We start from the raw sequence: 52,285 nt of genomic DNA on the forward strand, positions 1-52,285 counted from the left end.
AGGGATACACGTTCGTGAAAGCGCTATTCGGCCTTCTCGACGAACAAGCCGGCGAAGGCGTTCAGGTTATTGCCCCAACGACGCTGCGCGCCCTTGGCGAAGGTCAGCGCCTCGGAGAGCGCCTCCAGCGAGATGTCGCGGCGCTCGCCGGTGGAGCGGCGCTTGATCTCGACCTTGCCCTCGGCAAGGCCGCGCTTGCCCATGACGATCTGCAGCGGCCAGCCCATCAGGTCGGCCTCGGCGAACTTCACGCCCGCGCGCTCCTTGCGGTCGTCGATGACCACTTCCAGACCCAGGCCCGCCAGCTCCTCGGCCAGCTTCTCGGCAGCGGGCTGCACCAGGTCGTCGCCGGTGGCGAGCGGCAGGATGCACACGTGCGCCGGAGCCACGGACATCGGCCAGATCATGCCGTTCTCGTCGTTATGCTGCTCGATGATAGCGGCCAGGGTACGGGACACGCCCACGCCGTAGCAACCCATGATGAACGGCTGCTCCTTGCCGTCCTTGTTCATGAAGGTGGCGTTCATGGCACGAGAGTACTTGTCGCCGAGCTGGAACACCTGCGCGACCTCGATGCCGCGTGCGCCCTTGAGCTCCATACCGCACTTCGGGCAGCAGTCGCCGGGCTTGACGGTGATGATATCGGCCCACTGATCGACCTTGAAGTCCTTGCCAAGCTGCGCGCCCACGTAGTGATAACCGTCCTCGTTTGCGCCGACGACCCACTTCGGCACCGCCTTCAGGCTGTTTGCCGCGATGACGAAGGCGCCCTCGGGCAGGCCGACCGGGCCCATGGAGCCCTTGTGCAGGCCGTAGGCCTCCATATCGTCATCGGTGAGGATGGTGAAGCCGCCGGCGGCGCGGGCGGCCTTCTCCTCGTTCACCTCATGGTCGCCGGGGACGAACAGCACGACGAGCTTGCCCTCGTCGTTCTTGCCGGAAAGCGCCTTCACGGTGGAGGATTCCGGAATACCCAGGAACTCGGCGAGCTCGGCGATGGTGTGCACGCCGGGCGTGGCCACCTTCTGCATCTCGGGCACGTCGTAGACCGTGGGGCGAGCCAGGCCCTCGCCCACCTCGTCGCTTGCGGCGTAACCGCAATCGCAGTACACGAGCGCGGACTCGCCGGCTTCGGCAAGCGCATGGAACTCACAGGTGACCGCGCCGCCGATCTGGCCGGCATCGGCCTGCACGGGACGGAACTCAAGGCCGCAACGCGCGCAGATGCGCTCGTACGCCGCGTACATCCTGTCGTACTCCTCCTGCAGCGATTTCTGCGTGTCATGGAAGCTGTAGCCGTCCTTCATGACGAACTCGCGGCTGCGCAGCAGGCCGAAGCGCGGGCGGATCTCGTCGCGGAACTTCGTCTGGATCTGATACATGTTCAGCGGCAGCTGCTTGTAAGAGCGCAGCTCGGCGCGCACGAGCGCGGTGATAAGCTCCTCGTGGGTGGGGCCGAGGCAGAACTCGTGGTCGTGACGGTCGTTGAGGCGCATGCGCTCGGGGCCGTACGCATCGGCGCGGCCGGACTCCTGCCACAGCTCCTCGGGTTGCAGCATGGGCATGCGGATCTCCTGGGCGCCGCATGCGTCCATCTCCTCGCGCACGATGTTCTCGATCTTGGTCAGCACGCGCTTGCCCAGGGGCAGAAACGTGTAGATGCCGGCAGCGGTCTTGCGGATGAAGCCGGCGCGCAGCAGCAGCTTATGGCTGGCGATCTCGGCATCGGTGGGATCTTCCTTGAGCGTGGGAGCGTACAGGGCGTTCATGCGCGTGATGTTGGCGTTGTTCATTTACAGGTCCTTTATCTCTTCCAGTAAAGCGTCGACGATGGCGCCTTCTTCCACTTTTCGAACGGTTTGGCCGTGGCGGAACACCACGCCCACGCCCTTGCCGCAGGCCACGCCGATGTCGGCGTCGGCGGCCTCGCCCGGCCCGTTGACGACGCAGCCCATGACGGCCACCTTCAACGGCTTATCCAGGTCGGCGATGCGCCGCTCCACTTCCTGCGCCAGCCCGATCAGGTCGACCTGGCACCTTCCGCAGGTGGGGCAGCTGATCAGCTCGGGGTTGCGGCGGCGCAGGTCGAGCGCGCCGAGCAGCGACCAGCAGGCGCGCATTTCCGTGACCGGGTCGTCGGTGAGCGAGATGCGCATGGTGTCCCCGATGCCCTGCTCGAGCAGAATGCCCAGGCCGGAAGCGCTTTTGATGACGCCTTGGAACGTGGTGCCCGCCTCGGTGACGCCGATATGCAGTGGGATATGCGGGATCTCGCGTGCCAGTTTGCGGTACGTGCGCACCGTGGTCATGACATCGTGGGCCTTTGCGCTGACCACCAGGTCGTGAAAGCCGCGGCCTTCGCAGTATTCCACATACTGGCGCGCGGAGGCGGCCAGCTTCTCGGGAAGCGAAAGATCGTTGCGCTCGGCCAGCGCCTGGTCGAGCGAGCCGGCGTTCACGCCGATGCGGATGGGAATGCCTGCCTGCCCGGCGGCGTCGAGCACGGCATCGGTTTTCGCCAAGCCGCCGATGTTGCCGGGATTGATGCGCAGCTTCGCCGCGCCGCGGCGCGCCGCCTCGATGGCGATGGTCGCATCGAAGTGCACGTCGGCCACGACGGGCAAAGGCGATTCCTCGCACACGGCCTGGAACGTGTCCAGGCAGCTGCGGCGCGGAACGGCCATGCGCACGACCTCGCAGCCGGCATCGGCCAGCTGCTGGATCTGCGCGAGGTTGGCCTGCGCGTCATCGGCCGGGGCGTTGAGCATGGACTGCACCACCACGGGAGCGCCACCGCCAAGCGCCACGTTACCCACGTGCACCTGGCGCGTTTTCTGATTGGGACGCATAGCGTCCTGCGGCAACGGGCAAGCCGCGGCCCCCGAAGGAGCCGCGGCGCACGCGTTGCCCATGTTCTCATTAGTTTCCATAGCGGCTATTCTACCAGCGTAGCGCCCCTCGTTGGCGAAACGTATACAAGCAACAGGCGAAGAAAAAGCCGGCAAGGGGGCGAGCACCCTGCCGGCTTACGCGATACACGGGACGGAAGTGTAGCCTCCTATTGCCCAAAGAACGTCCCCGAGATGATGCGCTGCACATCCTGATTGACCATGACCAGGAAAAACATCAGGAACAATGCCATGCCGGCGGCGCTCATGGCGTTCATGGCGCGCATGGAGACCACCTTGTTCGACAGCTTCTGGAACACCTCGACGACGAAGCGGCCGCCGTCGAGCGGCGGGATGGGCAGCAGGTTCATGATGCCCAGCGATACCGAGATCATGGCCATGAACTGCATGAACGGCACCAAGCCCGCATCGGCGAACTGCTTCGACATCACGGCGATGCCCACCACCGAAGACGAATCCGACACCGTTTGCGCCGCTGTTGCCGGGTTGAACAGGTCTGCAACCGCCTGCACGACCATACCGATGTACGTGAAGCCCGCCACGATGGCGCGACCCGGGTCCACCGTCATGTGCGTCACCTCGCCCGATTGCATCCGCACATCGAAGCCTATGACGCTGAACAGCACCACGAACACCAGCATGGCGAACAGCAGGTTAACCGCGATGCCCGCCAGCAAGATGACCGAGCGCTTCCAAAACGGCAGGCTGCGGTATTGCTGCCGATACTCGCTCTCGAACAGCGCATGGGCATCCTCGACCGGGCGCGCCTGCCCCTCGGCATAGCGTTGCGGCGCGGGCTTGCCTGCTTCAAGCGCCACGCAAATCTGCTTCTTGGATGGGATGGCCTCTGCGGCGCGATACGTGTTGTACTCGTCCTTCTTCGTGGGACCGGTGCAGCTTCCCCAGTCCACCAGCTCATCGAGCGCCTTGAGCGCATCCTCATCGGGAATGCCGCAATCGCGGGCGATATCCTCCATGTTCGCCGTACCCCGATGGTACAGCGCCGCCAGCACCGGCTCCAGATGCGGGCTCATCTCGCCCGGCTCCATGCCGCACACGCGTGCATAACCGCCCAGCAAGATGGGCGTGACGCCGAACTTCGTACCCCATTTCTTGAAGCCGATGTTGGGGCCCGGCATGCCCAGCATGAACTCGGTGACGCGCACGCCAAAGGCGCGCGACGCCAGATAGTGGCCGCCTTCGTGGATGACCACCAGAATACCCAGCACGATGGTGCAGTACAAGATCATGAGGATGACGTTCAACAACGGGCTCCTTGCCTTAGCTGCGGACATACGACGAAGCGGGACTTCGCTTGACAGCCCCGCGCGTTGGAATCCGTCTCATTATAAAAAGAGGTTCCGCCCCGTTACCGAAGCGGAACCATAACCACACGATGCACGCTATTGACAGCGTGCGAACCTTAACGCACCGACTTGCGGGCGGTTTCGCGGGCCCATGCGTCAAGCGCCTGCAGCTGCTCGAGGCTTTCCACCTTCTGCACGCCCTCGCGCTCGTGCGCGTCCATGACGGCCTCCACGCACTCGGCGATGCCCAGGTAGCTGCCCTGCTCCGCCAAAAACGCCGCCACCGCCACCTCGTTGGCGGCGTTCATGACGCACGGCAGCGTTCCGCCAACGCCGCCGGCGTGGCGGGCAAGTTCCAAGCAGCGGAACGTGTCGGTGTCGGCCGGGGCGAACTCCAGGCTTCCCAGCTTGGTGAAATCCAAGGGCTCGACGGGCGCTTCCCAGCGCTGCGGATAGCTGAGCGCGAACTGGATGGGAATGCGCATATCGGTGGTGCCCAGATGCGCCTTCACGCTGCCGTCGGTGAACTCCACCATGGAGTGGATGGCGCTTTGCGGTTGGACAACCACGCTGATCTTGTCGTAGGGCATGTTGAACAGATGATGCGCCTCAATGACCTCCAAGCCCTTGTTCATAAGCGTGGACGAATCGATGGAGATCTTCGCGCCCATGTTCCACGTGGGATGGTTCAGCGCCTGAGCAGGGGTGATGCCCTCAAGATCGGCGCGCTTCCTGCCACGGAACGGGCCGCCAGAGGCCGTAACCCACAAGCGGGAGACCTCTCGCTCGGATTCGCCCAGCAGGCATTGGTAAATGGCACCGTGCTCGGAGTCGATGGGCATGAGGGCGCCCGCCGGGCCCACCGCGGGGGCCGTGCCCGCCGTGCGACGCTGCGCATCCACCTGCGCCGCCAGTGGCATGATCAAATCGCCGCCCACCACCAGGCTTTCCTTGTTCGCCAATGCAAGGACCTTGCCCGCACGCAGCGTTTCGTAGCTTGCGCGCAAGCCGGCAGCGCCTACCAGCGCGTTGACCACCACGTCCGCCTCGGGCAGACGCACCAGGTCCACCACGGCGTCCATGCCGAAACCCCACACGCCTTGGGCGCCGGCCTGCTCGCGCACCTCGGACGCGATCGACTGGTCTGCCAAGCGCTCATCGCCCACGGCAAGGTTGCGCACGTTATGGGCGCGCGCCTGCGCAAGCATATCGCCTACGCGCGTGTTCACCGCCAAGCCGACGATCTCCAGCTCGTCGGAATGCTGCCGAACCACGTCGACCGTTTGCGTCCCGATGGAGCCCGTGGAGCCGAGAACAACGATGCGTTTCATGAAAGCCTCCGATCATCTGCGAATACAACTCGAGCCAACGCCGCAAGAACGTTGGCTCGTTCGATTTACCAGCTAAAGGGGATGCACCCGCCCGCCACCAACAAGATGGCAGAGGCGACCGCCACTAAAAACAGGCTGTCGCAACGGTCGAGCAGGCCGCCATGGCCCGGCAGCAGCTTGCCGGAATCCTTGAAGCCCACGTTGCGCTTGATGCGGCTTTCGGCCAAATCGCCGAGCACGCCGCACAGGCCGCTGATCACGCCGAACGCCATTGCCATGGGAATGCCCAGGTTCAGCCCGGGGATAAGCGTGAACAGGCACCAGAACAGCGCCGACCCAACCAAGCCTGCGAAAAAGCCCTCCCAGCTTTTCTTCGGCGACACGCGCGGCGCCAGCTTATGCTTGCCGAACTTGCTGCCGACCAGGTAGGCGAAAGAGTCGTTCGCCCACACGCTGAAGAAGATGCCGAGCACCAACACGCCGCCCCACGGATGCGGCAGCGCCTGGCGAACCACCACCAAGCCGGAAAGCAGCATGCCGCAATACGCCGCGCCGAAGAAGCTGACGCCCACATCGGGGATACGCGCGCGCATCCAGAACACATACCACACGATAAGCGCCAGCAACAGCACGAGACTGACCATAAGCGCGCCCGACAACCCGAAGAAGTGCACGCTGAGCGGATAGAGCGCCGCCGCCACGATGCCGAGCATCTCGTTTGGCAGCTTCGCATCGGCGCGCAGCATGTAGTAGAACTCCCCCGCGCATACCGCAGCGGTGGCGGACAGCAAGGCCAGCGTGGTCCATTCGCTCGCAAGGATGCACAGCACGGAGACGGTAACGTATATGAACCCCGTGCGGAAACGAACCTGCAGGTCAGAAGCGTTCTTGAACTTCTGCGGCGTTTTCCGGTACGCGAAATCCTTCAAGCGCTCGCCGCGCGAGCGCTCTTCCGCGCACCGCTGCTCGCCGCCTTGCGGATCCTCGGACATCTATTTCACCGCCCCGAAGCGCCTATCTCGGGATTGGAACTCCAGCAGACAGCGCAATAACTCGTAGCGGTCGAAATCAGGCCAGAGCACGTCGGTGGCCACGAACTCGGAATAGGCGACCTGCCACAGCAGGTAGTTCGACAGGCGCATCTCGCCGGACGTGCGGATGACCACTTCAGGGTCGGGGATGCCGACCGTGTACAACCCCTCGGCGAACTCGGCCTCCGTCAGCGGCGCGGTGGGGTCGCCTCCCTCGGCCGCCGTTGCCAGCGCCCGGCGCACGCACGCCTCGGCGGCATGCAGAATCTCCTGCCGCGAGCCGTAGTTCACCGCAACGACCAAGGTCATGCCCGTGTTGCCACGCGTTTTCAGCCATGCTTCCTCGAAAGCCTCGCGCGTTTCGGCGGGCAAGGCCGAAAGGTCGCCGATGGTGCGCACGCGCACGTTCTCCTCATGCAGGCCATCGACCTCGGCCAGCATGGTCTTGGCGAACAGGTCCATCAGGCCAACGACCTCTTCCTGAGGGCGCTTCCAGTTCTCCGTGGAGAACGAATAGATGGTCAGATAGCGAACACCCAGGTCGGAGGCACACCGAATGGTCTCGCGCACCGCCTCGATGCCGGCCTTGTGGCCCTTCAGGCGATTCAGCGCGCGCTTCTTCGCCCAACGGCCGTTGCCGTCCATGATAACGGCGACATGCTCGGGGATCGCCCGTGGGTCGAGGGCAGCAGGGTCCAGGCCCTTGGGCGGATTCGGGAATATGTAATCAAGCGTCTTGTTCATGGGCAGCCTCTTACATAAGGGAAAAGCCAACCGGCGGGGAAACCGCCGGCTGGCACTAGGGAAACGCTCATAAGAGCCGGATGGCGCAACCCGGTTGCGAACCAGGGTTGCGAGGAGATCGGAGATGCGTTGGACGAAAGCAGGAGCCGCTCCCCCATCGTCGACCCGGCCGCGCAGACTGGCAGTAGCCAGCCGCGCCCACACAAGCCATGAGCGCACGATGCGCCAGGACCCGCAGCTCCGAGCAACGGATTCGCCGGCAGGCGAACGCCGCTCCTAGATCTCCATGACCTCGGCTTCCTTCTTCTTGAACACCGCGTCGACTTCGGCGACGTACTTGTCAGTGAGCTTCTGGATCTCAGCCTCGGCGCGGCGCTGCTCGTCCTCGGGAAGGTTGTCTTCCTTGACGGACTTGGCAACGTGGCTGTTGCCGTCGCGGCGGGCGTTGCGGATGGCCACGCGGGCCTCCTCGGCGTACTCCTTGCACTGCTTCACGAGCTCGCGGCGGCGATCCTCGGTGAGCGCGGGGAACGGCAGGCGGATGACCGAGCCGTCGTTGTTCGGCGTGACGCCCAGGTCGCTTTCCATGATGGCGTGCTCGATGGCACCCAGGACGCCCTTGTCCCAAGGCTCGATGACCAGCATATGAGCGTCGGGCGTTTTCACGCCCGCCATCTGGTTGATGGGCGTGGGGACGCCGTAGTAGTCCACCTTGATGCGGTCGAGCACCATGGCGTTGGCGCGGCCCGTGCGAACGGTGCCGAAGGCGTTGTGCAGGCCGTTCACGGCGCGCTGCATCTTCTCCTCGGTTTCAAGCATGATCTCGTCGATCATTTCGGTTCCTTTCCCTTGAGCGCCCGCCCTGCCCGGGCGACGCGGAAGACGTTACTACTCTACGGTGGTTCCGACGTCCTCGCCCTTCAGCGCACGGGCGATGTTGCCCTGCACCGTGAGGTCGAACACGATCATGGGAACCTTGTTGTCCATGCACAGGCTGGTGGCCGTGGAGTCCATGACATTGAGCCCCTGCGAGAGAACCTCCATGTAGCTGATGCGATCGTAGCGCTTCGCATCGGGGTTCTTCACGGGGTCGGAATCGTAGACGCCATCGACCTTCGTGGCCTTCATGAGCACGTCGACGTCCAGCTCGCAGGCGCGCAGCGCCGCGGTGGTGTCGGTGGTGAAGTAGGGGTTGCCCGTGCCGGCGGCCAGGATGACCACGCGGCCCTTCTCCATGTGGCGGATGGCGCGGCGACGGATGTAGGGCTCGGACACTTCCTGCATGTTGATGGCGCTCTGCACGCGGCTGAAGATGCCGTGGCGCTCGAAGGCGTCCTGCAGCGCCAGCGCGTTCATGACCGTGGCCAGCATGCCGATGTAGTCCGCCTGGGCGCGGTCCATGCCGTCGGTTGCGCCGGAGACGCCGCGGAAGATGTTGCCGCCGCCCACCACGATGGCAAGCTGGACGCCATCATGCACCACGTCGGCGATCTCGTCGGCCAGGGAATCGACCACCTTCGGATCGATGCCGTAACCAAGGTCGCCTGCCAGCGCCTCGCCGGACAACTTCAGCAGCACGCGCTTGTATCGGTATTCCTCGGCCATATGCAACCTCCCGGTTAAATCGTAAAGCGTTTTAAGCTTCCCTATCTTACCTGAAAACGGAAACGGCCGCCCATCGGGGCAGCCGTTTCCAGGCTTTTCACGCAAAGGACAAACGAGCAGGGGCTAGGCCTTCTCGATGCCGTCGGCGTTGATGACCGCGGCGGGATCGCTGTACATATCGCGATCGAGGCCGCCGGTGAAGTTGGACGACGTGACGCCGGCCACCATGGAGTCGCTGACGTTGAGGGCGGTACGGCCCATGTCGATGAGCGGCTCGACGGATGCCATCAGGCCCACGATCTCGATGGGCAGGCCCATGGTGCCCAGCACGATGAGGCTGGCGAAAGTGGCGCCGCCGCCCACGCCGGCAACGCCGAACGAGCTGATGACGATGACGGCGATCAGACCGATGACCCATGTGGGATCGAACACGTTGATTCCCACGGTGGGGGCGATGAGCGTGGCCATCATGGCCGGGTAGATGCCCGCGCAGCCGTTCTGGCCGATGGACATGCCGAAGCTTGCCGCGAAGTTGGCCGTCGCCGGATCGACGCCGAGCGCCTTGGACTGCGTCTCGATGTTCATGGGAAGGGCGCCGGCGCTGGTGCGCGACACGAACGCGAACGAGAGCACGGGGAAGGCCTTCTTAAGGTACGTGATAGGGCTGACGCGGTTGCCGGCCAGGATAAGCAGGTGCACCAGGAACATGGCGATGATGGCCACGTAGCTGAAGATGATGAACTTGCCCAGGTCGAGGATGGCGGCGTAATCGCTGGTGGCGGTCACGTTCGCGATCAGGGCGAGCACGCCGTAGGGGGTAAGGCCCACGACCATCTTCACGATGCACATGACGATGCCGTACAGGCTATCGATGAGGTTGCTGAAGAACTGCGCCTGCTCGGAATCACGGTCGCGCAGCTTCAGGTAGGCCAGGCCCACGATAGCGGAGAAGATGACCACGGCGATGGTGGACGTGGAGCGCGTGCCGGCAAGGTCGGCGAACACGTTGACGGGGATCATGGACAGAACGGTCTGCGGGATGGTGGTATCGGCGACCTTGTCCTGACGCGTCTGCAGGGCGTCGAGCTTGGTTGCGTCAACGCTGCCCTGCGTGAAGTCCGCCCCGGCAAGGCCCGACAAGGCGATGGTCGCCCAGCCGAACAGCGCCGCGATGGCCACCGTGATCAGCAGGACGGCAAGCACCGATCCGCCGATCTTGCCCAGGTTGTCGACGGCCTTCGTGCGCGTGAACGCGCCGACGATGGCAACGAACACCAGCGGCATGACCAGCATGCGCAGAAGATCGATGTAGCCGGTTCCCACCAGCGACATCCAGTCGAGCGCGGTGGTGGCGGCGTCGCTGCCGCGGCCCAGCGCCAGCTGGATGCCCGCGCCCAGCACAATGCCCATGCCCAAGGCCGTGAACACGCGGAACGTGAAGCTTTTATCCTTCGCCTTCAGATAACGCAGCACCGCGATGAGCGCCGCGAAGATGACCAGCACGGCAAGCACCGGCCCCAATACGTCGAACGACATGTCTCTCGTCTCCCTTTTCCGTTTCGAAGCGATACGACGGGCGGGCGAACCACCGGGAAACGCACCCGGGAGCACTCGCCCGCCCGTCGCAGCTCCTGCTTACAGCGTGTCGTTAATTATGCGCCTACTTTACCTAGTAGTGCAATGGGCTTACTACGATATTTTCAGGCAGCTGGCTATCGGTCAAACCGCATGCGGAGCGACCCGCCTCATGAAAGGCAGCGGCTCTGCCGACCTGCTCATGAATGGTAACCGGCCACGATGGGCGCAAACGTCCAAAAAATGGGAACGGCCCCAAAACAGGGGCCGTTCCCGCGGGAAAAGGGAAAAGGAAAGGAAAAGGGGCTTTCGGCCCCACGCGAGGTGCGCGGATCGCTCACCTCGCGTGGGGCCGCTCGGCGTTTAATCGAGCGGCCCGTAAAGACCGCAGCTGCTAGGCCGCGTCGTTCTTGCTGGAAGACCCGCTGTTATTCAGCAGGCGCTTGAGCATCTCGCTGGAGCTGCTGCTGGAGTTCTGCTGCGTGGATGCGGATTGGGATGACTCATCGGAGCCAAGCGTGACCTCGATTTGCTTCGTGTCGCCATTTCGGTTGACCTCCAGCGTGACCTTGTCGCCAGGGTTCTTCGAGCGCACATCGAGCATCAGGTCGCTTGCGGAGCTGACGGAGTTGCCATCGAACTTCGTGACGATGTCGCCTTCCTCAAGACCGGCCTCGGCAGCCCCGGAGCCGCTGTTGACGGCGGAGATGTAGGCGCCGCTATCGACCTTCAGGCCATAGCGCTTCGCGTTCTGCGAGTTGACCGTGGAAAGGGATACGCCCAACTGCGCGTGCGTGGGGGTTTTGCCCTCGATGATCTGCTGCGCGATGTTGACCGCGTAGTTCACCGGGATGGCGAATCCGACGCCCGAGTAGTTGCCGGAATACGAGGTGATCAGCGTGTTGATGCCGATGAGCTTGCCGTTTGAATCCACCAGGGCGCCGCCGGAGTTGCCCGGGTTGATGGCCGCGTCGGTCTGGATCATGTTCGGGTAAATGGTGTAGCCGCCGGACTGGGACGACGACCCGCCGTAACCGTACCCATAGCCGTCGCTGCCACCGCCGCTTTCGGAGTTGCTCATGATCTGCGAACGGCTGGTGGCCGACACGATGCCGGTTGCCACGGACTGCTCGAGGCCGAACGGGCTGCCGATGGACATGACCCACTCGCCGATGGTCAGGTTGTCGGAATCGCCGATCTCGACGGGGGTCAGGCCGCTGGCATTGCGCAGCTTGATGACGGCGATGTCGCTGGACTCGTCGGTGCCCACCACATCGGCGTCGTACTCCTCGCCGCCCACGGTGACCTTCAAGGCATCGGCACCCGCAACCACATGGTTGTTCGTGACGATGTAGCCGTCCTCGGAAAGCACCACGCCGCTGCCCAGGGAGCTCTCGGTAAGCGTTCCGGAGCTTGACGTGCTGCGGCCGAACATGTCGGTGGAGGCTTGCGCCGTGTACACGTCGATGGCTGCCACCGAGGGCAGGCACTTCTGCGCCACGGCCTCGGGCAGCGTGTCATCGGTTGACTGGGCCTGGATCTCGGTGTTCGTGGACGCACCGAGCGTAACGCTGCCGCCCGAAGGGGCCCCCGTCACGTTCTGATACACGGTGAAGCCGCCGAACGCGATGACGCAGGCAAGCGCCGCACCGGCGAACGCGGTGCCGAACGTGCGGCCGGAAGAGGTTTTGCGAGGATTTTGAGCATCGACCACCGGCTGCGTATAGGAGTGCTGATAGCCGGGCTGCTGGTAGCCCTGCGCGGGCGGGATCGGCTGCCCAGGCTGCTGACCGGGCTGGCCGTAGCCGTTTTGGTTGTTGAACTGATCGGTCATGGCGTTCTCCTTGCTATCGGAGGCGCAGGGCCCTTATCGCCCTGCGTTTTGTTTGACAGGGCAACCTTACCACGCCACGGCCTTCCTCGACGGCGCTTGCACCGTTTCGTCACCCGCACGTCACTGAATTACATCCCCTGGTGTACGGTTTGCGGACCGCAAAACACCGAAGCGCCGACGCGCGCACGCGGCATTCCGAACCTTGCGCTATCCTATCCAGCGTGAATCGATGCGCCCAAACGGCGGACGGCGAAGCGCCCGGGCACGCCGCCAGCGGCCCGCCCGGCAAGACGGCGAAGCGAAGAAGGAGACGCGAACCCCGTGATGCAATTGGTAAAGGATATGGCCTTTTTGGTGAATCACCTGATGGACGAGCGGGGCGCGGGGAGCAAGCACGTTGAGCCGCAAGAGGACCCGCGCTGGTTCATGGAGCAGTGGGAGCAGTTCCGCGCGCTGGTGAACACGCGCGAGCCGAAGCCCGCTTCGCCGGAGTTTCTGAAGGTGCAGGACCGCGTTCTCCAGCTCATGGTTGCCGAACCGGGCATCACCGAAGCCGACGAGCTTGCGCGCACCGCCTCCGACCCGCGCCTGAGCATCTGGCGCGGGGACATCACGGCCCTGCGCTGCGACGCCATCGTCAACGCCGCGAACAGCGCGCTTCTGGGCTGCTGGATTCCCGGGCACCTGTGCATCGACAACGCCATCCACACCTTCGCCGGCGTGCAGCTGCGCCTGAAGTGCGCGCAGATCATGCGGGAACAAGGCTACGAGGAGCCGGTCGGCCGCGCGAAGGTCACGCCCGCCTACAACCTTCCCTCGCATAACATCATCCACACGGTCGGCCCCATGACGAAAGGAAAACCGACGCTTGAACAGCGCAAACAACTGACGCAGTACTATATCAGCTGCCTGGATGCGGCATGTGCGGCGAAGGCGAAGTCGGTGGCGTTCTGCTGCATCTCCACCGGCGTGTTCGGGTTCCCGCAGCAGGAGGGCGCACAGACCGCCGTGCAAGCGGTGAAGGCGTGGCTGAACTCTCGCGCCGCCGACGAGCCCGGCGCCGACATGCACGTCATCTTCGACGTGTACACCGAGCAGGACGAGAACTTCTACCGCGCGATCCTCGGCGAAGACGAGAAGCCCGAGAGCGACACGGAGGAGTAGGCCCTCCGCTATCGCCTTACCACGCCCCGCGAATCGAGGCTATAGCAGCACGCTCAACGCAACAGCCGCCGCCGCGATCGCAACTGCCACGGCAAGCGCCGCGAAGTCGATGCCTGCGAACGGGTACTCCTTGAAGCCGCTTTCCCGGGTTCGCAGATTGAAGCCTCGCACCTCGGCGGCGATGGCGGCGCTGTTGGTCTTGCGCACCGACGACACCAGCAGCGGAACGCACAGCGGCATCATCAGGCGGGCCTTCTTCAAGACGCCGCCGTCGAACTCCACGCCGCGCGCGGTCTGCGCCTCCATGATGCCCGCCATATCGTTCATGAACACGGGGATGAAATGCACGGTGGACATGAACGTGAACGCATACTTATACGGCACGTGCAGCACCTTGACCAGCGCATTCGCCATGTCGGTGAGCTTGGTCACGTAGAACACCAGGAACAGCGGCACCGCGCACGCGACCAGCCGCACCACGATGAGCACCGCCGCGGCAACGCTCCCCGTGCCGATGTAGCCCCACGGCAGCTGCGCCAGCACATCGCCTTGCGGCGTGAACAGCAGCGCGATCAGCGCCAACACCAGCGAGAACAGCGCCACGGCCTTCGCCAGGCCCAGCGTTTGCGAAACCATCTTGCATTGCACGGCGAGCACCGCATCAAGCACGATCACCAACGCCAGCAGCACAAGGTTGCTGGTGGCGAAGCAGGCGATCACCAGCAGAAACGCCGCCGCCAGTTTCGCTACCGGGTTCATTCGGTGCAGCAGGCTGTCGCCCGGCACGTATTCCAGGAAGCCCTTCATCGCGCACCCGTCCTTTCGCAAGCGCCCGCCGCAGAGGCAAGCGCATCGGTCATCTCGTCAAGCGTATCCGCCAGCGCCGCCGGCGATGACGCCACCACGGCGCCGTCCTTGACCAAACGCAGCGACACGTCCACCATCTGCGGCGGCAGCAGATGCGTGCGCGCCAGCACGTCGCGGTCGCGCAGCACGGCGAACGTTTCGCCGTCGGCAACCACCTGACCTGCGGTCATGGCGATCACCCGCTTAGCGTAGTCGGCCACCACCTCCATGTCGTGGCACACCATGATCACCGTGGTGCCGCGAGCGTTCAGCTCGGCGATGACGTCCATCACCTTGGCGCACTCGCGGAAATCAAGGCCGGTGGTCGGCTCGTCGAGCACCACCACGGGCGGCTCCATCACGATGATCGACGCCAGCGCCAACAGTTGGCGCGTGCCGCGGTTGAGCAGAAACGGCTCGGCGTCGCCGTCGAAGCCGAACCGCTCTATCATCGCATCCACCTTCGCCTCGGCCTCGGCGTCGGCGCGCCCTTGCGCGCGGAAACCGAACAGCAGCTCCTCGCGCACGGTGGAGCAGCAGATCTGGCGATCGGGGTTTTGGAACAGGAAGCCCACCTTCGCGGCAAGCTGGCTGGTGCGCAGCTGCGTGGTGGACACGCCATCGATGAGGACCTGGCCCGACGAAGGCTTCAACAGGCCGTTGATCAGGCGCATCGTGGTTGATTTGCCCGCACCGTTCGTGCCCACGAACGCGACGAAATCGCCATCGGGGATGCGAAAGCTCACATCGCGCAGGATGGGCAGCTCGCCATCGTACGATGCGCTCGCGTTCTTGAACTCGATCATGCCGAAGCTCCTTCCCCGCTTAAAACCCGCTTGCACACCCCGACTGCCTCGTCGACGTTGCGCGCTGCCGGCGCATCCACCAGGCCCCGTGCACGCAACCGGTTCACCAAGCTGGTGGAGCGCGGGCAATTCACGCCGATCTCCAACAGCTCGTCAGAATGCTCGAGCACCTCGGCGGGCGTTCCCTGGAAGCGAACCTTGCCGCCGTCCACGATAAGCAGCATGTCGGCGAAATCGGACAGCAGCGCGATCTTCTGCTCCACTACGATGACCGTGGTGCCGTTTTCCCGGGCGTAGCGCGCCAGCAGTTCGAACACCGCCAGCGACGATGCCGGGTCCAGCTCGGCCGTCGGCTCATCGAGCACCAGCACGCGCGGCTTCAGCGCGATGACCGACGCCACCGCCACCTTCTGCTTCTGGCCGCCGGAAAGCTCGGCGATACCGCGATGGCGCAGATCGGAGATTCCCATGGCCTCCAGCGCCTCGCTGATACGGCCTTCCACCTGGTCTTTCGGCACGCCGAAGTTCTCAAGGCCGTATAGCACCTCGTCCTCGACCACCGACGACACCATCTGCGAGTCGATGTCCTGGCACACGCTACCGACCAGGCGGCTGATGTCGGTCAACGACGCTTCGCACGTATCCAACCCGTCAATGGTCACGCTGCCGTAGAAATCACCGGGATAGCAGTGCGGGATGATGCCGTTGAACGCATACGTGAGCGTGGACTTTCCGCTGCCCGCGGCGCCGGTGATTCCCACGAACGAGCCTTCGGGGATGGCAAGGTCGATGCCGTGCAGGATAGGCTCGGCCCCCTCTCGATAGCGAAACGACAAGTTCGAAACCTCGATCATGGGAAACCCTTTCAAGCAGAAAGCGAACAGGTGGGAAGCGGGAACTCGCAAGTAAAATCTCAAGCCAGAGGTCAAGCAAAGTCAGCGAGGGCGCCTGTGGTGCCTTGAATTCGACTGAATCTAGCGGGCATTGGCCTTCGGGCCGTGCCCGCGCAGATGAAGCCGAAGGCAAGGTGCCACAGGCGGCCACAGCGTCGAGCCGATTCGTTTGCCGGCAGGCAAACGAAACAACTAGCGCTTCAGGACGGCGCGCAGAACCGGGGTCAGGATGGCCGCCAGCACGGCATTCATGGTTGCCGTGCCGAGCACCATCACGGCATATACGCCGAACACGGCCAACGGCTCAAGATGCGCAACGGCGACGCCCACGATCATGGCGAACGTGTAACCGGAGACGATGGTGGACAGGAACGTGGTGATCACGGGAGCAACGACGTCCTGGAAACCCTTATCGTCGGCGGCCACCTTCGCAAGCGCGGTAACCAGCAAGCCGCACGCCAAAGCGCCCAGCATCTCGGAGGCGATGTTCACCAACGGCGTGGCGTTCAACATGGGCAGCTGGCTGACCAGGCCCACCAACAGGCCGATCACCACGGATTGATACACTTTCGGTCGCGTGAGGATGATTGCCAGGCAGTACATGGCGATCATGAAATTGGGCTTCATGCCCGCAAAGCTGAGGAAGCTGGAAACGGTCAGCTTAAGGACGGCGCCGGCAGCGATGAGCACTGCCACCAGGATAAGATCTTGTACGGACAAGCCCTCCTTCTTCGCAGAGGTTGCCACCGTACGCTTCTGGGCTGCAACGTTTTGAGTCATAATCCTCATTCCTTTCTTGGCGGGGTTTCCGCCGGTCATCGCCCGTCCCCGGGCTTTCGGTCTGCCGGCAACGAACGCGAATGAGGAATCATCGGCTTACAGGTTTCAAGCAAAGGCCAGTTTGCAGCTATGGCGACTCGCCGCACCCCGCGGCCCGAATAACCCGCAAAATAAAAAACGTCTGTCCTTTGAGATAAAGGACAGACGTAACATCTGCGGTGCCACCTTTACTTGACCCCCGAAGGAGCCCTCTCACGAACATGCCAACACATGTTCTGCCCTTAACGCAGGCTCACGGTCCAGATACTCGGCTGTCGACCGCCACGTGGTAACGCAGCAACCGGCAACCTTTCCCCTTTCCCTCGGCGAACCATTTACCACCCAGCATTTCTGCGGGATTCCCAGCAACACCCGCTCTCTGTGAGCGCTTATGATGGCTTGACTTTCGCCTCAACGGTTTCAAGGTATTAAGTTGTGGTACGAACTATAGGGGATGCCGTCGAAGGACGCAACCCCCTTTTTCCGCGAATTAACAGCCGCGAAATATTGCCGGCAAACGGTCGGCGAACGGCTGTAGCGCAGTGTGCAGCCTATCGAGACGGCTGGCCGAACGGCCTCGTAGCCGCGCGCAACGTCCCCGCAACGCAAGAAACCCGGCGAGCAGCACAAGCCGCCCACCGGGTTTACAAGGAGGAATCGAGAAGCGTCAGCCGAAAGCGGTCGGCCTTACGCGCCCACGCCTATCGCGAAGAACACGTAACGGGCGACCACGACGCTCGCGAACGCCAAGACGAGCACGACCACGCCCGCCGTCTTGCCCGCAAGCTTGCCGCAGCGCGCCGCGGCCGCAACCACGGAAGCGCACACAGGGCCCAGCACGAAAGCCACTGCCAACAGGGCCGTTGCGTCAAGGCCGCTGCGCTGCAGGTACAGGCCGAATGCCACGATGGCCACGCCCCATGCAGCCTGCGCTGCGACCGTCGCCGGGCAAAGCAGGCTTGCCGCCCAGTCGTCCGCCTTCGCCAGAACGGCGCACAGACCAGCGCCCAGCGCCACGTCGCCCAGGATGAACACCGGCAGCGTCGCCGCGCCGCGCCAAGCCACCAGGCCCAGGCAGTCGAAGTACGCCAAGCCGGTCACCACCATGAAGCCCACGGCAACCGCGCCGCCAACCCAACGCACCGCGCGCACAGTCTTGCCGCGCCAGGAAAGCACCAGGTCAACCACGATAACGATACCCAGCGCAATGGCCCAGTAGGACTCCTGCGAAATGCCCGACGCGGGGTTCGCCATGCCGTTCATGAAGCGCAGCGGCTGGCCCAGGTGCGCCAGCGTGCCGCACAGGCCGATGCCCAGCAGCACGACGCACACGAGCGGGAACAGCCAGGGGGTCTTCGCCTCGCGGCCGTTGCCGCACACCGCGTCGACCGCGTACGCGCCCGCCGCAAAACCGGCGAACGTCGTGAACACCAACAAAGGAAGCACATGCAAAATCATGTTCACCAACCGCCTTACACGTAATAGACCGACGGGTTCGTACCCATTTCAGGAAGGTACTGAACGCCCTTTTTCTGCTGCAGCAAACGGCTCGGCTCGCTTTCCGGGTCGTTCAGGTCGCCGAACACGCGCGCGTTGGCCGGACAGGCTTCGGCGCAGAACGGCTTTTGGCCCTCGGCGATGCGGTCCTTGCAGAACGTGCACTTGCTCATGACGTGGTGCGCGTCGTCCATGGACGGGGCGCCGTACGGGCAGGTCCAGGTGCAATAGCCGCATGCGATGCAGCGATCCTGGTCAACCAGCACCAGCCCGGTTTCCTCATCCTTGTGCATGGCATGGGTGGGGCAGTGCTTCACGCACGCCGGATCTTCGCAGTGGTTGCACAGCATCGGGCGAAACGCCAGGCGCGTACGCGGGAATGCGCCCGTGGCCTGGTACAACACGTCGCCGTCGAGGCTTTCCAGATGATTCCAGTGGGCAGAGCCCGGCACCTCGTTGGAAATCTTGCAGCTGATCGTGCAGGTCTGGCAGCCGACGCAGTGCTCGGTGTCGATGACCATGCCGTAATGAACTTCGTTGCTCATGTCCTATCCCCCTTTAGGCCTTCTCGACTTCGACCAGGTTGTCGTAGAACGCCGAGTTCGTCATGCTGTACGACTCTTCCGCGTCGTTGATGGCCATGCGCGTCAGGTTCTGGTAGCAGCCCTCGATGAAGTGATCGGGCGTCCAACCGCTTTGCGTTGCCACCGTGCCGGGCACGATGCCCTCGGTCAGAAACACGCGCAGCTTCATGTCGCCGCGGTCGTTGAACACGCGCACGATATCGCCGTGGGAAAGGCCGCGCTCGCGGGCGTCCTTCGGGTTCATCTGCAGCAGCGGCTCGTTTTGCACCACCTCAAGCTCGGGAATGAGGATATGCTGCGTATGCACGTTCAAACGGTCGTGGTACTGGATGTACGCAAGCGGATACTTCTTGGCCAGCTCGCCTTCGCGCGGGTCTTCCGCCGGGGGCAGCCACGAGGGAACCTCTTCGCCAAACGGCAGCATCTTTTCCGTGTAGAACTCGAACTTGCCGGTGTCGGTCTTGTAGCCCGCGCCGTCGGCGTAAACGATGGCCGGCTCGTAGATGGCATCGGAGCGGCCGTAAATGCCCTGTTCAACGACGTCGCGATTCCAATCAAGATCAGCCCATGCGGGATGGTCGGTGCCCACGAACTGGCGAATCCATTCCTCGTCGGTCTTGTCCCAGTACTGTTCCACGCCGCACTTCTTCGCCAGCATGGTCATCATCTCGACGTCGGACTTGCTCTCGCCCAGAGGCTCGATGGCCGGCTGGTTGAACATAGCCCACGGGCTGCGGTCGATGAGGTCCCAATGCTCCCAGTACGACGTTGCCGGCAGCACGATGTCGGAGTACTTCGCCGTCCAGGTCCACCACGGGTCGGCCGTCACGATGAAGTCGATGGCGGGAAGCACGTGGTTGATCATGTAGTTCGAATCGGGGGACATGTTGATGAGGTTGGAGTTGGCGATCCACAGGAAGTCGATGCCCACGGGGTTGCGGTCGACCGCAGCGTTGTACAGCTGCGACGAGGGAACCATGTTGGCCTTCTTGCCCGTGTTCGACCAGTCGGTGTAGTTGTACACGGGTCCGGTGTAACCGGCGACCGGCTTGTTCGTGGCGGTACCGCCGGCGTGCGATGCGCCGCCGCCCTTGACGCCGATGTAGCCGGCGACCATGGCCAGCGTGGCCACGGTGCGGAACGGGGAATACGAGTGGTTCACGCGCTGCATGCCCTGGCCCATGCGGATGGCAGCGGGCTTGGCCGTGATGTATTCCTCGGCCAGACGCTCAACGACCGCCGGGTCGATGCCGCAGATCTTGCCCGTGTACTCGGGCGTGTAACCCTTGCAGCCGTCAACCAGGTGATCGAACGCCGTGCGGCACTTCACGCCGTCGACGGTGAACGTGCCGGAAAGCGCCGGCTTGACTTCGCCGGCCTTGATGGCGGCGGCCTTCGGGGCGTCCACAGCGGCGCCGGTCAACTCGTCCCAAATCACGTACGTGTGCGCGCCCGAACCGGCGTCGCCCTGGGAAGCGGGCGTGGAGCCGATGGACGTTGCGTCGGCTGCGTCGTCGGCGGTGCTTTCGGCGACCTTGCCGTCGACCATGCGCAGGTACTTGCCGTTGTCCTCGCGAATGAGGTACGGGGCAACGGATTCCTCGACCAGCTTGTCTTTCGCGTGCAGGTCGTGGCCGATGATCCAGTTCATCATGCCGAGCGCCAGGGCGGGGTCGGTCTGCGGGTTGATGCCGATCCACTCGTCTGCCATGGCCGCCGTCGAGCACTGGCGCGGGTCGATGACGATGACCTTCGCGCCGTTTTTGCGCGCTGCCACGTAGTCGCGCAGCTCGGAGGTGTGCGTGTCGGCCAGGTTGCGGCCCCAGCAGATGACCAGGTTGGAGTTCAGGTAATCGCGCGAATCGTGCGCGCCGCGGTGCGTGCCGAACACCATGGTCATGCCCATGGACGCACCATGGTCGCCCATGATGCCCTCGACGTCCCACGTCGTCGCGCCCAAGCAGCCGGCGAAGCGGGTGGGAGCCTCCCACGACAGCTTGCCTAGGTCGCCCGTGAACGAGTAGAACGACGCGTTCTTCGGGTCTTTCGCCACCACGGCGTTGAGCTTCTCGGCGATGATGTCGATGGCCTCATCCCAGGTGATGCGCTCGAATTCACCGCTACCGCGCTCACCCGTGCGCTTCATGGGGTACATGACACGCGCGTTTTCGTCCTGCACGTGCTTGATGTAGCTCATGGAGCGCAGGCAGGCGTTCGCGTAACCCGGACGGCCCGGCATGTTGCCCGGCTCGACGCGGATGAGCTTGCCGTCGCGCACCGTGCCGTGCAGGTGGCAGCGCGATGTGCAGTTCACGGTGCACACCGCGTGCACCGACTTCTCCCCCGCCTTGACAGGGGCTTCTTCAGCGACAGCCACGCCTTCGGGCGATGCCTGTGCGCCGAATCCGAGCGCGGACGCCACCGTGATGGCGCCGACGCCCTTGATGAACGTGCGGCGGGTCAGCTTCCCGTCGCGCATGAAGTACTCCGGAGCGGCTTCGGCAGGCGAAGCGCAGTGCCCGTTCGGGTTCCCCATGGTGTCCTCCCTCGTCTTGTTAACTCGTCTTGCCTTTGCGGCTCGACGCAGCATAGGCGCGAGGGCAGGAGCCCACCACACACGGCTGGGGCGGACCACCACGGTTGGACCGCGCTCCCAATGTTCGCGGCCGCCCACAACCTTGTGGGACGGAAACAAGGCTATGTTTGCTGCGCGCGCGAACCTTCCTACCATGCAAGCAATGCGATATTCTGACGAATTGACATGGGAATGCCAGGGGATGGGGGAGCATATGGAAGCGATCAGCCTGTTCGTGCAGCCAAAACCGCTGCTCAGCAACACGATCGAGCGCATCACGAAAACCGGCGAGCTGAAGGCAGCGTCTCACGTGCTCGCACCGGGCGACTACCTGTTTCGCGAAGGCGACGACATCCGCTCGACGTTCTATATCCAGCGCGGCATGGTGAGGCTGTACAGCAACACGCCCGACGGGTATTCCAAAACCGTGTTCTTCCACAAGGCGGGCACGCTCATCGGCTTTCAGGGATTTCAATACGACGAAAATCGCAAGCCCTCCATCCTCAACGCGCGCGCCACCACAAAAGTCGAGCTGCTTGAAATCGACGGCGCTACGTTCGGCGCATATCTGCGCGACCACGGCGACGTGTGCTACGCCATGGCGCAATACCTGTTCGAGATGATGGCGCTGCAGACGCGCGAGGCGGTCAACGCGGCCATCTACCCCGTGCTGCAGCGATTTTCCGCGTTGCTGCTGACGCTCATGAGCGAATTCAGCGCGGCGCACGCCCCGGCTATCGTGCCGTTTTCCAACGATGAGCTGGCCGAAATGCTTGGCGTGCACGTAAACTCGATCACCAACAGCGTCAGCGCCCTGCGCAAAGCCGAATGCGTGGAGCGGCAGCGCAGTGCGCTCGTGATCACCGATTTCAAGAAGCTGAAAAGCGTGGCGGAAAGCCTGATCGCGAACAAGCGCTAGGCGCGAAAGGCAGCGCACAAGACGGTTGTGCTCCCCAAATTGTGCACGTTATTTGTTGACAGCAAAAGAATTTTGTGATTCGCACACTTCGTACGTCAACGTTTTTACGCGCGCGCTACCATTAGAGACAACACATCGGCGTCTTACGACGCCCCCGGCATGTTCTTTGCGCCGGGGGCGTCGTTTTTTCCGTCGCCTTTCTCTATTCGAATCCGCGAACGCATATGCGTTTGGCGAGCCTTACGGACCGCCTTTGGCTTGTGCGCTCAACGGACGCAACGCGGCTGCGCCATGCCGCACAGATTGGAGTCGCTCATGGCTAACTGGGGTCTTACCCGAAAGCAGATCATCATGCTGATCGTGCTGGTGTTCGGCACCTTCGTCACCGTGTTGAACCAGACGGTCGTGGCGCCGGCATTGCCGTCGATCATGAGCGAGATGAGCGTCGACGCCGCCGTCGCGCAGTGGTTGACCACCGGATTTACGCTGGTCAACGCCATCATGGTGCCCATCACCGCGTTTCTGACAGACCGCTTCACCACGCGCCGGCTGTTCCTTGCGTCCATGGTCCTGTTCACCGCCGGCACAATGCTGGCGGCCTGGGGCCCGAACTTCCCCGTGTTGCTTGCCGGCCGCTTGATCCAAGCCGCCGGCGCCGGCATCCTCATGCCGCTCGTGATGACGGTGCTCATGTGGACGTTCCCCATTGACCGTCGCGGCACCGCCATGGGCGTGTTCGGCATCGTCATCGCGTTCGCCCCCGCCGCCGGCCCCACCGTCGCCGGCATCATCATCGACCAGGCGAACTGGCACGTCATGTTCTGGATCATCGCCGTGCTGTGCGCAGCCGTCATCGTGTTCGCCGCCTTCGCGCTTGAACGCGGCGGCGAAACGAACAAGGATGTGAAGCTCGACGTGGTTTCGGTCGCCCTGTCCACGTTCGGGTTCGGCGGCCTGCTGTACGGCCTGTCCGCCATCGGCAGCTACGGCGTGACGGCCGATTCGGCGGGCGGCGTCATCATCGGCGTGATTGCGCTCGCGTTCTTCTTCCGCCGCCAGCTGCGCATGGAGCAGCCCATGCTGCAGGTGCGCGTGCTGACGAACCGCAAGTTCCTCATCGCCACCATCATCGTGATGCTCGTGCAAGGCGCGCTGCTTGCCGGCGGCATCCTCATCCCCATCTTGCTGCAGTCCTATATGGGATTCTCCGCCACCACATCGGGCCTTGTGCTGCTACCCGGCGCCATCGTCATGGGAGCCATGGGACCGGTCGCCGGCCGCTTGTTCGACAAGCACGGCCCGCGCGTGCTGGCCGTCATCGGCACCGGCGTGCTAGCGCTGACCACCGCGACATTCATGTTCATGGGACCGGGTATGGGGCTTATCACCCTCACGGTCATCTACACGGTGCGCCTGTTCAGCCTATCGCTGGTGAACATGCCCATCTCCACCTGGGGCATGAATGCGCTGCCCGACAAGCTGATGAACCACGGAACCTCCGTGCAGAACACGTTTCGCCAGGTGGCAGGCTCGCTGGGTACAGCCGTCATCGTGTCCGCGTCCACCGTTGCCACCAACATGGTTTCCGGTTCGACCGATGCCGTGACCGCCGGCGTGTTCGGCATCCATGCGGCGTTCGCCGTGGCCACGGCCCTGTGCGTGCTGGGCTTCGTGCTGACCGTAGCGCTCGTGCGCAACAAGCCCGGCGATGAGGCGGCCGCCGACGAAGACAACGCGCACCGTTCCCTCATCGAGCGGATCATGAAGCGCGACGTGTACACGCTGCCCGAGAACGCCACCGTGCTCGAAGCCATGCAGCTGCTGGTGAACAACCATATCAGCGCCGCGCCGCTGGTCGATGCCGCCGGCAAGCCGACCGGCTTCATCTCCGATGGCGACATCATGCGCTACCTGTCCAAGCGCGGCCAGATGATCATGGACCCCGTGGTGATGATCGTGCAAACCGTGGATGCGTACTCCGACCACAAGGACTACGCCCACAAGCTGGAGCACCTTATGGGCATGAAGGCCTCCGATATCGGTGCGAAGGGCATCATCGGCGTCAGCGTGCACGCCGACCTGCCCGAAGTCTGCCGCGTGCTCGGCGAGAACCACCTGAAGAAGGTGCCCGTGCTCGAAGACGGCGTGATCGTGGGCGTCATCAACCGAAGCGACATCACGCACTTCAGCATGGAGAAATATCTGGAGGAGCGCGGAGCGTAGACCCCCCTGCTTTGAGACACGAAACGGGAGACTCAACGCGAGCACCCCCCTGAACGTAAAAACTCCCGCAACCGCGCCATTTGCGGTTGCGGGAGTTTTTACAGCCTGGGCTTATACGACCTATACGGCAAGGCCGACCGTCAAGTGCATCATATAGAACGCGAAACGCATTACGAAGATGCCGGCGAATACCAGCAGACACGCTACAGCCATGCGAGCAAGCACACGCTTGGAGAACGCAAGCTCACCCCCGCCGTGCGCCACCGCTTCCCTCGACACAGCATGCATCGTGAAGGCGGCAAGCACGCAACCGGCAAAGCACATCAACGCGAACGCCAGCAGCATCGCGTGGTAATACGGCACAAGGTCGGCTGCCGCGACCATCGAATTCGCAACACCGCTCAATAGCCTGCCCTGCACGATATACACAACCATATTCGCCGCAAGCGCAATGAGGGGCACTGCCATCAGCAGCAAACCGAAACGCCCCACAAGCGCACGCCGTTGGGCGGCATACAACGTGATCGCAGCCAGCAAAGGCCCTCCCACCAGGGCATTCAACCACAACGAAATCGGAACCGTAGGCAAGCTCCAAGTGACGATGGTGTCGACGGAATACGCAAGGGACACCATCGTCACGAACGCGACGCCCGTTGCCACAATCATCGTCAGCAGCAGCCGCTGCAGCCATACAAAGGGCTTGGCCGAAAACGAGTACAGCCAATACAGGCCGCTGCACGCCAACAACCCCACCGCGCTGACGACTTCGTTCGAAAGAGGGCTGGACCCGGCGTGCAAAAACACGTACAGCGCATTGGCCGGGTTTCCAAGATGCGTGGCCGACGCGACAAGCCCCACCATGGTAACCACAAGGGGGATGCACATGAACGTGCTGATGCGCGCCCGCATCGTCGATTCGAGCTTCGGAAGCAACAACACCGCCGCAACCAGAACAAGGGCGATAGCGCCCGAAGGGGCGAGCGTGGTGAACAGCACCAACGTCACCTCGCCTAACGCGGTATCGAACCCGGAAATCATCAGCTCCCCCTCTTTGCAGCACTGCTCGATGCGAAACGCGCATAACACCTGCATGGTCCGGCGCATCAGCTTGCAGCGACGCGCCGGACCAAACGATTCCTTGGTATTTTAGCGATAGAAGCGAGGCGTGACGACCTCCAACCCCAACGCCTCCTGAACGCCGTCCAAGCTTGCACGCGTTAAGCGAGCCAGCCCTTCATAGAAAGGATGCTCGGCGGCATCGGCAAGCTCGTCCAGGAAATGCCCCACCCACGTCAGGAAGTGAAGGCTCAGGAACTCGCCCAGGTCGGCGGGCTGATTCTGCGCAAGCCACGCCATAAGGGCGAGCATAAGCCCGATATGGTCCTCCGGGGTTTTCTCGTCAGCGGCTCGCGCAACGCCATGTTCGCGCATCCATGCGCGCAGCTCAAGGGTGGTCGCACCGAACACCACGCACTCGCGATCGGTGTATACCGAGCCCCACGGCGGCGCCGGCTTTGCGCCCGGGCCGATGAACAAGCGGCGATATTCCCACGTCAGATCATCGTCCGCGGCAAAGGCGCCGCTCTCTTCGGCAGCGCAGCTCGGCGCCAAGCCCTCGACCATCATGGCCAAACAGCAAGCAGCCTCTTCCTTGCCGACGAACGGCCATTCCGCACCGGCGGCCTGCGCGTCAAGCGCGGCAACTGCCGCAAACTCGGCGCCGGCATCGCCCGTGCGCGGGTCCTGCAGGAAAAACGGGGCCAGCGTGTTCCCCAGAAACGCGACGCCCTCAAACGTCGCAGCATCAAGATCCGTCATGCGATCCTCTCCTTACCGCTTAAGGCAACCATCATACGGCAAGGGGCGCGCCGGCAAACCGGACACGCCCCGAAAAAAGCCTCGACCCTCAGAGATTAGCCGATATACAGGCCAACGCTCAACTGCACCGCATAGAACGCCAGGCGGGCGGCGAACACACCCACGATCGCCAGCACCGGAGCCGCAGCGGCAAGCGCCGTGGACTTCGAGTTGCGCAGAGCCATGAAGGCGGCGACTGCGGCAACGACCATGCACACCACGCCGATCCACATGGGAGCGGAGGCAGCGGCGACCAGGTCCGCGCCATCGACCAGCGCATTGCCCATGCCGGACACGCTCATGACCTGCACCATCAAGCCGGCGACGCCAAGGACCAAGCCGATGATCAGCACCGCCAGCGCAGCCATCTTGAAGCCGCCCTTCGCAGCGTCCTCAAGCGCACCGGACAGCGCCAGCACGAGCACGCCCAGGGAAACTCCGCCCAGCAGGCTGAAGCCCAGCACGGCAACGGGAACCATCGGGGTGTTCCAGGAAGCAATGGTCTCCATCATGTAGGCAGCGCCCGTGAAGCACGCGAACACAACAGCCATCACGGCCACCACGGCGGCAAAGCCCTTGCGAGCGCCCTCGCCAAGCTTGCCGGCGAGCGCCACGATCCAGTACACGATAGCCAGCACGGCGAGCACGACGCCGGCGAGCAGCTCGTTGGACAGCGGGCTCGCGCCCAGACCGGCGAGCACGCCGAACGCATGCATGGGGCTAGCCAGGTGGAAGAACGCGCAGATGAAGCCTGCCACCAACACGACGACCGGGATGGTGGTCATGCGGTCGATCTTCTTCAGCTGCTCATCGGAGAACTTCGTGGTGAAGAAAGCCACAGCCAGCGCGATGAACGCGCCCGCGCCGATAGGCGCCAGCGTGGTGAACAAAGCCAAAGGCAGCTCGGCCATCATGCTACATCACCTCCAGGGGATTAGCTACCAGACCGGCGACGTTTTTAGCGCGCGCGGCGGCAGGGCATTTTTTCACGACAATGTTCGGGTGGGTATAGCTCGCGTCGGGCAAAGGAGGCACGGAGTCGACACCGTCGTACTTCTTGCGAATATCCTCGATAGGGCCGAAGTCGAGGGCACGAAGCGGGCAGGCGTCCACGCAGATGGGGTTCTTCCCCTCCGCCACGCGTTCCGCGCAGCCGTTGCATTTCACGCTGTGGCCCTTTTCGCGGTCGACCTTCGGAGCGTTATAGGGGCACGCCATGTGGCAGTAGCCGCAGCCGATGCACTTGTGCTCGTCGACCGAGACCAGACCCGTGCTCGCATCCTTGTGCATCGCAGTGGTCGGGCACACCTTCACGCAAGCGGGGTCGTTGCAATGCTGGCAGCCAAGCGACACGTGGTAGACGAAGCAATCCTGCGTGTAGGTGCCGTCAGATTGCATCTGCCAGTCGCCGCCTTCGCAGTCGTACACATGTCGATATGCGAAATCGACGCCCAAATCCTTGTAATCCTTACAGGCTATCTCGCACGTGCGGCATCCGGTGCAGCGCGTGCTGTCGAAATAAAATCCGTACTGCGTCATTCTCATCTACCCCCTTACGCCTTCGAAACCTGGACAATCATCGAGTGAGCAGTTCCGTTGCCCTTCGCAAGGGGCGACGGTTTGTAGGCAGTCAACGTGTTCACGCATCCACCCGTGTCGATCTTGTCTCCGAACATGTCCGCCTTGTGCCACGCGCCTTGCGGGATGCCGACAGTGCCGGGGACGATGCGCGGGGTGACCTTCGCCTCGATGCGGATTTCGCCAACGGGGCTTTTAACAGCAAGCATGTCGCCGTCCATGATGTTGCGCGGCTCCGCATCGGCGGGATTGATCCACAGCTGCTGGCGCGCAACCTTCTCGAGCTCCTCGATGAAACCGAACGAGCTATGGGTGCGGCTCTTGTGGTGGAATCCCGAGCAGTAAAGCGGGAACTCGCTGGTCACGCTTCCGTAGCCATGGAAGCCTTCAGAAAAGACCGGAATCGGATTGATGACTTCATCCTCGGCGAGTTCCCAAGTATCGTTCAGGCCCGCAAGCGTTTCCGAGTAGATTTCGATCTTGCCTGACGGCGTCGCCAGGGGGTTCTCGTCCGGGTCGTCGCGGAAGCTCTTGAGGCCGATCGCCGGCTCGAGAGCGCGCTTGTAGACACCCTGCTCCTTGATCTGCTCCCAGCTCGGCATCTTGTCGTCGGCCTTCGCGCCCTTCTTGTACAGGTACTCGACCCAGTCGTCGTGCGTGCGGCCTTCGGTGAACTCCTCCTTGAGCCCGAAGCGGTCGGCGATATCGGCGCACACATCGTAGTTGCTGCGGCACTCTCCCGGCGGCTCTTGGGCCGGGGTTCCGACAACGACAGCGGTGTAATACTCGGAGTAGCCCTGCGTCTGCAAGTTCATCTGCTCAGAACGCATCGCGTCGGGCAGAAGCAGATCGGCATACTTCGCGGAGTCGGTCATGACGGTATCCCACACCAAGATGAACTCGCACTTGCTCTCATCGGAGAGGATCTCATGGGTGTAGTTGATGTCGCCATGCTGGTTCGTCAGGCAGTTCCCCGCGTAGTTCCAGATGAATTTAAGGTCGCTGCCGAGTTTTTCAGCGCCCATAATTCCAGCGTTCTTCGCAGTCATCTTATGGCCATGATCGACCGCATTGACCCACTGGTACACGGGGAGCGTTGTCTTGATCGGGTTCGTGAAGGGGATCTTGCCCACCAGGTATGTCGGGGGCTCCGCTTCGCGTTGGCCGGTGTTGGTGCCGGGCAGGCCGATTTTCCCGATTAGAATAGGAAGCATGCAGATGGCACGCGTGGTGTCCTCGCCGTTGGTATGGCGCTGAGATCCCCATCCCTGGCAGATGAACGGCGCTTTTGCCGAGGCAATCATGTCGGCAAGTTCGCGGATCTTGCTTGCCGGAATCTGGGTAATCGGCGCCGCCCATTCGGGAGTCTTCTCGATTTTGTCGTAGCCGGTCCCCATGATGTAGTCCTTGTAGGACTTGTTCTGACCCTTTGCGGACTCGGGCATCGTATCGTCATCGTAGCCGACGCAGTACTTGTCGAGGAATTCCTTGTCGATCCTGTCGCCCTTGATCCACTCGTAAGCGATGGCCGAAACGAGAGCAGCGTCGGTGCCCGGGCGAATGGGGAGCCACTCGTCTGGATGACCTGAGGAGGATTCGTTCAGACGGAAGTCGATGTTGACGATTTTCCCGCCGCGGCCGAGAACGGCTTCGCGCATGAGAGCATAATCCCAGACGGCGTTCGCGCCGCCCATGCGCGTCTCAGCAGGGCTGTTGCCGAACATGACCACAAGGTCGGAGTGCGCCTCGGCCTCGGAGAAGGAGCTTGCGTTCACATTGTCGTACGGACTGAACTTGGTTGCCTTCTTCCCCAACGTTTTGTGGAGACCCGTCTTCGGATCGGCGATATTGCTCGCGCTACCGTACATATAGGGCATGACCGCTTGAAGCATATGGGTGGAGTAGTCGTAACCCTGGTTCACGTAGCCGCCGAGCAGGGAAAGGAGGCGCTGGATAGGCACGCGACCCGTCGCGCTGTACATTCCCGTTGCGTAGTTGATATAGATTGCCTCGTTGCCGTATTTGTCGATGGTCGTTTTCAGCTTCTCCACGATGATATCGATGGCCTCGTCCCAGCTGATTCGCTCGAACTTGCCCTCGCCGCGCTTGCCCACTCGCTTCATGGGATACATCAGGCGGTCGGGGCTGTTCAGCCAGCGTCGCATGGCGCGGCCCCTCAGGCAGGCGCGGGCCTGCAGGTCCGTACTCCCGAGGTTGTCGGTTTCCATGTACTGGATTTTGCCGTCTTTGGAGTGCCACTGGAAGATGCAGTTTCCACCGCAATTCACGTTGCACTGAGACCAGTGGATTTCGTCAGCAGCTTCTGCATGAGCTACTGGCGCGGAGCCCTTGAAAAGCGCACCACCCGCAGCACCACCGGAAACCGCCAATGCGCCCAACGCTCCACTCGTCTTAACGAACGTGCGGCGGTTCATGCTTGGCATAGTTTGCATCGCTTCCCCCTTCGTGTTCTTCCTTTACGTTCTTTCCATACTCGCCTTCAAACTGCACGCGGCAGAGCTCTTAAGATTCCTCAGCGCACCGCTCACAATCATGCACCACGTTTCAAACTTCAGAGAGCACCTGCTCTCCTAGAAACACGGTTTTGATAGCCGAACTGTATCGTCTTCCGCAGCGAAGCATGTCACATAAAACGTGCGAATTTCGCGTTTGCCCAGGTCACAAGCTATCACTCGTTCCAGCATGTGACAACCTGCACACTATTGCGCGCTATACTGTTTATAGGAGCCGATTTCGCAGCGGCATCCGCGAAATCGCGCAAGGGAAGAGCGCTTTGACCGCCCATCGTCGTCCTCTGCGGACGAGCGAACGGCAGCGCCCGACGACGAGGACTTCCGTGGCACGTACATCCTTCTCCAACATAGCCCGCACATTTAAGCCGAACACCGCATCGCTTGGATACGCGCTGTTCCTTGCCATCAACGCAGCCGGCGTATGGGGCGGCGTGTTCCCGTTTTTGCCCATGAACTTCCAAACCCCGGAGGTCATGTTCTGGTTCTTCTTGATGCAATCGCTCGTGTTCTCGCTGTGCTATTTCGCCAGCGCTGTCGGAGTGTACTACTTCCCTGGGCCTACGCGCCGCTTCATGGTGATGCTCGCAAGCGCGCCATACCTGCTTGGCTGGTGCTGCCTTATCGGAGCCATATATCTGCACGGCATCGCTCAAGCGCTGGTGATCGCCGGCGGCTCACTTCTAGGCTTAGGGTCGGCCGGCTTCTACATGCTGTGGCAGCGCCTGTTCGCCAGCTTCGACGCGGACCATGGCAACCATGATTTGATCCTTGGCACTGCCTATGGCGCCCTCCTGTACTTCGCGCTTTACGCCATCCCGCAAGCCGTGACCGCATTCCTTATCCCGCTGGTGTTCATGCCGCTGTTCGCGCTCGCCATCGTTCTGAAAAGCCGTCAAATCGACTTGCGGCAACCCATGTTCGAGGACGTTCCGCGCGAGCACCCGCAGGTGTATCGCCGCGTGCTGCGCGATTATTGGCGCAGCGCCTTATGCGTCGGCGCCATCGCATTCTGCACCGGCGTCATGCGCTCGCTTGCCATTGGCGATCCACGAGTCGGCAGCCTTGTGAATCTGCTGTCCATGACAGGATGCCTGGTTGCAGGCGTCGGCGTTTTGGTGCTCTGGCAGTTCAAGAACGTCCGGATGAACGTGACCAACGCCTACCGCGTCGCCTTCCCGTTGCTCATCACCTCGTTTCTAGTGCTTCCGTTTTGCAGCGGCGGCTATGCTCGATGGCAGGCCGCCATCCTGTATGCGGTGTACAGCGTGGCAATCGCGCTCATGATGATCCAGTGCGCGCAAGCATCGCGCGATCGCGGCATCAACCCCGTGTTCATCTACGGCTTCTTCGCTGGCATCGTATACGCGCTGCACGATGTCGGGTTCCTTGCCGGCACGTTCGCCGAACAGATACGCGTCATCGGCATGCAGCCCGATGCCGCGGTCGCGCTGGTGGCGGTTTATCTGCTCGGTCTCATGTTCTTCATCGGGCAAGGCGGCTTCAAGCGAGCATTGGCCGCAAGCCAGGCGGAGGATATCGAGCTTGTAGCCGGCGCGCCCCTGCAAATCGGCAATATCAACGAACGCCAAACCGACCTCGATGACGCCGAATCGGAAAGCGAGGCGCTCTCCGCGGCAAGCGCTGGATGCGCCGGCGCCGGCGTTTGCCCCTTCGGCGCGCAAGGTCCCTCTCTGTTCGAAACGAAGCCCATCGTCATCGCACGCACGGAGAGCGAAGCTCGCGCGGCGGCTGGCCAATCCACGAGTCCCCATGACGACGGAGCCGCCCCCACCAGCACCGTAAAACAAAATCAAGCGCACGATGCCGATGCACCCAACTACCAGGACCGCCTATCGAAGCAAGCTGCCCTGGTCCGCCAGCATTACCGCCTGTCCGCCCGCGAAACCGAGGTTATGGAGCTTATCGCCCGAGGCAACACCGTGGCGCGCATCGCCGAGCAGCTGGTGGTTTCGGAAAACACCATCCGAACCCACAGCAAGCGCATCTACGCCAAGCTGGATATCCACAAGAAACAAGAGCTGGTCGACCTGCTGGAAACGTTCAATCCGAAAGACCTTGAAGGTTAACCCCCGAACGAACGACGGCCGCGCAAAATGCGCGGCCGTCTTGCTCTAGTTCGTCACATCCCCGCTTTGGTCAAGGCTGATCGCTTCGCCGACGTACGTTGATGGCACGCGGAAGAGTGCCTTGAAGAAGTCCTTGGTGCGCGCAGGAATCTCGCGGATATCATACTGCAGCTGCTTTTGGTACTCGTGATAGTCGCTGGGAACGCCCTCAGCTTGCATCCCCAGGCTTTTCGCGGACCACAGCGCGCGATACAGGTGATACGTCTGCGTGGCCACCACAATGCGCTCGCACCCGAACACGTACTTTGCCCGATACATGCTCTCGTACGTGGAGAAACCCGCGTGATCGCAGAAGACGTCCTGGCTGGGCACGCCTTGCGCGATGGCATATTGCTTCATCGCCTTCACCTCGTTGTAGGAGGCGGTGCCGTTGTCGCCGCTCATGATGATCTTCGGCGCCACGCCGGCGAAATACAGCGCGATGCCATCGTCTAGGCGATCGGCCAGAATGCCGGAGGGCGTTCCATCGGGCAGCACCGATGCCCCAAGCACCACGATGGCGTCGGCGTTTCCGATGCTGGCCTTCTCGGCGGTGACGATAGACCCTTTCGAGCCCACAATGGTAACCACATTCGTGATGGCGAACACCGCCACCACGGCCACAACCACCGCCAGCACCATATCCAGCACCCGCCTCAGGCATCCCTTATGTTTCTTCGAGCTACTCATAGGAAACAGACAATAGCAAACGGCAAAACCCCACGGCAAGCGTTTCGCTGGAACGGCGCAACAACGCCACCGAAACCCAACCCCGAAAACAAAACGACCCGGAGCATCCTCCGGGTCGTTTTGAGCGCAGTGCAAGCGTTTTATTTCGCCACGATGTTCACCAGGCGGCCGGGCACAACAACGACCTTCTTCAGGTCCTTGCCCGCCACAGCGTCCTGCACGGCCTCGAGCGCCACTGCCTTCACGGCCTCCTGATCGGCGTCCGCGGCAACCGTGATGCGGGCCTTCACCTTGCCGTTGATCTGCACGGCAAGCTCAACCTCGTCAGCCTTGGCCTTCTCAGGATCGAACTCGGGCCACTCCTGCGTATGGATGGAGCCCTCGCAACCCAGCGCATCATTCCACAGCTCGTCGGTCATATGCGGGCAGATGGGAGCCAGCAGCCTAACCAGCACGTTGGCGACCTCGGTCGCGAACGCCTGCTCATCAGCGGATGCGGCACGCTGCTCCGGGCCGACCTTGCGCAGGTAATCGCCGACGGCGTTCACCAGCTCCATGATGGCGGCGATGGCGGTGTTGAAGTTGTTGCGGTCGAAATCGTCCACAACCTTGCCCGCAACGCGATGACGCTCGCGCAGCAGCACCTTGCGAGCCGCTGCAGCCTCGGCCTCGGACGCGCCCGGCTGATACAGCGTGTCCTCATCTGCCTTGCCCATCAGGTCGTAGACCATGCGCCACACGCGGTTGAGGAACTTGTGCATGCCGGCCAAGCCGTCCTCGTTCCACTGCAGCTCCTTATCGGGCGGGGCCATGAACAGGATGTAGGCGCGCACGGCGTCGCAGCCGTAGCCCGCGATCATCTCCTCGGGGGAGATGACGTTGCCCTTGGACTTGCTCATGACGTCACCGTGCTCGTCGAGCACCATGCCCTGGCACAGCAGGTTCTTGAACGGCTCGTCGAAGTCCAGCATCCCCAAGTCGCGCAGCACCTTCGTGAAGAAGCGGCTGTACAGCAGGTGCAAGATGGCGTGCTCGATGCCGCCGATGTACTGATCGACCGGCATCCAACGGTTGGTTTTCGCGCTGTCAAAAGGAAGCTCGGTGTTGTGCGGATCGGTATAGCGCAGGTAATACCAGCTCGAGCACGTGAACGTGTCCATGGTGTCGGTCTCGCGACGAGCCTCGCCGCCGCACTTCGGGCACGTGCACTTCGCGAAGCCCTCGTGCGTTGCCAAGGTTTCGCCAGCGGAAAGGTCGATGTCCTCGGGCAGGCGTACCGGCAGGTCCTCTTCCGGCACCGGCACCAGGCCGCACTTGTCGCAGTAGATCATCGGGATGGGGTTGCCCCAATAACGCTGGCGGGAGATCAGCCAGTCGCGCAGGCGGAACTCCACCTTGCGCTTGCCGCGGCCCATGGCCTCCAGGTCGGCGACGATGGCCTCCTCGCCCTCGGAGTGCTTGCCGCCCGTGAGGCCGGTGTACTTGCCGGACTGCACCAGTCGGCCCTCGGCCTCCATGGCGCCCTCCCAGTCGACGCTGGTGACCACGCGACCCTGTTCGTCCTTGAGCTGCTCGAACAGCGGGTCGCCATCGCCCAGGATGATGGGGATGATGGGCAGGTCGTATTTCTTGGCGAACTCGAAGTCGCGCTGATCGCCGCACGGCACTGCCATGACCGCGCCGGTGCCGTAATCGGCCACGATGTAGTCGGCGACCCACATGGGCACCTTCTCGCCGTTGATGGGGTTCACCACATAACGGCCGGTGAACGCGCCGTGCTTCTCCTTGTTGCCCTGCGCACGCTCGACTGCGGTGATCTTCTTCGCGTCCTCGACCACCTGCATGACCGCGGCCTCATATTCCGTACCCTCGACCAGGCCCTTCAGGATGGGGCTTTCGGGGGCAAGCAGGAAGAAGCTGCAGCCGAACAGGGTGTCGGCGCGCGTGGTGAACACGGTGACCAGGTCGTCTTCCGTGGGGTTCTCGGGCGCATTGCCCTGCTTGTCGCACAGCGTGAACTTCACTTCAGCGCCCTCGGAACGGCCGATCCAGTTCGCCTGCATCTGCTTGACGCGCTCCGGCCAGCCGTCCAGCTGGTCCAGGTCGTCCAGAAGCTCCTGAGCATAGTCTGTGATCTTGAGATACCACTGCGTCAGGTCGCGCTTCTCGACGGCGCTATGGCAACGCCAGCACTCGCCCTCGGTGACCTGCTCGTTGGCGAGCACGGTTTGGCACTTCGGGCACCAGTTCACCGGCGAGTTGCGGCGCTCGACCAGCCCACGCTTCCAGAACTGCAGGAAAATCCACTGACCCCAGCGGTAATACTCGGGGTCGCATGCCACGACGGTGCGGTCCCAATCGTAGGAAAGGCCCATGCGCTTGAAGCTGGCCTTCTGGGTCTCGATGTTGGCGTAGGTCCACTTCGCCGGATGGCTATGATGCTTGATGGCCGCGTTCTCGGCCGGCAGGCCGAACGCGTCCCAACCCATGGGATGCAACACGTCGAAGCCGCGCATCTTGGAGTAGCGGGCGATGACGTCGCCGATCGTGTAATTACGCACATGCCCCATGTGGATGTCGCCCGACGGGTACGGGAACATCTCGAGCACGTACTTCTTGGGCTTGGCGTGATCTTCCGTGACCTTGTACAGGTCGGCATCTTCCCAAGCCTTCTGCCAACGAGGTTCGATCTCGTGAGGGTTGTACTGTTTCATCGTCCATCTTCCTTGGCTGACGCGGTAATACACATAGGGTTCATTGTAGCAGCCCCGCGTTTTCACGAGGGGAAAAAGCGGCAACATCCCAGGCAAGGAAAGCCGAACGGGCTCCTGGGGAAACCTCATCCGGTTTTTGCGCCGGTATCGCGTGTCCGACGCCGGAAAACAACAAGCCGCCCAGGCGGCCCGAACCCGCTTGCAGCGCGCGATCAAGGTTTACCCCTGATCGCACAAACCACAGCGGGACGACGCGCCTGAGCGGCTTGCATGCTCTATGGTGTTTGCCAATGCTGAACCGGCGATGCCCCGGTTAACGCTTGATGTTGTAGAAAGCGTTCTTGCCGGCGTACTGGGCCTGGGAGTCAAGCTCCTCCTCGATGCGCAGCAGCTGGTTGTACTTGGCAACGCGGTCGCTACGGCACGGAGCACCGGTCTTGATCTGGCCGGTGTTCAATGCCACGGAAAGATCGGCGATGGTGGTGTCCTCGGTCTCGCCGGAACGGTGGCTCATCACGCATGCGTAACCTGCCTGCTTGGCCATCTCGATGGCATCCAGCGTCTCGGACAGGCTGCCGATCTGGTTGACCTTGATGAGGATGGCGTTCGCGCAACCAAGCTCGATGCCCTTCGCCAGACGCTTGGAGTTCGTGACGAACAGGTCGTCGCCCACCAGCTGCACCTTGTCGCCGATGCGGTCGGTCAGCTGCTTCCAGCCGTCCCAGTCCTCCTCGGCCATGCCGTCCTCGATGGAGATAATCGGATACTTCTCGACCAGCGCGGCCCAGTAGTCCACCATCTCGGCGCTGGTCAGCTCGCGACCCTCGCCCTTCAGCTCGTACTTGCCGGTTTCGGCGTTATAGAACTCGGTGGAAGCCGGGTCCATGGCGAACATGATGTCGTCGCCGGGCTTGTAGCCAGCCGCCTCGCAAGCCTTCACGATGTACTGCAGCGGCTCTTCGTTGGTGGTGAAGTTCGGAGCGAAGCCGCCCTCGTCGCCGACGCCACCGCCCAGACCGGCCTCGTGCAGGACCTTCTTCAGGGTGTGGTAGATCTCGGCGCACCAGCGCAGCGCCTCGGCGAACGACTCAGCGCCCACCGGCATGATCATGAACTCCTGGAAGTCGACGTTGTTGTCGGCATGCACGCCGCCGTTGAGGATGTTCATCATAGGCGTGGGCAGGATATGGCCGTTCACACCGCCAACATACTTGTATAGCGGAAGACCGGCGGACTCGGCAGCGGCCTTGGCGCAGGCCAGGGACACGCCCAGGATGGCGTTAGCGCCCAGAGCGCCCTTGTTGTCCGTGCCGTCCAGCTCCAGCATAACGTCGTCGATGGCGCGCTGATCGTCGGCCTCGAAGCCGACGAGCGCGTCGGCGATCTCGTCATTCACATGGCCAACGGCATCCAGCGTGCCCTTGCCCAGATAACGCTCCTTGTCACAGTCGCGCAGCTCAACGGCCTCGAACGCGCCCGTGGACGCGCCGGAGGGAACAGCCGCACGACCGAAGGAACCATCCTCCAGCACAACTTCCACCTCGACCGTGGGGTTGCCGCGAGAGTCCAGGATTTCACGCCCGAACACATCGATGATGACGCTCATTGAATGCCTCCTCGTAGGATGTTTCCTTTTGCGCCCGGCGCCTTGCACCAGGCCATACGGGCAAATGATACCATGCCCGCCCCGACATGTGCGAACCAGCAGGCGGACGGCGAAATGCATCTGTGCGCGGAGGCAATCGCTAGAGACCAGCGATGGCGCCACGCTCCCCATGGCCGAATATGCATAACGTGCGAAGGCAGCGGCCTTTAGCGTGGCCGAATTCGTGTCTGTGCGCAAAGGCGGCGGCTGGAGAAGCGTCGCTACGACTAGAGCAAAAGCGCTATGACAGCAAGAAGGCCTAGACCGACTGCTAGGGCGGCTACCGAAGCGGGTGTCATACGGTATTCGCGCAGCGAGGTTCGCCTGCCACCCCGAATGCCATAGCAGCGGGCGTCCATGGCAACCGACAGCTTATCGGCTCTTCGAAACATGCCCACAAACAACGGGATGAACACAGGTGGCCAAGCCGACACGCGTTGCCACAGACCGCCGCGGCGAAACGAGGCGCCGCGCGAGAATTGAGCATCGTGGATCGCGCAGAGCTCTTGAGCCATCAAGGGGATGAAGCGGATAGCCATGCTGAACACCATGGCGATGTCATCTGCGGGCACATGCAGGGCCCGCAACGGGGACACGAACGACCGCAGCGCATCGGTAAGCGCCGTCGACGTGGTGGTGAGCACCACGATGAAGCTTCCAAGGACAAGCAAGATCATCCGAACGCCGTAGAAGCAGCCCAACGCAAAACCCACCTGGCCGTTGATTGACGCGAACAAGACGGTGAGAGCCGCCATCATGTACACGGGAATTCCCATGGCCAGCATACGGCCAAGCGGGACACGGGCCGATAGAGTAAGCACCAGGCACAGGAGCACGAGCAAGAACTGCCCGGCCCACATTTCAACCCAGAAAACGGTTGCAGTATATGCGCACAGCAACAGCACCTTTACGCGAGCATCGCAGGTGTGAACAAAGGAATCGCCGTCGATATACGTGTTAATTCGTAATTGCATGCGTGAAGTATAGCGCAGCATTCAAGAATGCTTAGGTTGCAAAGCATGTCGAAGATGAAGCCAAACGCATGCCACAAGCAAATCGCCCCAAAAAGAAAGGACCCCGAAGGGTCCTTTCAAAATAGCATGTGGGGCGAAAAGCTTATTCAGCCTTCTCCTCAGCAGCCTCGACAGCCTCAGCAGCTTCCTCGGCCTTGGGCTCCTCAACAGCCTCGACCTTCTTCGGAGCAGCCTTCTTGGCAGCCGGCTTCTCAGCCTTCTTAGCCACCGGCTCGGTGACGAGCTCCATGATGACCATGGGAGCGTTGTCGCCCTTGCGGTTGCCAAGCTTCATGATGCGGGTGTAGCCACCCTGACGATCGGCGAACATGCCCTGCTCGACCTTCTCGAAGATCTCGCGGACCAGTTCCTTGTCGTTGCCCAGCGCGGCGATGGCCAGACGACGGCTATGCAGGTCGCCCTTCTTTGCCCAGGTGATGATCTTGTCGACATCGGGGCGGATTTCCTTAGCGCGGGACTCGATGGTCTTGATGCGGTCGTTGAGGAACAGCGCCTGCACCAGACTACGCTTCATGGCCTTGGTATGGGCAAAGTCGGTGCCCAGCTTGCGGCCCTTGTAGTTATGCCTCATGGTAGGTTTCTCCTATTGCTTCAAATTGAGGTCCATGGAAATGAGCTTGTCCTTCACTTCCTCAATGGACTTCGCACCAAAGTTCCTGATGTTCAGCAGGTCGTTCTCGGAGAACTCGACCAGCTGGCGCACCGAATGGATGCCGGCACGCTTCAGGCAGTTGTACGAGCGGACGGACAGGTCCAGATCCTCGATCTGCTTGTCCAGCTCGGCGTTCGACTCCTGACCCTCCGGAGCGAAGATGGACGGCACTTCGCCCTCTTCCTCTTCGGGGGTGCTGGTCAGGCTGAGGAACGCGCCCATGTACTGGTTGATGATGTTGGCAGCACGGGTGACCGCATCGATAGGCTCGATGGAGCCGTCCGTCTCAACCTCCAAAACCAACTTATCGTAGTCGGTACGCTGGCCCACGCGGGTGTCGGTCACGTTCATCGTGCAACGGCGAACCGGGGAGAACAGCGAGTCGACATGGATGACGCCGATAGGATCCTCCGTGCGCTTGTTGCGCTCGGCGGAAACGTAACCGCGGCCCACACCGATGCGCACCGTCATGTCAAGCTGGCCGCCGTCGGCAACCGTGGCGATGACATGCTCGGGGTTGATCAGCGTGAACTCGGTGGGAACCTGCAGGTCCGCACCGGTCACAACGCAGGGACCCTCGGCAGAAACATGAGCCGTGGCCTCTTCCACGTCGTCATTGAGAGCCGAGAAGACCAGGCCCTTGACGTTCAGGACGATATCGGTGATATCCTCGATAACGCCTTCGGCCGTGGTGAACTCGTGCTGCACACCGTCGATTTGGATGGCCGTCGCCTTGGCGCCGTCGAGAGACGACAGCAGAACGCGACGCATGCTGTTACCCAGCGTATAGCCGTAGCCACGCTCCAGCGGTTCCACGATGAAACGCGCAACAGTATCGTTGACTTCTTCCGTTGTTACCGTCGGCCTCATGAACTCTGTCATGTTGGGTAAGCCTCCTTACTAGCGCGATTACTTGGAGTAGAGCTCGACGATGAGCTGTTCGCGGATGTCGAGATCGATCTGATCGCGGGTCGGAAGAGCCAGAACGCTGCCCTGCAGCTTCTCGATGTCAACCTCAAGCCAAGCCGGAACCTGGAAGCGGGCGTTGGAAACCAGAGCGCTCTTGATGACCAGCAGTTCCTTGGACTTGTCGGCAACGGCGATCTTGTCGCCGGCCTTGACGCGGTAGGACGGGATGTCCACGCGGCGGCCGTTGACGGTGATGTGACCGTGGGTCACGATCTGACGAGCTTCCTTACGGGTGCGGGCAAAGCCCAGACGGAAGATCACGCTGTCCAGACGGGACTCCAGGATGATCATGAGGTTGTCACCCGTGATGCCCGGCATGGACTTGGCCTTGTTGAAGTAGCCATGGAACTGCTTCTCCAGCACGCCGTAGATGAACTTGACCTTCTGCTTCTCGCGAAGCTGCATCGCGTACTCGGATTCCTTACGACGACGCTTGGGCTCGCGCTTGGAAGTCTTGGAGCTGCTGTAACCCAGCACGACGGGATCCAGGCCCAGCTGGCGGCAGCGCTTAAGAACCGGAGTTCTATTGATAGCCATAGTAAATAGATCCTTTCAGTTACACGCGACGACGCTTCTTGGGGCGGCAGCCGTTGTGCGGAATGGGGGTGCAGTCCTGAATGCTAGCGACTTCCAGACCTGTAGCCTGCAGCGAACGGATAGCCGTCTCGCGACCAGAGCCGGGGCCCTTCACGTACACGGCGACCTTCTTCAGGCCGTGCTCCATAGCCGTCTTGGCAGCAGCCTCAGCAGCCATCTGCGCGGCAAACGGCGTGGACTTACGGGAGCCCTTGAAGCCGACGGTACCGGCGGACTGCCAAGAGATCACGTTGCCCTGAGGATCGGTGATGCTGACGATGGTGTTGTTGAACGTAGACTTGATATGCGCAGCGCCAACGGCAATGTTCTTGCGCTCGGAGCGCTTGATGCGCGTGCGCACGTTTTTCTTAGTTGCCACTTCTTAGCTCCCTTACTTACTTCTTCTTGCCGCCGATTTGCTTGCGGGGACCCTTGCGGGTACGGGCATTCGTGTGGGTGCGCTGACCGCGAACGGGCAGGCCCTTGCGATGACGCAGGCCACGGTAGCAGCCGATTTCCATAAGGCGCTTGATGTTCTGAGACACCTCGCGGTGCAGGTCGCCCTCCACCTTGATGTTGTTCTGGATGTAGTCACGCAGCTTGACGAGATCCTCTTCGGTGAGGTCGTTCGTGCGCGTGTCCGGATTGATGCCCGTCTCAGCCAAGATCTTCTTGGACGTGGTCAGGCCAATGCCGTAGATGTAGGTCAAGCCGACTTCAATGCGCTTGTCGCGAGGAAGGTCGACACCAACAAGACGTGCCATAGGTTTATCTCCTCTTTCTTCCTAGCCTTGACGCTGCTTATGACGGGGGTTCTCGCAGATAACGAGGACCTTGCCATGGCGTCGAATGATCTTGCACTTGTCGCACATTTTCTTGACCGAAGGACGTACCTTCATTTCAATTTCCTTTCGGTTAATGCGGTCCTATATGTACACACCCAGCCGCAGGTGATTATTCTCGGGGACACTGGCGCGCCGGCTTGCGCGCGGGCTGAGACTACTTGAAACGGTACGTGATGCGCCCGCGGTTCAAGTCGTAGACGGACAGTTCGACCGTCACCTTGTCGCCGGGCAAGATCTTGATGTAATGCATACGCATCTTGCCGGAAATGTGGGCCAGGATTTGGTGGCCGTTTTCCAGCTCCACCTTGAACATGGCGTTCGGCAGGGCTTCGAGAACCTTACCACCCAGTTCGATAACATCTTGCTTGGTCAACGGTGCTCCTTCAAACTAATCTCGTCTTTTCGCAGCAATCCGGAATGATACCAAACTTATTGAGTTGTGTAGGGAAAATACATAAAGCGCACAAGACCAGAGGAGCTCGTGGCTTTTCGATACCTGCATGTCAGGCGTGCGGTCTAGATGCCGCGCAGCCTTCGCCGCTGAGATTGGGCGAGGCCGCCAGGTATTCGCGCATTGCGCAGCCGCCTTGTCGGCTTAACGCGTGAGAATGATTGAGATGAGATTCGCGTTCAGATTCTTGCAACTATACCCTTTTACCGCGATGCGTCAAGGGCATTGCAAAAGAAATCATGCGTTCCGACTTTTCTCGGGCAATAAAAAACCTCCCGATCGGGAGGCTGAAACGTTAAATGGCTGGGCCACTAGGATTCGAACCTAGGTAGCTGGTACCAAAAACCAGAGTCCTGCCGTTGGACGATGGCCCAGTGCATTCAAACCGCCATGGCGGCCCTGCGCAAAAAGTGGTGGGCCCTGTGGGGATCGAACCCACGACCTTGGGATTAAAAGTCCCCTGCTCTACCGACTGAGCTAAAGGCCCACTTCGCATATGCGCGGCTTTTCATTCTACCGGTGCCCTGCCAAACGGTCAACGGGAAAATGGTGAATTCATCTTGCCGCCGCATTTGCAACCTCCGAGCCTTACAATTCGTTGCAACGCTATCTTTCGCGAAGGACGCACCATGACGCTTCAACAGCTTCGTTACCTTATCGCCATTGCCGAATACGGGTCGATCAACGCCGCCGCTCAGAACCTTTACGCGTCGCAGTCGAACCTGTCCACGGCCATCAAGGAGCTTGAGCAGGAGCTCGGCATCTCCATCTTCACGCGCAGCAACCGCGGCGTGACGCTGACCAACGACGGCACCGAGCTGCTCGGCTACGCACGCCAGGTCATCGAGCAGGCGAATATGCTGGAATCGCGCTACGCCAATAAGGAAAAGCCCCAGGCGCGCCTGGCGGTATCCACCCAGCATTACGCCTTCAGCGTGGAGGCCTTCGTGAACGTGGTCGAGCAATGCGAGGGCGATTTCTTCGATTTCATCCTTCGGGAAACCACCACCGCCGAGATCATCGACGACGTGCGATCGTTTCGCAGCGAAGTGGGCATTCTGTATCTAGATGCCTTCAACCAACGCGTCATGCAGAAGGCCTTCGATGACGCCGATGTGTCGTTCTACCCGCTGTTCGACGCGGGCGTGCATGTTTTCGTGGGCGAGAACCACCCGCTGGCCGGACGCGACATCATCAGGCCCGAGGAGCTGACCGTATGGCCCCGCTACAGCTTCGAGCAAGGAACCGCGAACTCGTTCTACTACTCCGAGGAGCCGCTCAGCTACGTCGAGCACTCGCGCAACATCCGCATCTCCGACCGCGGCACGCTTTCCAACCTGCTGACCAGCTACAACGGCTACACGCTTTCCACGGGCGTGCTTTCGAGCGAAATGCATACGGGCATCGTCAGCATCCCGCTTGATACCGACGAGCGCATGACCGTTGGATACATCATGCACAACGAACGCAAGCCCTCCGAGCTTTTGGACCGTTACATCGAGGAGCTGCATCGCATCATCGGGGAGAGCGAAGGCGTGACCGCGCGATAGCGGCCCATACACGAGCTTCGCCCTGCACAAGAACTGCGTGCGCAAAACGCCACGCAAGCAAAAAAGCCTCGCCCGGCACGAACCGGGCGAGGCTTTCGTTTAGTTAACCGACGAGCTTAGCGCATGTTGGAGGCGTAAGGAGCCTTGTCCTTGAGCACGACGTCGTGCGCGCCGCCCTCGACGATGGAGGTGGAGCTGATGACGGTGAGCTTGGCCTTATCCTGGAACTCGGGGATAGTGAGCGCACCGCAGTTGCACATGGTAGACTTGATCTTCAGCAGCGTGACCGCGATGTTGTCCTTAAGCGGGCCGGCATACGGCACGTAGGAGTCGACGCCTTCCTCGAACGACAGGCTCTTCTTGCCGCCCAGGTCGTAACGGCCCCAGTTGCGGGCACGGGCCGAACCCTCGCCCCAGTATTCCTTCATGTAGGTGCCGTTGACCATGACCTTGGCCGACGGAGACTCATCGAAGCGGGCGAAGTAACGGCCCAGCATGACGAAGTCGGCGCCCATGGCCAGCGCCAGGGAGATGTGATGGTCGTAGACGATGCCGCCATCGGAGCAGATGGGCACGTAGATGCCGGTCTCCTTGAAGTACTCGTCGCGGGCCTTGGCCACCTCGATGGTTGCCGTGGCCTGGCCGCGGCCGATGCCCTTGGTCTCGCGGGTGATGCAGATAGAACCGCCGCCGATGCCGATCTTCACGAAGTCGGCGCCAGCCTCTGCCAGGAAGCGGAAGCCCTCGCCGTCGACCACGTTGCCGGCGCCGATCTTCACGGAGTCGCCGTAGTGCTCGCGCACCCACTCGATGGTCATCTTCTGCCAGTCGGAATAGCCCTCGGAGCTGTCGATGCACAACACGTCGGCGCCCGCCTCGACCAGCGCGGGAACGCGCTCGGCGTAGTCGCGGGAATTGATGCCCGCGCCCACGATGTAGCGCTTGTGACTGTCCAGCATTTCGTTGGGGTTGGACTTGTGGCTGTCGTAGTCCTTGCGGAACACCATGTAGACCAGATTGCCCTCGGCATCCACCAGCGGCAGGGAATTCAGCTTGTGGTCCCAGATGATGTCGTTGGCGACCTTGAGGGAGGTGTTCTCGGAAGCGGTGACCAGCTTCTCGAGCGGGGTCATGAACTCGGAGACCTTCTCCTCGCCGGTCATGCGGGACAGGCGGTAGTCGCGCTCGGTAACGACGCCGAGCAGCTTGCCGTGAGCAGAGCCGTCGTCGGTGACGGGCATGGTGGAATGACCCGTCTGCTCCTTCAGGGCAACAACCTGGTTAAGCGTCATGTCGGGGGAAAGGTTGGCGTCGGACTCGACGAAACCGGCCTTGTAGTTCTTCACGCGGGCGACCATGGCGGCTTCCTGCTCGATGGTCTGGTTGCCGTAGATGAAGCTCAGACCGCCCTCGGTTGCCAGGGCGACGGCCATGTTGTCGTCGGACACGGCGGCCATGATGGCGCTGACCATGGGGATGTTGAGCGAAAGCGGGCACTCTTCCTGGCCCTTGCGGTACTTGACCAACGGGGTTTTCAGGCTCACCGACGCCGGAACGCACGTAGCAGGCGTATGACCAGGTACCAGAAGATACTCGTTGAACGTACGTGACGGCTCGTCGTAATAATAAGCCATGGGAGACGGCTCCTTCTCTCGCAACGGGATTTTCGTTGCTAGCCATTATAGTCACGCCGACGGCTCGATTGCGAGGGCGGGCCGGCAAATAGCGGAGAATGTGGAGAAACGCACGGAGAACAGCGCCTCGGGCAACGAAAAGGACCGCCGGTTCCCCAGCGGTCCTACCAGGTGCGATATGCGATTTCAAAGCCTTATCAGCCAAGACCCGCCCATTTCGCGATGATGGGGGCATAACCCATGGCGAACACGATGAGCATGCCCACGGGAATGACGTAGGTCACGTAGCCGCGCGCCCATCGCGGGAACCTCAGGCCGCTGCCCGTGTCGGCCTCTGCCAGGAAGCCTTCCCAGCCCCAGCCGCTTTTGCGCGTGCAGAACAGCACCAGCAGCAGGCCGCCCCACGGCAGGATGTTGTTCGACACCAGGAAGTCCTCGATGGCCTGGATGTCGCCGATGCCCGGGACCGTGAAGCCCGCCAGCACGTTGAAGCCCAGGACGCACGGCATGCTGAGCACCGCCAGCAGCACGCCGTTGACCAGGCACGCCTTCTTGCGCGGCGTCCCCCACTGGTCCATGGTGAAGCTCATGATGTTCTCGAACACGGCGATGACCGTGGACAGCGCGGCGAACGTCATGAACACGAAGAACAGCACGGCCCACAGCTGGCCGAACGGCATCTCGTTGAACACGCTGGGCAGCGTGATGAACACCAGGCCCGGACCCGAACCTGGCTCCACGCCGAACGCGAAGCAGGACGGGAAGATGACGAGGCCCGCCATCAGCGCTACGAGCGTATCGAGGCCGGCCACGCGCACCGCCTCGCCCGTGAGCGTGTGGTCCTTGCCGATATAGCTTCCGAAGATGGACATGCCGCCCATGCCGACCGAGACGGTGAAGAAGGCCTGACCCATGGCGGCGTACACGGCATCGCCAAAGGTTGCCAGCTGCTCGGCCAGCGTGGCGCCGGCGAACATCTTGCCGAAATCGGGCATCAGGTAGAAACGCAAGCCCTCGGCCGCGCCCGGCAACGTGACCGCGCGCACGCACAGGGCCACAAGCACTACGAACAAGGCCATCATCATGACCTTCGTCACGCGCTCCACGCCCTTCTGCACGCCGGCGCGCGTGACGCCCACGCCCACGCCCACGATGATGAGCATATACACGGCAAGCTGCACCGGATCGGCCAGCATGCCGTTGAAAACGTCTGCCACCTGAGAGCTCTCCAAACCCACGAACTCGCCCGAGGCGCTTTTCACCACGAAGGCGAGCATCCAGCCGCCCACAGTGGTGTAGAACATCATGAGCAGGTAGTTGCCGGCAAGCGCCAGCCACTTGAACGCATGCCATTTCGTGCCCGCCGGCTCAAGCACGTCGTAGCTGCGCGCAATGGAGCGCTGGCTTGCGCGGCCGGCGGCGAACTCCATGATGAGGGCCGGAAGCGCGAAGATGGCCAGGAACACCAGGTACATGATCACGAACGCCGCGCCGCCGTACTCGCCCGTGATATAGGGGAATCGCCACACGTTGCCCAGGCCGATGGCGCAACCCGCGCTCACCAGGATGAACCCAAGTCGGGTTCCGAACTTCTCGCGTTCCATTCGTCCTCCAAACCGCGCGCCGTGGCACGCGTAACGCAAAAAACGCCCGGCGTAGCGATACGCCGGGCGCTCACAATCAACCCTTGCAGTGTAGCGGAAAGCGGAGCCTACCGCCAGAAACGTTACCGAACACGGTCGTCCTATTCCGACCGCAGGGCCTCGACCGGGTCCTTTCGGCTGGCGGCGCTTGAGGGGATCAGGCCCGCCAGGAACGTAAGGAGCACGCTGATGCCCACGAGCACCACCGCCGCCTGCCAGGGCAGGATGGCCACATTGCGGACGTCGAACAGCGAGTACACGATGGCGTTGGCGGGAATGCAGGCAAGCGCGGTCAGCCCGATGCCGATGACGCCGGCCGTGAAGCCCACGATGATGGTCTCAGCGTTGAACACGCGGCTGATGTCGCCCTTGCTGGCGCCGATGGAGCGCAGAATGCCGATCTCCTTCTTGCGCTCGAGCACGCTGATATAGGTGATCACCCCGATCATGATGGAGCTGACCACCAACGAGATGGCCACGAACGCCACCAGCACGTAGCTGATCATGTTCACAATGGTGGTGACCGAGCTCATCAGCGCGCCCACGATGTCGGTGTAGCTGACCACCTTGCCCTCTTCGCCGTTCGACTCCATGCGGTCGTTGTAGCTGTCGAGGATGTCGATGACGTTTTGCTTGCTGGGGAAATCCTTCGGATAGATGTCGATACTGGCAGGTTTGGCGTAATCGGCCCAGCCCAGCTTCTTCATGTTATTGTCGTAGCTGGACTGCTCGGTGGACATGAGGCTTGCCATGAGCTCGGCAAGCTCGTTCTCGTCCATGTTCATCTGGAAGGCGTCGGCGAACGCGGACTGGTCGATGCCCATGGCGCTGGACATGTTGCCGGCAAGCCTGGTCATATACGAGTTCATCGCGGCGGACACCTGCTGCTGCATCGCGCTTGCGAACTGGGTCATCACCTGCGACATGGCGCTTTGCATATACGTTTGCATAGCGGCGCCGAGCTGCGTTTGCAGCTGCGAGGAGATGGCCTGCGTCAACGCTGGGAGCAGCTGTTGCTGAATCTGCTGGCCGATCTGCTGCGAAAGCTGATCGCGCAGCTGCTGCTCGATCTGGCCCGACATGCCGCTAAAGTCGATGGAACCAGCGATGACCTGCTGCATCGCCGCCTGCGTGGCTGGATCGGCCAGATACGCCGCCACAGCCGCATCGATACCGCCGCCCGCATATTCCGGATGCGCCGCCAGCCACGCGGGATACCCCTTCACGATGTCCATGATGCCGGCGGTGAGCGCATCGGTTTTGATGGTGGGCTGCACGCCGTCGAAGCTGATGTCCAGCCCGCTGAAGTCAAGGTTCAGCTTGCTTACGTCGATGGCGCTCGGGTCGATGCTGATGGAGGACGCATCGAAGGCGGGCAAGCTGGAAAGGTCCAGGTTCATGCCCGACAAATCCATGCTGGCGCCCAGATCGGCTCCCTGCAGCCCCGCGGCCAGCGCGCTCTGATCGAACGTGAAGGCGCTCTGCAGCTTCTGCCCGTCGATGGTGAACAGGCTTGACATATCGAAGGCGTTGCCGTTTTTCTGGTCGCTTTCCTCATCGGCGAACGACTTGCCCGTGATCACGTTCGTCGCCGGGTTCGCCTTCTGGTCCTGCACGATCTGGGTGTTCCCCGCCTGGTCGATCAGGTGGTTCACCAAGCTTGAGGGGTAGTACAGCCCCGTTTGCAGGGAGGTGATCTTCGCGCCCTCCTTCGGCTTCACGACGCCCGCGACCTTCAACGTTTCCCCGTTGTCCACCAGGTTCCTCATGTAGGCGTCGTCGCCGGATTTGTCCTTCCACACGCCGTATTCGTTATCGCGCTGGTAGAAGTCCGCGGCGTTCACCAGCTTGAAGGTGACGCCCATCAGGTCGTCGTAGGAAAACGACAGACTGTCGCTCGGCGCATTGACGGCTTCCTCGTTGGCGAAGGCGCGTACCATGCTCTCGAGCTCGGCGTGGTCGCGCAGGCCCATGGAATAGAGCATGAAATCGCTCACGCTGCCGCCCGGGGTGAGCACCAGCACGATCTCGTCGTAGTTTTCGGGCCAATGGCCTGCCATAACGTCGTATTGGCCCTCGACCATGCCCATGTTGTCGGGCAGCTTGTAGAAGATGTTGGTGCTCATCATCGACGACATGATGCCGTTCGAAGCCGTGGAGGAGCCCAGGCCGATGCTGGCGAACGACTTGTCCGGGTTCACCTGATGCGCGCCGCCCGACGTGTCGGAGCTGAAGATCTGCGGCGTGACGCTGTAGCCATACTCGATGGAGCTCACATACGGCTCCACGCCCGATTCGCCCGAGTCAAGGTATTTCTTCAACGACGCAAGGTCGTTGCTGCCGATGCTGTCGAAGGTGCTCGCGATCATCTTCGACTCGTGCACGAGCTTACCCGAATCGTCATCGGATGCGTCGTCCTGGGCCTTCTCCGACGACGAGCCATCCGAACCGCTACCCAGCCCCATCATACTGGTCATGTCGAACCCTTGGTCCTGGATCTGCAACGGGTATTCGGAAAGCGTCTCCTCTTCCACATTGGCGATGTAGCTGTTCACGCCGTTGGCCAGCGACAAGATGGCGGCGATGCCGATGATGCCGATGCTGCCCGCAAACGCCGTCATGAGCGTGCGGCCCTTCTTCGTGAGCAGGTTCTTAAACGACAGGGAGAGCGCCGTGAGGAACGACATGCTGGTGCGGCGAGCCTGCTTCGCGGCGCGGCGCGGGCCATTCTCGGCCGCCGGGTCGAACGGGCGGGTATCGTCACGGATGACGCCGTCGGCCAAGGTGACGATACGCGTAGCGTAGCGCTGCGCCAGCTCGGGGTTATGCGTAACCATGATGACCAGGCGGTCGTCGGCGATCTCGGTGAGCAGGTCCATGATCTGCACACTGGTCTTAGAGTCGAGCGCGCCCGTGGGCTCGTCGGCCAGCAAGATCTCGGGATCGTTGATAAGCGCACGGGCGATGGCAACGCGCTGCATCTGACCGCCGGAAAGCTGGCTGGGCTTTTTGCTCACGTGCTCGGCAAGTCCCACGCGGCCAAGCGCCTCGATAGCGCGCTGCCGGCGCTCGACCCGGGACACACCGGAAAGCGTGAGGGCCAGCTCGACGTTTTCCAGGATGGTCTGGTGCGGGATAAGGTTGTAGGCCTGGAACACGAAGCCGATGCGGTTGTTGCGATACGCGTCCCAATCGCGGTCCTTGTAATCGCTTGTGGACACACCGTCGATGAGCAGGTTGCCGCCGTCATAATGGTCGAGGCCGCCGATGATGTTGAGCATGGTGGTCTTGCCCGAGCCCGAAGGCCCCAGCACTGCCACGAACTCGTTGTCGCGGAAGGCCACTGACACGTGATCGAGCGCGGTTTGCGTGAAGTCCGCAGTGGTGTAGGACTTGCACACGTTTATCAGTTGCAGCATGCAGCCGCCTTTCGAATTTGAAGACAATCGCTATGATTATCCCCCTGCCGCGCGCCCCATCTGCCCGTTTTCGCGAAATGCGTGGAATCCGTTACCTTCTCCGCAAACCACAAACACAGCCAGCGCAGTTGTTGGCTTTCCCCGTTGCGCCCCTTCCCCGCCTAGCATGCCCGCCCCGGTTGGCGTACTATCGTCAGCGAGCAACGATCCCCGAATGCAAGGAGCGTATATGGAACGCGAATCCGCGTGGAAACGCTACGATGAGGACCAGCTGGCCGAGCTCGAGCAGCTCGCCGCCGGCTACATCGACTTCATCTCCGAGAACAAGACCGAGCGCGAGTTCTCCGCCGCAGCCATCCGCAGCGCCGAGGCCGCCGGCTACGAAAGCCTGGACACCGCCATCTCCGCAGGCCGCAAGCTTGCTCCTGGCGACAAGGTGTGGGCGACCATGCGCAACAAAGCCGTCATCCTGGTGCAGCTGGGCGCCCGCCCGCTGACCGACGGCATGAACATCCTTGGTGCGCACATCGACAGCCCGCGCCTGGACGTCAAGCAGAACCCGCTGTACGAATCCAGCGAGCTGGCCTTCATGGACACCCATTACTACGGCGGCATCAAGCACTATCAATGGGTCACCGTCCCGCTGGCGCTGCACGGCGTGATCGCCAAGAAGGACGGCAGCGTGGTGGACGTGAAGATCGGCGAGGACGCCGACGATCCCGTTTTCTGCATCTCCGATCTGCTCATCCACCTGGCGAACCAGCAGATGGGCAAGAAGGCCAACGAGGTCGTTGAAGGCGAGGCGCTTGACATCCTGGTCGGCAACCGCCCGCTGGTGGTGCGCGACGAGGATGGCGAGGCCAAGGAGCAGAAGGACCCCGTGAAGGCCTTCGCCCTGAAGCTGCTTGCCGACAAATACGGCATCGAGGAAGAGGATTTCCTGTCCGCCGAGCTTGAGGTTGTGCCCGCCGGCCGCGCCCGCGACCTGGGCTTCGACCGCAGCATGGTGCTGGGCTACGGCCAGGACGACAGCGTGTGCGCCTACACCTCGCTGGTAGCGCAGCTAGCCGTCGCCGGCGAGGAGCTCGACCGCGCCGCCGTGTGCGTGCTCGTGGACAAGGAGGAGATCGGCAGCGTGGGCGCCACGGGCATGGCCTCGCAGTTCTTCGAGAACACCATCGCCGAGATCATGGAGCTTGCCGGCGAGGGCGGCATGCTGCCGCTGCGCCGTGCACTGGCCGCATCCGCCATGCTCTCCTCCGACGTCTCCGCAGGCCTCGACCCCGCCTACGCCAGCGTGTTCGAGGCGAAGAACAGCGCATACCTGGGTCACGGCCTGGTGTTCAACAAGTACACGGGCGCTCGCGGCAAGTCGGGCAGCAACGATGCCCGCGCCGAGTACATGGCGCGCATCCGCAAGATCATGGACGACGCCGGCGTGCAGTTCCAAACCTGCGAGCTGGGCAAGGTCGACGCCGGCGGCGGCGGGACCATCGCGTACATCCCCGCCAAGTACGGCATGGACGTTATCGACTCCGGCGTGGCGGTCCTCTCCATGCACAGCCCCTGGGAGGCCACCAGCAAAGCCGACATCTACGAGGCCGAACGCGGATACGAGGCGTTCCTGCGCGCATAACGGGCAGTAGGTGCGAAAGCCGTTTCCGCACGCAACCTCGGAAAACCGTCGATAAACAGCAAGAAGCGCA

General features: G+C 62.2%; 42 protein-coding genes and 2 tRNA genes. 6 read left to right on the top strand and 38 right to left on the bottom strand.

All coding sequences use genetic code 11. The features are described 5' to 3' along the window. Positions 1-23 precede the first annotated feature (23 nt). The 10 genes from DW178_RS03595 to DW178_RS03640 all read right to left on the bottom strand — a co-directional run bounded on the left by DW178_RS03595 (position 24) and on the right by DW178_RS03640 (position 12,336). Positions 24-1,793 carry a proline--tRNA ligase gene (locus DW178_RS03595; protein ID WP_118349737.1) on the bottom strand — a complete coding sequence of 590 codons (1,770 nt, stop codon included), beginning with the start codon at positions 1,791-1,793 and terminating at the stop codon, positions 24-26. Further along, the gene (gene ispG / locus DW178_RS03600) at positions 1,794-2,849 is read right to left on the bottom strand and encodes a flavodoxin-dependent (E)-4-hydroxy-3-methylbut-2-enyl-diphosphate synthase (RefSeq protein WP_118349777.1); all 1,056 of its coding nucleotides are present in this window, start codon (positions 2,847-2,849) and stop codon (positions 1,794-1,796) included. Between the two features lie 209 nt (positions 2,850-3,058). Next, positions 3,059-4,174 (bottom strand): site-2 protease family protein, encoded by a 1,116-nt coding sequence (locus DW178_RS03605; RefSeq protein WP_118349738.1) that lies wholly within the window; start codon positions 4,172-4,174, stop codon positions 3,059-3,061. A 158-nt stretch (positions 4,175-4,332) separates the two neighbouring features. Further along, a complete protein-coding gene (gene dxr / locus DW178_RS03610) occupies positions 4,333-5,547 on the bottom strand; it encodes a 1-deoxy-D-xylulose-5-phosphate reductoisomerase (RefSeq protein WP_118349739.1) in 1,215 nt (404 codons plus the stop codon). A gap of 65 nt (positions 5,548-5,612) precedes the next feature. Next, positions 5,613-6,539: a phosphatidate cytidylyltransferase gene (locus DW178_RS03615; RefSeq protein ID WP_118349740.1), complete on the bottom strand. Its 927-nt coding sequence runs from the start codon at positions 6,537-6,539 to the stop codon at positions 5,613-5,615. Next, positions 6,540-7,322, bottom strand: coding sequence for an undecaprenyl pyrophosphate synthase (uppS, locus tag DW178_RS03620; protein ID WP_118349741.1), 783 nt, complete (start codon positions 7,320-7,322; stop codon positions 6,540-6,542). 276 nt (positions 7,323-7,598) lie between these two features. After that, the gene (gene frr, locus DW178_RS03625) at positions 7,599-8,156 is read right to left on the bottom strand and encodes a ribosome recycling factor (protein WP_042436877.1); all 558 of its coding nucleotides are present in this window, start codon (positions 8,154-8,156) and stop codon (positions 7,599-7,601) included. A gap of 54 nt (positions 8,157-8,210) precedes the next feature. Beyond that, positions 8,211-8,927, bottom strand: coding sequence for a UMP kinase (pyrH, locus tag DW178_RS03630; protein WP_042436881.1), 717 nt, complete (start codon positions 8,925-8,927; stop codon positions 8,211-8,213). A gap of 123 nt (positions 8,928-9,050) precedes the next feature. Next, positions 9,051-10,463, bottom strand: a complete 1,413-nt coding sequence (locus DW178_RS03635; protein ID WP_118349742.1) for an L-cystine transporter — start codon at positions 10,461-10,463, stop codon at positions 9,051-9,053. A 433-nt stretch (positions 10,464-10,896) separates the two neighbouring features. Beyond that, positions 10,897-12,336, bottom strand: a complete 1,440-nt coding sequence (locus DW178_RS03640; protein ID WP_118349743.1) for a S1C family serine protease — start codon at positions 12,334-12,336, stop codon at positions 10,897-10,899. 324 nt (positions 12,337-12,660) lie between these two features. Here DW178_RS03640 and DW178_RS03645 point away from each other — a divergent pair, with 324 nt between their 5' ends. Further along, positions 12,661-13,500 (top strand): protein-ADP-ribose hydrolase, encoded by an 840-nt coding sequence (locus tag DW178_RS03645; RefSeq protein ID WP_118349744.1) that lies wholly within the window; start codon positions 12,661-12,663, stop codon positions 13,498-13,500. Positions 13,501-13,539: 39 nt separating this feature from the next. Here DW178_RS03645 and DW178_RS03650 read toward each other — a convergent pair whose 3' ends face one another. From DW178_RS03650 to DW178_RS03680, 7 genes are all read right to left on the bottom strand, one after another. Continuing rightward, positions 13,540-14,307: an energy-coupling factor transporter transmembrane component T family protein gene (locus tag DW178_RS03650; RefSeq protein WP_118349745.1), complete on the bottom strand. Its 768-nt coding sequence runs from the start codon at positions 14,305-14,307 to the stop codon at positions 13,540-13,542. After that, complete coding sequence (locus DW178_RS03655; protein ID WP_118349746.1) at positions 14,304-15,152, bottom strand: energy-coupling factor ABC transporter ATP-binding protein; 849 nt, start codon at positions 15,150-15,152, stop codon at positions 14,304-14,306. Before DW178_RS03655 ends, DW178_RS03650 begins: the two co-directional genes overlap by 4 nt. Continuing rightward, positions 15,149-16,006, bottom strand: a complete 858-nt coding sequence (locus DW178_RS03660; RefSeq protein WP_118349747.1) for an energy-coupling factor ABC transporter ATP-binding protein — start codon at positions 16,004-16,006, stop codon at positions 15,149-15,151. Before DW178_RS03660 ends, DW178_RS03655 begins: the two co-directional genes overlap by 4 nt. 231 nt (positions 16,007-16,237) lie before the next feature. Beyond that, entirely contained in the window at positions 16,238-16,825 is a 588-nt protein-coding gene (locus DW178_RS03665; RefSeq protein WP_286168493.1) for a tryptophan transporter, read from the bottom strand. Positions 16,826-17,551: 726 nt separating this feature from the next. After that, positions 17,552-18,322: a DmsC/YnfH family molybdoenzyme membrane anchor subunit gene (locus DW178_RS03670; protein ID WP_118349749.1), complete on the bottom strand. Its 771-nt coding sequence runs from the start codon at positions 18,320-18,322 to the stop codon at positions 17,552-17,554. 14 nt (positions 18,323-18,336) lie between these two features. Beyond that, positions 18,337-18,906: a 4Fe-4S dicluster domain-containing protein gene (locus DW178_RS03675; protein WP_118349750.1), complete on the bottom strand. Its 570-nt coding sequence runs from the start codon at positions 18,904-18,906 to the stop codon at positions 18,337-18,339. Positions 18,907-18,919: 13 nt separating this feature from the next. Next, positions 18,920-21,481, bottom strand: coding sequence for a molybdopterin-dependent oxidoreductase (locus DW178_RS03680; protein ID WP_118349751.1), 2,562 nt, complete (start codon positions 21,479-21,481; stop codon positions 18,920-18,922). Positions 21,482-21,734: 253 nt separating this feature from the next. Between DW178_RS03680 and DW178_RS03685 the strand changes: the two genes are divergently transcribed. Beyond that, complete coding sequence (locus tag DW178_RS03685; protein ID WP_158574046.1) at positions 21,735-22,439, top strand: Crp/Fnr family transcriptional regulator; 705 nt, start codon at positions 21,735-21,737, stop codon at positions 22,437-22,439. 315 nt (positions 22,440-22,754) lie between these two features. Then, positions 22,755-24,662 carry an MDR family MFS transporter gene (locus DW178_RS03690; protein WP_118349753.1) on the top strand — a complete coding sequence of 636 codons (1,908 nt, stop codon included), beginning with the start codon at positions 22,755-22,757 and terminating at the stop codon, positions 24,660-24,662. A gap of 120 nt (positions 24,663-24,782) precedes the next feature. Here DW178_RS03690 and DW178_RS03695 read toward each other — a convergent pair whose 3' ends face one another. The 5 genes from DW178_RS03695 to DW178_RS03715 all read right to left on the bottom strand — a co-directional run bounded on the left by DW178_RS03695 (position 24,783) and on the right by DW178_RS03715 (position 30,550). Continuing rightward, on the bottom strand, positions 24,783-25,700 hold the full coding sequence (locus DW178_RS03695; RefSeq protein WP_118349778.1) for a dimethyl sulfoxide reductase anchor subunit family protein: 918 nt from the start codon (positions 25,698-25,700) through the stop codon (positions 24,783-24,785). Positions 25,701-25,808: 108 nt separating this feature from the next. Then, the gene (gene dmsD / locus DW178_RS03700) at positions 25,809-26,480 is read right to left on the bottom strand and encodes a Tat proofreading chaperone DmsD (protein WP_118349754.1); all 672 of its coding nucleotides are present in this window, start codon (positions 26,478-26,480) and stop codon (positions 25,809-25,811) included. Between the two features lie 95 nt (positions 26,481-26,575). Beyond that, positions 26,576-27,433, bottom strand: a complete 858-nt coding sequence (locus DW178_RS03705; RefSeq protein ID WP_118349755.1) for a dimethyl sulfoxide reductase anchor subunit family protein — start codon at positions 27,431-27,433, stop codon at positions 26,576-26,578. A gap of 1 nt (position 27,434) precedes the next feature. Continuing rightward, on the bottom strand, positions 27,435-28,058 hold the full coding sequence (locus DW178_RS03710; protein ID WP_118349756.1) for a DMSO/selenate family reductase complex B subunit: 624 nt from the start codon (positions 28,056-28,058) through the stop codon (positions 27,435-27,437). Positions 28,059-28,072: 14 nt separating this feature from the next. Continuing rightward, on the bottom strand, positions 28,073-30,550 hold the full coding sequence (locus DW178_RS03715) for a molybdopterin-dependent oxidoreductase (RefSeq protein ID WP_118349757.1): 2,478 nt from the start codon (positions 30,548-30,550) through the stop codon (positions 28,073-28,075). Between the two features lie 530 nt (positions 30,551-31,080). On the opposite strand from DW178_RS03715, the gene DW178_RS03720 reads away from it, so the two are divergent. Further along, the gene (locus DW178_RS03720; RefSeq protein WP_353653288.1) at positions 31,081-32,718 is read left to right on the top strand and encodes a helix-turn-helix transcriptional regulator; all 1,638 of its coding nucleotides are present in this window, start codon (positions 31,081-31,083) and stop codon (positions 32,716-32,718) included. A 45-nt stretch (positions 32,719-32,763) separates the two neighbouring features. On the opposite strand, the gene DW178_RS03730 is transcribed toward DW178_RS03720, so the two are convergent. The 13 genes from DW178_RS03730 to DW178_RS03790 form a co-directional block, all read right to left on the bottom strand. Further along, a complete protein-coding gene (locus tag DW178_RS03730; RefSeq protein WP_286168497.1) occupies positions 32,764-33,399 on the bottom strand; it encodes a SanA/YdcF family protein in 636 nt (211 codons plus the stop codon). A 188-nt stretch (positions 33,400-33,587) separates the two neighbouring features. Next, the gene (gene leuS, locus DW178_RS03735; protein WP_118349759.1) at positions 33,588-36,161 is read right to left on the bottom strand and encodes a leucine--tRNA ligase; all 2,574 of its coding nucleotides are present in this window, start codon (positions 36,159-36,161) and stop codon (positions 33,588-33,590) included. Between the two features lie 313 nt (positions 36,162-36,474). After that, positions 36,475-37,767 (bottom strand): phosphopyruvate hydratase, encoded by a 1,293-nt coding sequence (eno, locus tag DW178_RS03740; protein WP_042436916.1) that lies wholly within the window; start codon positions 37,765-37,767, stop codon positions 36,475-36,477. Between the two features lie 266 nt (positions 37,768-38,033). After that, entirely contained in the window at positions 38,034-38,780 is a 747-nt protein-coding gene (locus tag DW178_RS03745) for an energy-coupling factor transporter transmembrane component T family protein (protein WP_118349779.1), read from the bottom strand. Positions 38,781-38,922: 142 nt separating this feature from the next. Then, on the bottom strand, positions 38,923-39,411 hold the full coding sequence (gene rplQ / locus DW178_RS03750; protein ID WP_042436918.1) for a 50S ribosomal protein L17: 489 nt from the start codon (positions 39,409-39,411) through the stop codon (positions 38,923-38,925). Between the two features lie 12 nt (positions 39,412-39,423). Continuing rightward, complete coding sequence (locus tag DW178_RS03755) at positions 39,424-40,374, bottom strand: DNA-directed RNA polymerase subunit alpha (protein ID WP_042436921.1); 951 nt, start codon at positions 40,372-40,374, stop codon at positions 39,424-39,426. 27 nt (positions 40,375-40,401) lie between these two features. After that, positions 40,402-40,998 (bottom strand): 30S ribosomal protein S4, encoded by a 597-nt coding sequence (gene rpsD / locus DW178_RS03760; protein ID WP_042436924.1) that lies wholly within the window; start codon positions 40,996-40,998, stop codon positions 40,402-40,404. 19 nt (positions 40,999-41,017) lie between these two features. Continuing rightward, positions 41,018-41,416, bottom strand: a complete 399-nt coding sequence (gene rpsK / locus DW178_RS03765) for a 30S ribosomal protein S11 (protein WP_042436927.1) — start codon at positions 41,414-41,416, stop codon at positions 41,018-41,020. A gap of 16 nt (positions 41,417-41,432) precedes the next feature. Continuing rightward, entirely contained in the window at positions 41,433-41,801 is a 369-nt protein-coding gene (rpsM, locus tag DW178_RS03770; RefSeq protein ID WP_042436929.1) for a 30S ribosomal protein S13, read from the bottom strand. A 21-nt stretch (positions 41,802-41,822) separates the two neighbouring features. Continuing rightward, positions 41,823-41,936, bottom strand: coding sequence for a 50S ribosomal protein L36 (gene rpmJ / locus DW178_RS03775; protein WP_006363204.1), 114 nt, complete (start codon positions 41,934-41,936; stop codon positions 41,823-41,825). Positions 41,937-42,036: 100 nt separating this feature from the next. Continuing rightward, a complete protein-coding gene (gene infA, locus DW178_RS03780; RefSeq protein ID WP_042436934.1) occupies positions 42,037-42,255 on the bottom strand; it encodes a translation initiation factor IF-1 in 219 nt (72 codons plus the stop codon). Between the two features lie 378 nt (positions 42,256-42,633). Next, positions 42,634-42,707, bottom strand: a tRNA-Gln gene (locus tag DW178_RS03785). Positions 42,708-42,744: 37 nt separating this feature from the next. Continuing rightward, a tRNA-Lys gene (locus tag DW178_RS03790) sits at positions 42,745-42,820 on the bottom strand. A gap of 142 nt (positions 42,821-42,962) precedes the next feature. Here DW178_RS03790 and DW178_RS03795 point away from each other — a divergent pair. Then, the gene (locus tag DW178_RS03795; protein ID WP_118349760.1) at positions 42,963-43,883 is read left to right on the top strand and encodes a LysR family transcriptional regulator; all 921 of its coding nucleotides are present in this window, start codon (positions 42,963-42,965) and stop codon (positions 43,881-43,883) included. A gap of 116 nt (positions 43,884-43,999) precedes the next feature. On the opposite strand, the gene DW178_RS03800 is transcribed toward DW178_RS03795, so the two are convergent. From DW178_RS03800 to DW178_RS03810, 3 genes are all read right to left on the bottom strand, one after another. Beyond that, on the bottom strand, positions 44,000-45,517 hold the full coding sequence (locus DW178_RS03800) for an IMP dehydrogenase (RefSeq protein ID WP_118349761.1): 1,518 nt from the start codon (positions 45,515-45,517) through the stop codon (positions 44,000-44,002). Positions 45,518-45,714: 197 nt separating this feature from the next. Beyond that, complete coding sequence (locus DW178_RS03805) at positions 45,715-47,121, bottom strand: sodium-dependent transporter (RefSeq protein ID WP_118349762.1); 1,407 nt, start codon at positions 47,119-47,121, stop codon at positions 45,715-45,717. A gap of 140 nt (positions 47,122-47,261) precedes the next feature. Further along, positions 47,262-50,579: an ABC transporter ATP-binding protein/permease gene (locus DW178_RS03810; protein WP_118349763.1), complete on the bottom strand. Its 3,318-nt coding sequence runs from the start codon at positions 50,577-50,579 to the stop codon at positions 47,262-47,264. A gap of 229 nt (positions 50,580-50,808) precedes the next feature. Here DW178_RS03810 and DW178_RS03815 point away from each other — a divergent pair, with 229 nt between their 5' ends. Then, positions 50,809-52,215, top strand: a complete 1,407-nt coding sequence (locus tag DW178_RS03815; protein ID WP_118349764.1) for an aminopeptidase — start codon at positions 50,809-50,811, stop codon at positions 52,213-52,215. Positions 52,216-52,285 lie beyond the last annotated feature (70 nt).

The sequence above is a fragment of the Eggerthella sp. AM16-19 genome (assembly GCF_003474385.1).
In the GTDB taxonomy this organism is placed as follows: domain Bacteria; phylum Actinomycetota; class Coriobacteriia; order Coriobacteriales; family Eggerthellaceae; genus Senegalimassilia.

Bases quoted from the DNA above. Each gene is read 5' to 3' on its own strand.
- DW178_RS03815 (WP_118349764.1), top strand. From the start codon at position 50,809: ATGGAACGCGAATCCGCGTGGAAACGCTACGATGAGGACCAGCTGGCC.
- DW178_RS03800 (WP_118349761.1), bottom strand. From the start codon at position 45,517: ATGGCTTATTATTACGACGAGCCGTCACGTACGTTCAACGAGTATCTT.
- DW178_RS03660 (WP_118349747.1), bottom strand. From the start codon at position 16,006: ATGATCGAGGTTTCGAACTTGTCGTTTCGCTATCGAGAGGGGGCCGAG.
- eno (WP_042436916.1), bottom strand. From the start codon at position 37,767: ATGAGCGTCATCATCGATGTGTTCGGGCGTGAAATCCTGGACTCTCGC.
- rpsD (WP_042436924.1), bottom strand. From the start codon at position 40,998: ATGGCTATCAATAGAACTCCGGTTCTTAAGCGCTGCCGCCAGCTGGGC.
- DW178_RS03810 (WP_118349763.1), bottom strand. From the start codon at position 50,579: ATGCTGCAACTGATAAACGTGTGCAAGTCCTACACCACTGCGGACTTC.
- pyrH (WP_042436881.1), bottom strand. From the start codon at position 8,927: ATGGCCGAGGAATACCGATACAAGCGCGTGCTGCTGAAGTTGTCCGGC.
- ispG (WP_118349777.1), bottom strand. From the start codon at position 2,849: ATGCGTCCCAATCAGAAAACGCGCCAGGTGCACGTGGGTAACGTGGCG.
- DW178_RS03690 (WP_118349753.1), top strand. From the start codon at position 22,755: ATGGCTAACTGGGGTCTTACCCGAAAGCAGATCATCATGCTGATCGTG.
- rpsM (WP_042436929.1), bottom strand. From the start codon at position 41,801: ATGGCACGTCTTGTTGGTGTCGACCTTCCTCGCGACAAGCGCATTGAA.
- leuS (WP_118349759.1), bottom strand. From the start codon at position 36,161: ATGAAACAGTACAACCCTCACGAGATCGAACCTCGTTGGCAGAAGGCT.
- DW178_RS03720 (WP_353653288.1), top strand. From the start codon at position 31,081: ATGAACTTCCAAACCCCGGAGGTCATGTTCTGGTTCTTCTTGATGCAA.
- dxr (WP_118349739.1), bottom strand. From the start codon at position 5,547: ATGAAACGCATCGTTGTTCTCGGCTCCACGGGCTCCATCGGGACGCAA.
- DW178_RS03680 (WP_118349751.1), bottom strand. From the start codon at position 21,481: ATGGGGAACCCGAACGGGCACTGCGCTTCGCCTGCCGAAGCCGCTCCG.
- DW178_RS03645 (WP_118349744.1), top strand. From the start codon at position 12,661: ATGCAATTGGTAAAGGATATGGCCTTTTTGGTGAATCACCTGATGGAC.
- DW178_RS03640 (WP_118349743.1), bottom strand. From the start codon at position 12,336: ATGACCGATCAGTTCAACAACCAAAACGGCTACGGCCAGCCCGGTCAG.
- DW178_RS03715 (WP_118349757.1), bottom strand. From the start codon at position 30,550: ATGCAAACTATGCCAAGCATGAACCGCCGCACGTTCGTTAAGACGAGT.
- DW178_RS03685 (WP_158574046.1), top strand. From the start codon at position 21,735: ATGGAAGCGATCAGCCTGTTCGTGCAGCCAAAACCGCTGCTCAGCAAC.
- DW178_RS03695 (WP_118349778.1), bottom strand. From the start codon at position 25,700: ATGATTTCCGGGTTCGATACCGCGTTAGGCGAGGTGACGTTGGTGCTG.
- DW178_RS03710 (WP_118349756.1), bottom strand. From the start codon at position 28,058: ATGACGCAGTACGGATTTTATTTCGACAGCACGCGCTGCACCGGATGC.
- DW178_RS03705 (WP_118349755.1), bottom strand. From the start codon at position 27,433: ATGATGGCCGAGCTGCCTTTGGCTTTGTTCACCACGCTGGCGCCTATC.
- DW178_RS03795 (WP_118349760.1), top strand. From the start codon at position 42,963: ATGACGCTTCAACAGCTTCGTTACCTTATCGCCATTGCCGAATACGGG.
- DW178_RS03650 (WP_118349745.1), bottom strand. From the start codon at position 14,307: ATGAAGGGCTTCCTGGAATACGTGCCGGGCGACAGCCTGCTGCACCGA.
- uppS (WP_118349741.1), bottom strand. From the start codon at position 7,322: ATGAACAAGACGCTTGATTACATATTCCCGAATCCGCCCAAGGGCCTG.
- DW178_RS03730 (WP_286168497.1), bottom strand. From the start codon at position 33,399: ATGGTGCTGGCGGTGGTTGTGGCCGTGGTGGCGGTGTTCGCCATCACG.
- DW178_RS03595 (WP_118349737.1), bottom strand. From the start codon at position 1,793: ATGAACAACGCCAACATCACGCGCATGAACGCCCTGTACGCTCCCACG.
- DW178_RS03655 (WP_118349746.1), bottom strand. From the start codon at position 15,152: ATGATCGAGTTCAAGAACGCGAGCGCATCGTACGATGGCGAGCTGCCC.
- DW178_RS03615 (WP_118349740.1), bottom strand. From the start codon at position 6,539: ATGTCCGAGGATCCGCAAGGCGGCGAGCAGCGGTGCGCGGAAGAGCGC.
- DW178_RS03675 (WP_118349750.1), bottom strand. From the start codon at position 18,906: ATGAGCAACGAAGTTCATTACGGCATGGTCATCGACACCGAGCACTGC.
- DW178_RS03745 (WP_118349779.1), bottom strand. From the start codon at position 38,780: ATGCAATTACGAATTAACACGTATATCGACGGCGATTCCTTTGTTCAC.
- DW178_RS03635 (WP_118349742.1), bottom strand. From the start codon at position 10,463: ATGTCGTTCGACGTATTGGGGCCGGTGCTTGCCGTGCTGGTCATCTTC.
- DW178_RS03805 (WP_118349762.1), bottom strand. From the start codon at position 47,121: ATGGAACGCGAGAAGTTCGGAACCCGACTTGGGTTCATCCTGGTGAGC.
- DW178_RS03755 (WP_042436921.1), bottom strand. From the start codon at position 40,374: ATGACAGAGTTCATGAGGCCGACGGTAACAACGGAAGAAGTCAACGAT.
- frr (WP_042436877.1), bottom strand. From the start codon at position 8,156: ATGATCGACGAGATCATGCTTGAAACCGAGGAGAAGATGCAGCGCGCC.
- rpmJ (WP_006363204.1), bottom strand. From the start codon at position 41,936: ATGAAGGTACGTCCTTCGGTCAAGAAAATGTGCGACAAGTGCAAGATC.
- rplQ (WP_042436918.1), bottom strand. From the start codon at position 39,411: ATGAGGCATAACTACAAGGGCCGCAAGCTGGGCACCGACTTTGCCCAT.
- DW178_RS03665 (WP_286168493.1), bottom strand. From the start codon at position 16,825: ATGACTCAAAACGTTGCAGCCCAGAAGCGTACGGTGGCAACCTCTGCG.
- dmsD (WP_118349754.1), bottom strand. From the start codon at position 26,480: ATGACGGATCTTGATGCTGCGACGTTTGAGGGCGTCGCGTTTCTGGGG.
- DW178_RS03670 (WP_118349749.1), bottom strand. From the start codon at position 18,322: ATGATTTTGCATGTGCTTCCTTTGTTGGTGTTCACGACGTTCGCCGGT.